Origin of the sequence: Kutzneria kofuensis (assembly GCF_014203355.1) — a bacterium.
Taxonomy (GTDB): Bacteria; Actinomycetota; Actinomycetes; order Mycobacteriales; family Pseudonocardiaceae; genus Kutzneria; species Kutzneria kofuensis.
The window spans coordinates 1-56,431 of record NZ_JACHIR010000001.1; the positions used below are offsets into that span (position 1 = coordinate 1).

The following is a 56,431-nucleotide window of genomic DNA, read 5'->3' on the forward strand; positions in this document are numbered from 1 at the left end:
ACGCGGATCGAGTCCACCAGGCCGAGCCGGGTGCGCGGCACGCCGCCGTCCCGGTTGTGGCCGGTGTACCTGGTGCGGAACAGGAACAGCGTCAGCGGCAGGTAGAACGCCACGTTGACGAAGATCCCGGCGACCGGGCCGAGCCCGAGCAGCAGCGCCGAGCCGACGACCGGCCCGAACAGGATGCCGAGGCTGCGGAAGGTGGCGTTGAGCCGGACCGCGCTGGGCAGTTCGGCCTCGCCGACGAAGTCGTGCAGCATCAGCTGTTCGCCCGGCCCCCAGATGGCCCCGGCGCAGCCGTGCAGGACCAGCAGCAGGCACGCCTCCCACACCTGCAGGGTCCCGGTCAGGAACAGCACACCCCAGGCGACCGACACCAGCATGAACAGCACCTGCGCCGCCTGGATCACCCGGCGGCAGTCGTGCCGGTCGGCCAGTCCGCCGAAGTACACGGAGAACAGCAGGAACGGCACCCAGTGGCTGATCACCTCGAAGCCGGTCAGCGCCGGCGAGTGGAACTTCTCCCACAGCACCCAGTAGGTGATGACGTGCTCGATGTTGTCGGCCATCATCGCCAGCGCCGCGCCGAACAGGTAGGTGCGGCAGTCGGCGTTGCGCAGCGCCGCGAACTTGCGTGCGGGCGCCGGCACGTGGGCCGGCACGCCGCAGGTGGCGCACATGTCTCGTCTCCCCCTCCCCGCCGCTCAGACGCGGCAGCTGATCTCCATGCCGTCCTCGACCGGGAACTCCACGCCCAGGTAGCCGTTGGCCGGGTCGCGCACGTGGTCGAGGTAGTGGCGCATGGACGGCAGGGTGATGTCGTCGGCCACCACCAGCGCGCCGGGCGCGAGGCGGGGTTCCAGCAGGCGCAGCACGGGCAGGCTGAGCTCCTTCCAACCGTCCACCAGCAGCAGGCCGATCGGGCCGGGGACTCCGGCGAGGGTGTCGAGGGCGTCGCCCTCGAGAATCGTCACATGATCGGACAGGTCCGCCGTGGCCAGATTCGCCCGGGCGGCGGTGACCTTGGTCGCACTGAGCTCGGTGCCGTAGACGTGACCGGTGCCGTTGTCCCGCACCGCCGCGGCCAGGTGCAGCGTGGAGATGCCGTACGAGGTGCCGAATTCCACCACCACCTTCGGCCGGATCGCCCTGACGAGCGCGTAGAGCAGCCGGCCACCGGCCGCCGAGATCGGCATGTACACGTCCGCGAGCGCGTCGGCACGGCCTCGGACGTCGTCGGGAATCTCGCGCGTCGACAGCTCGCCGTCCCGCGCCGCCGCGTCGAACAGCTTGTCCAGCAGCGCGCGAACCTTGGGGTCGAGCAGGGTTGATGTCATGGCGGTTAGAGTAGACGCAACGTTGCGTCTTGGCTAGCGATCGCTAGGCTGTGGCCGTGGGCACCGATCATCACGGCAACCGCTACGGGCGCAGCGAACGGGCGCGCCAGGCCGTTCTCGAGGCCGCCGACGACCTGCTCGTCGAGCACGGCTTCGCCGGGCTGACCATCGAGAAGATCGCCGCCCGGGCCGGCGTGGCCAAGCAGACCATCTACCGCTGGTGGCCGTCCAAAGTGGACATCCTGCTGGACGCGTTCGGCGACGACCTGGCCGAGGACCTCACCCCCGTCGACCACGGATCCCTGGCCACCGACCTTCGCGAGTACCTGGCCGCCCTGGCCGACTTCCTCACCAACTCCGACGCCGGCGCCGTCTACCGCGCGCTCGTCGGCCAGGCCCAGCACGACCCGCAACTCGCGGCCCGCCTACGCGACGACCACCTCGCCGTCCAGTACGCCCGCGACCGGCTCCCCTTCGAACGCGCCATCGCCCGCCACGAACTCCCCGAGGACATGGACATCGACCTGGCCGCCCAGCGACTCGTCGCCGTCGTGCACTACCGCGTGCTCGTCACGGGCGAGCCGGTGCCGCGCGAGTTCACCGACGCCCTGGTGGACGCCTTCATCGCCGACCTCTAGGACAGGATGGTGGCGGTCCCGCCCGGGACCACCACCGTCGCTCTGTCGGCTACTGCCGCTTGCTCAGTTGCTGCTGATGAACTGCTGGGCGAACTTCCGCCCCTGCGTCACCGCGCTCGTGTGGCTCTCGATGGGCGAGACCTTCGAGTTCTTGAACACGATGTAGGTGACCTTGTCCGACGTCCCGCCGGTCTTGGGGTCGGGGTCGATGCCGAGGGACTTGGCGGTGGCGTAGGAAGCTTCGCCGATGCTGTCGTCGGGTCCCTCGTCGCCGAACACCGCGTATTCCACGTGTCCGTGGTAGATGACGGCGAGGACGTCACCGCCCTGCACGCCGGCGTTGCCGTAGTTCCAGCGGGAGCTGGGCAGCGGGATCACGACGTAGGGCAGCTGGGCGGCGTTGAGGGGCTTGCCGTCGGACTGATGGAAAGAAGTGTCGTCGTAGAAGCAGCAGTCGGTGTTCTCGTTGCAAGTGGACGTACGCTGGCCGTCGCAGTCGACCGCCATGCCGGAAGTCCAGAAGTACGCCCCGTTGGCGCCGCAGATCGGGGTCTGGCCGCCGTTCTTGTCGGAGTAGGTGCCGTTGGAGACCTGGTTGCAGTGGGCGGTCTTGGCCAGCAACTGGTCGGCGGTGGGGTTGCCGTCGTCCGACCGCGACTGGGTCGCGGGGGCGAAACCGCCTGGCTGGTAACAGGAATTGTCGTCGGAGTTGAACAACGGTCCGCTGTCGACCGGCTGGCCGGGGTCGGGGTCGACGATGACGTCGCCGGGGTCGCGGGTGAGCGAGTCCTCACAGTCGATCACGGCGTTGGCGTCGCCGCCCTCGCCGCCGACCCACAGATCGATGTGCCGCTTGCCGTTCTGCCAGTCCTGGCTGCACGCGGCGCAGCCGTCCTCCATGATGAAGTAGCGCTTCAGCATCGGGTAGTACACGCGCGTTCCCGGCGCCAGCTCGTTCTGGTCGGTGGCGAAGGTGATCGGGTCGTCGTAGGTCCCGGTGCCGCCGGCGGCCTGATGGATCTGCGGATACGCGATGTCGCCGCCGGGCGGCGAGTTGTCGGGCCAGCCGTAGAGCGTGACCAGGTAGCTGTCCTGCGGCGCGGCGGACGCGTGCGCGGCGACCGCGAGCGAAGAACCGAGAACGACGGCGAGCAGGGCTAGCAGTGCTCTTCTGAGCATTGACTTCCTCCACAGGGATGGGCAGGGTTTTCGCGGCGGAGTCAGAGGGGTGCGTAGACCTCACGGCCGATGTCGGACCCGTCGAAGGCGCGGAGGATGGCGCCGGGGCTTGCGAGCGGCGACCGAGCCGCAGGGTGTGGCCAGCGAGATCAGCAGCACCGCCACCCACCGAGCGCCCATCAGGATTCCCTCCGCGAACCTGGCCCGCTTGAGTAGAAACCCCTGTGGCGGCAGTGATTTCCGGTTCGGCGGCCGAGGCCGCCTCACATCGGTATTTAGGAAAGTTACCTTCCTATTCGGGGCAGAGTAGACCCGCCGGGTGGGGCCGTCAAGGACATGAACCCGAGACGCGCTCAGGCCGCCGGATAGTCCGGCAGGGCAACGTCGCCGGCCAGCTTGGTGGTCCCGGCGACCATCAGCTTCTGCACGGCCTTGGTGCTGAACATGGCGTTGCGCAGCCACAACAGCGGCGCGGTCGACGGCGCCAGGAACTGGCCGGGGCTCGCACCCTTCTGCCACCGGCCGGCGTAGCCGCGCATCCGCTGCTCGTACGCCGCGAAGGCCGCCCGGTGATCACCCCGGGCCAGCGCCAGCTCGCCGGCCAGCACGTACGCGCCGACCACGCCGGTGCCCACACCCATGCCGCCCAGCGTCACTCCCCACGCCGCGTCGCCGAGCAACGCGAAGCGGCCCTTCGTCCACTGCGGCACCCGAACCCGGCTGATGGAGTCGAAGTACATCTCGTCCACGTCGCGCAGCGTGTCCAGCAGATACGGGACGTGCCAACGCATTCCGCCGAAGGCGTCCCGGATCATCCGCTTCTGCCGGTCCAGGTCGCGCCAGTCGACGTCCGCCTGCGGCTTCGCGAACACGAACAGCGCGCCCGCCTTGCTCGGGTCCCGGAAGTCCGCGCTGACGCTGGCCATCCGACCGGGCACGTTGTACTGCACCGCGGTCGTGCCGTAGCCGCGGTCGTTCACGAGATCCCAGCCGGCGATGTAGTAGCCGAGGTGCTTGACGTAGTCCCGTTCCGGCCCGAACACCAGCCGGCGCACCCCCGAATGCATGCCGTCGGCGCCGATCACGATGTCGTACGTCCGCGACTCCGCCTTCGCGAAGTCGACGTGCACCCCGCTCTCGGTCTCCGCCAGGCCGGTGATCGTGTCGCCGAACAGGTAGTCCGCGTGGTCGAGGCTGCGCTCGTACAGGATTCTCGACAGGTCGCTGCGCCGGACCTCCACCTCGCCGCCGGCGAACTCCTCCGGCAGTCGGAAGATCTGCCGGCCGTGCTCGTCCACCGCCTCCATCGCGCCGCCGTGCGTCTGGACGGCCTTCAGCTGGTCGAGGACCCCCAACTTGGCCAGCACCGACATGTGCGTCTCGCCGCGGAAGTCCACCGCGAACCCGCTGGTCCGCAGCTTGGCCGCCGCTTCGACCACCGTCACCTCGACACCGTGCCGTCCCAACGCCGTCGCCAGCGCCGGCCCGGCCACGCCCGCTCCCGAAATCAACGCCCGCATGATCGCCTCCATTAATTGCGTCCGTCAGACACAGTGTACGATAGACACAGTTTCGACTGACTGGCAAGCGGGATCCGAAGGTCGGGCGTGACCGAGCGAGAGGCGGCGGACCGGGAAGACGAACGATCGGGGTGCGCGGAAGGCGGAGCGCCGGTTGGAACGGGCCGATGAACCCACGCGGGCCGGCAGGCGGCAGAGTGGAGCCGGAGAGCCGGAGAGTCAGGAGTGGCGATGGACGTGATCGAGCTGCTGTGGGGCGAGCGCGGCGGGCCGCGCCGGGGCCCCAAACCGACGCTGACCGTGGGCGACCTCGCGCGGGCCGGCATCGAGCTCGCCGACAAGGAGGGGCTGGCCGCGGTGACCATGCAGCGCGTGGCCGAGGCGCTGGGCGTCACGAAGATGGCCACATACCGTTACGTCCCGGGCAAGGACGAGCTGATCGCGCTGATGGTGGACGTGGCGATCGGGGAACCGCCGGAGCTCAAGGACATCACGGGCGGCTGGCGGCCGAGGCTGAAGGCCTGGACGCTGGCGATGTACGAGCGCATGAGCGCGCACCCGTGGGCGCTGCGGGCGACGACCGGGCAGCGGGTGAGCGGCCCGAACGAGCTGGGCTGGGTCGAACGGGCACTGCAGGCCCTGGACGGCGTCGCCATGGACGGCGGTCAGATGATGGACGTGGTCGTGGCCCTGACCGGGCAGATCCGCGTGATCGTCGAGCAGTCGGCGGGCACGTCGGAGGAGGACATCGCGGCCGGCTGGACGAAGGTGCTGGCGACACGTCAGGAGCAGTTCCCGCACGTCACCAAGGCGCTGCTGTCCTCGGCGCAGCACGGATCGCGCGACCAGGGCCTGGAATTCGGCCTGGAACGCATCCTGGACGGCGTGGAGCTCCATCTCAGCCGGCAGTGACGACCCGTCCGTCCACAGCGGACGGACGGGTCGCCGGTGCTCAGCCTACTTGCAGGTCGATGCAGCTGTAGAAGGCGTTCGACGTGTCGGCGATGTTCCAGATGGCCAGCACCGTAACGTGACCGCTGCGGTTGCCGAGGTTCACCGTGTGTTTGACCGTCGCCGGCGGCACCTGGTTGTTGCCACTGAAGTCGCCAACCTTGGTGTTGCCCACGTAGTACTCGTAGTTCGTCGTCCGGTGCCGCGCCGTGAACGTCCAGTTGAACGTCACGGACTTGCCCACCGGTGCGGCGCGCCAGCCCTTGCTGTTGTCGTTGAGCTCGGCGAACCGCGCCACACCACCGTTGCAGCTGCGCAGTCCCTTGGGGCCCTCCACACTCTGCGGTTCGTACTTGATGTCGCCGCAGGACACCGTGCCGGCGGCGCACTGGGCCTGACGACTGGCCGGTGAGTTCACATATCCGTGTGCGCTGGCGATTGCCGCCGGGCCGGCCACGACGATCAGGGGCGCCGCGACCGCGCCCACGAGGGCAGCGACCAGCCTTTTGTTCATGTTCATGCCGACTCCTTGCAGGGTTGCCCCGGAACTGGCGTCGCGAGCGCCAAGGGGGCGGGAGCGGACGAATGGAACGAAATGTGGTTCAGACCATAGCGACGGCTGCCGATCACAGTCAAGACATGTCCGTTCACACCCCCGACACAGCAAGGTCGAAAATGTGTTCGACACCGCCGCCCCGGCCTGGAACAATAAGAGTGGTCAGCCAGTCAACCGGCAGGGGGAGCCATGACGCTGCGTGACGACGAGCTGCGATCGCTCGCGGAGATCGAACGATCGTTGACGGCGACCGACCCGGACCTGGCCCGACGCCTGGCCGAGCTGCGCCCGCTCACGCCGGGCTCCGCCGCGGCCCTGATCGCGGGCTCTCTGGCCATGCACGCCAGCGGCATCGTGATCGCCTTAGCGGGCGCCCGCATCGACTCGCCGGTCACGGCCGCGATCGGCGCGGCGCTGGCCATCGGCTTCCCGGCGCTGGCCGTCTGGCACCTGTGGTGGCGCCGCCGGTGAGTCCACACCGGACGGATCAGCCGGCGGCGTCCGGCAGCTGCGGCGGGCACTGCCCGCCCGGCTCCGTCAACAGCTCGAAGTGCCACATCTCGTTCGAGTACGCCTGGCACAGCCCGTAGTCGGCGCCGTGCCGGTTCACCCAGTCGTCCGCGTCGGTCGGCCCGATGTCCACGGCCTTGCCCGTCACGTGCGTCGACTTCTCCGGCGTGTTCACGTACTGCCGCGCCGCCGCCAGCGTCCCGTACTTCCGCACGGCGTCGTCGAGCAGCTGCTGCTGGTAGGCCTGGCTGCGCCAACCGGACGTGATCTTCACGGTGATGCCGTGCTGCTGCGCGTCCCGCGCGGCCTGCTGCACGGCGGCCAGCAGTGCCGGGTCGAGGTTGCGGATCGCGGCCTTCGACGTGTCGAAGGGGCTGAGGCTGTTGTTGTCCGCGATGACGCCGTCGGCATCACCCAGCGGGGCGGCGGCGCCGCTCCCGCAGGCGGAAGTGGCCAGCACCGCCACGAAGGCAACGAGAACCGGACGAACGGCCAACGGGCACCCCTCTCACAAACAACGGCAGCGATCCGTGGACAACAGGCTCGCCCGGGTTTGTGACGGTTCTGTGCGAACGGACCGACAACGCCGCCACGGTCACTCGTTCATCAGTAGTGCGCCCTACCGTCGACGGGCATGAACACCGCACTCGCCACCGTCTCCACGATCGGCCCGCGCATCGATCAGGTCTTCCCGGTGCGCCTGGCCGTCGACGACGCGTTGACGAGGGACGCGGTGGCGCAGGCCATCACCGCCCACCCGCGGCTGCGCCTCACCGACTCGGCCGTGCCGGGCGAGGTGCTGCTGGCGATCACCACCGAGGTCACCGACGAACTGCTGGCCGACATCACCGACGACACCGCTCCCCCGGTCCTGCTGGTCGCGGATCGCTTGGGCGGCCGGCAGTTGCTGCGCAGCCTGCACGCCGGCGTGGTGAGCTTCCTGCCCCGCCGCTCCACCGACCTGGGGACGATCACCAAGGCGCTGGTGACCACCGCGGAGGGCCGGTCGGTGCTGCCGCCGTCGGTGGCGCGCCTGCTGGTGGACCACCTGCGGCGCATCGACCACGTGCTGATCACCACGACCGGTTACGGCGTCGCGGGTCTGGACGCGCGCGAGGTGGAAGTGCTGCGGCTGGTGGCGCAGGGCGCCGAGAACGCGGACATCGCCCGTGAGCTCAGGTATTCCGAGCACACGATCAAGCGCATCCTGAAGGACCTGTTGAGCCGGCACAATCTGCAGAACCGCGCGCACGCGGTGGCGTACGCGCTGCGGATCGGCGCGATCTAGCCCAGGACGGCGGCCAGCCGGGCGCGAACCACCTCGGCCTCGAACAGGTCCAGTTCCGCGCCGGCGGTGAGCAGGTAGCGCAGCAGCGTGCGGGTGTCGTCCGAGATCGGGCCACCGCCGACGCCGAGCCGCTTCTCCAGGACCTGCATGGCTTCCGCGATGACGATGCCGGCGGTCTTGCGGTCGCCGCGGGCCTCCTCCACGCCGGCGAGCCCGATCAGCGTGATCACGACCCGCCGCGGATCGTCCACGTCCTTGCCGACGATCAGCGATTCCCGGTACAGCGTCACGGCTTCGTCCAACCGGCCGGTGCACTGCGACACGCCGGCCAGCCCCATCAGCAGCCGCGCCCGCGGCCCCGGCTCGATGGCCTTGGCCAGGCTGTGCCGGACGCTGTCCTCCCAGTCCTGCAGCAATCCCCGGCGCAGGTAGAACCGCTGCATGGGGATGGTCAGCCGCCACGGCTCGTCGATCTGCCGGATGAGCGTCTCGACGACCTCGTACTCCCGCGTGTACCAGGCGACGGCCTCGCGCTCGTTCCGTTCCGCCGCAAGGCTGTCGTGCGCCCACTGCGCGCCTTGCACGTAGTGCTCGACCATCCGCGCCCACGCCCCGGCGCGGTTCTCGTCGGAATCGATCTCCTGGCTGAGGTCGTGCGCGTACGCCATCACGAGCTCGTGCGCCTGGTAGCGGCCGGGCCGTGGCTGGTCGACCAGCCACGAGTCGACGAGTTCGGCCAGCGCGGCCTCGGCGGTCGGCGGATCGACGTCGAGCAGCCGGGCCGTGACGGGCGCCGAGAAGCCGTCAACGGGATGCAGGCTCAGCAGCCGGAAAAGCCTGGCGGCAGTGGGGCCGAGCCGCTCGTACGACCACGAGAACACCGTGCGCAGGCCGCTTCCGGTGCCGCCGCCGAACACGGTCGTCAGGTCGTCGACCACCGCGGCCAGGGTGAAGCCGGGGTTCATCAGCAGCCGCGCGGCCACCAGCGACAGGGCCAGCGGCAGCCCACCGCAGGCCTGCACGATCTGGTCGGCGGCGGCCGGTTCCGCATCGACCCGGGCCGCGCCGAGGCGACGGACGAGCAGTTCCCGGGATTGGTCGGGGTCCAGCATTCCGACGGATACCACCCCCACCTTGCCGGCGTCGGACAGCCCGGGCAGCCGACGCTTGCTCGTCACCAACACCAGCGAACCGGCCGACGAGGGCACGAGTCCGCGGACCTGTTCGACGGTGCACACCCCGTCGACGACCACCAGCAACTGCTTGCCGGCGGTCATCCGCCGGTACTCCGCGACGAGTTCGTCGTAGGTCTCCGGCACTTCCTCGCCGGGCAGGCCGAGGGCACGCAGGAACGACCGCAGCATCGGCCCGCCGGTGTCGGGGCCGGCGTGGTGCAGGTTCATGTACAGCTGCCCGTCGCGGAAGCGGAGCTTCTGCCGGTGCGCCCAGTGAACGGCCAAAGTGGACTTCCCGGCGCCGGGCATTCCGTCCAGGCACAGGATTTCCACCGGCTCGTCGAGCCGGCGGTCGAGCTCGGCCAGTTCGCGGTCACGGCCGGCGAAGGACCGCACGTCCGCCGGCAGCTGCGCGGGCCGCAGCACCGCGGCCCGCACGTCGGCCAGCCGCAGGGCCGCCCGCAACTCCTTGCCGGGATCGATGCCGAGCTGGTCCACCAACCGCTGCGCGATGTCCCGGTAGGCGTCCTCGGCCGCGCCCGGTCGTCCCATCGCCACCAGCACCTTCATCAGCCGCACGTGCAGCGCCTCGTCCAGCGGCATCCAGCGCGCCACGCGCCGCACGACATCGTGCACGATATCGGGTGTGCCAAGGGAGAGCGCCCGGTCGGCCGCGGCCCGCACGGCGTCGGCGATCTCGTGGTCGACCTCCGCGAACACGGGATGGGACCGGCCGACCTCGGCGGCGCAGCGGCCCTGGACCAACTCCAGCGCGGCCACGTACTCGTCGAGGCCGCGGGACATGTTCGCTTGCGCGACAAGGGCACGGAACCGGCCCAGGTCGGATGCTTCCGGCTCTATCCGCAGCTCGTAGCCGCCGGCCTGCCGGGTCAGCAGCTCGCCCTGGCTGCGGGCGGTCAGCCCCGGCTCGAGCGCCCGCCGCAGCGCGCCGACGTAGCGGTGCACCAGGTTGGCCGCGCTGGACGGGGCGCGCTCGCCCCACACCAGGTCGATCAGCTCGGACTGGCCGGCCGGCTTGCCCGCCTTGGCCAGCAGCAGGGCGAGCACCGCGCGCTGCTGCGGCGGACCCAGCTCAACGGGGTGGCCGTCCCGGGCGGCCGCCACCGGGCCGAGCACCGTGAACGTCAACACCTGCCGAATTCTACGACAGTCACCCGTCGGGACAGTCAGCAGCGCTGACGATCCTCACCACAGCACCGGCAGCGACCGCAGACCGTGCACCGGCGACCGGTCCGTGAACACCAACTCGGTGCGCGGCTTCGCCAGCCGCACGCGCGGACGCAATCCGAACAGCGCCGTCAGCCCCTCCTGCACGAGCACGCGGGCCAACTGGCTGCCGACGCACTGGTGCGGGCCGTAGCCGAAGGCGAGGTGTGCTCGTGATGTCGGCCGGACCAGGCGCAGCTCGTCCGGATGATGGAAGACCGACGGGTCGCGGTTGGCGGAGCTGATCGACACCAGCACGCACTCCCCCTTGCGCACCACCTGATCGCCGATCCGCACATCCTCGGTGGCGTACCGCGGCAGCCCCGGCTGGACCACCGTCAGGTAGCGCAGCAGCTCCTCGACGGCGACCGACACGGCGACCTCGCCCTCGGTCAGCGACTCCACCCGGCGCGGATCGTCCATCAGCACCAGCGCGCTCAGCGTGAGCATGCCTACCGACGTCTCGTAGCCGCCGAACAGCACCGTCATCGCCAGGCCCACCATCTCCGCGGTGGACGGCGGCTCCCGCAGCACGGACGCCTGCCTCAGCAGGCCCGAGATCAGGTCGGTGGTCGGCTCGCGGCGGCGCTGGTCGACGACGTCGGTCAGCATCGGCCGCAGCAGCGCCGCCTCCAGCCCCATCGGGAAGCCCTCGGGCAGGCCGACGAGTTCGCCGAGCACCCGGCCGGCCAGCGGCCGGGCGTAGTCGGCGACGAGATCGGCCGGTGACTCCAGGACCGCGGCACGCTCCTCGGCGGCCTTGCGGACGCGCAGCCGCCAGCCCTCGGCCCGCCGGATCGTCAGCTCCGGCACCAGCAGCCGGCGCAACCGGGTGTGCTCCGGGCCGTCGACATCGATCACGCCACGGGACTCGACCGGGCCGTGGGCGGTGAACCGCGGGTCGGCGAGCACCAGGCGCGCGTCCTCGTGCCGGGTGACCAGCCAGGCCGGCGTGCCGGCCGGCGTCACCACCAGCGAGATCGGCTCGTCGCGGCGCAGCCGGGCGAGCTCGGACGGCGGGTCGAACGGGCAGTGCGCGGGCCGGCGCAACGGCATCGTGTTCATCGGGTCCTCTCCTCAGGAGACACCACGAGGCAGGTGGTCGAGGCGGTCGCCAGCACGCCGCCGGCCGCGTCGCAGACGTCGGCCTCGGCGAACTGGACCTGCTGGCAGGACTCCCGGATCCAGCCGCGGGCGTACACCTCGCCGGTGGCCGGTGACGCCGGGCGCACGTAGCTGACCCGCAGGTCGAGCATCACGTAGTCGCTGCCGGGCCGGAGCGCGCTGCGGACCGCGAAGCCCAGCACCGCCTCCAGCAGCCCGGCCATCGCCCGGGTGTGGCGCAACTCGGTCGCGATGACCACGTCACCCTCCTCCACACACACCCAGCGCGGCTCGCCGTCCACCGGCAGCGGCGGGCGCGTCGTCGTGCGCAGCACGTCCAAACCGGACGGCTGTTCCACCGCCTCCATCGGCTCCTCCCGTGTCCTGACACCGATGAGGCCACAGCGGCGGCGGCGCCGGACAGCGCGCACCACCAACGGGTACGCGATCCGATCCGCCCGGCGCACGGCGGTCACTCGATCGTCAGTTCCGGTGGCTAGCGTCGGGTCGCAGGCAGGAAGGACTGGTGAGGACGCGATGGACACCGTGCTGGGGAACGAACCGACGGTGTGTTTCTCCGTGTTCGGGGACGATGTTCTGGTCGCCGAGGGCATCGTCGCCGCCGGCGCGCGGCTGCGGTTCGCCGCGACCGCACCGGAGCAGGCCGACGCCCTGCTCGCCGTGACCATGGACCTGACCGACGAGATGGCGACGAATCTCGCCTACGCCGCCGGTTCCCGGCGCCGGCCGGCGGTGCTGGTCGTCACCGAGACCGTGCTGGGCCAGCCGCTCGACGCGGAGCTGGCGTCCGGGCCGGTCCGGCTGGTCCCCCGCCGGAACGCGACAACCCGGGGCATCGCGGCTCTGCTGCACGCCGTCGCCGCCGATCGGGGCGAACCCGCCGCCGCGCACCTGGAGCGGCTGCTGTCCGACCTGCGCCGCCGGTGTGTCCGTCCGCGTGGCCTGGACGAGCGGGAGACGCGGCTGCTGAACCTGTTGGCGGACGGCGCCGACACCACCGCCATCGCCCGGGACCTGCACTGCTCCAACTACACCGTGAAGCGCCTGGTGCGGGATCTGTTGCAGCGCTACCACGCCCGCAACCGCGCCCACATCGTCGCCCACGCCCTGCAGGCCAACCTGATCTGACCCCGGCGAGTCACGCTCTCAGACACACCGAATGTAGTTCTGGGGCAGATGCCCGAAACCTGCATTCGGTCTGCTCCAGAGCGTGACTCGCGGGGGTCAGGGGAACTGGCGGCGGCGTTGGTGGTCGGTGACGTCGATGAAGGCGGCTTTGAACTGGGTGTAGGCCTCGCGGCCGAGGCGGCGGGCATGCCGCTCCTGGATGGAGTTCATGATCTTGTCGGCGGCCCGCATCTGGGCCAGGCCCCGGTCGGTGGGGCACACCAGCTTGGCCCGGCGGTCGCCCGGATCGGGCTTGCGCTGGACGTAGCCGAGCTCCTCCAGCTCGTCGATCATCGTGCCGATGACCTGCTTGTGCTGGCCGGACAGCCGGGACAGGTCGGTCGCCCGGACACCGTCGACGTCCAGGTAGGCCAGCACGGCGCCGTGCCGCGGCAGCAGGTCGGAGAAGCCCTGCGCGGCCAGGGTGGTGAACAGCTCCTGCTGGATGGCGAACAGCAGCCGGCCCGCGAGCACCCCCAGGTCGGGGTTCGTCCTGTTCCGCTCCGTCCGCGTGCCCACCCGCGCCTCCGTCCCGCCGCCGTCTGGAGTGATCATCCCACACGGTAGGACGGGTGACCGTCAACTTTGGTGACTGTCAGCGGCGGACACCATCCGGTCCGCGGCCGGGTCGCCCAGCTCGCGGAGGATCTCCACGGCCTCGTCCAGGGCCTTCCGCGAGGCGGGCGGGTCGTGCGGGCGGGTGACGGTGGCGATGCACCGGAGTGTCGCCGCCTCGGCGGCGCGGGCCCCGAACTCCCGGTGCAGCGCCAGGGCGCGCCGGTAGCTGGCCAGGGCCTCCCGGTAGCGGCCGAGCCGCCGGTTGACAAAACCGAGGGTGTCCCACGTATCGGCCTGCGCCCGCCGCATACCGAGCGCCGAGAGAATCCCCAGGGCCTCGCGGCTGTGCCCGATCGCCGCCTCGTACCGTGCCTGCCGTGCCTCGAACCAGCCGACGGCGCTCAGCATGGACGCCACACCGACCGGCTCCGCGTCCCGGCGGGTGATCGTCAGCGTCCGGTCGGCGTGCAGCGCGCCGGCGGCGGGCCGCCCCGCCTTCGCCCGCAGCCAGGCGGATCCCAGGTGCAGGCCGGCCAACGCCTTGCGGTCGTCCACCGCCACGAACAACGGCATCGCGGCGGACAGGAGCTCGATCGCCCGGGGATAGTCGCGCAGCCCGGCGTGCACGCGGGCGAGGCCGCGCAGCGCCTGCGCCGTCCGCGCCGGATCCCCCGACCGCTCGGCGGCCACCAACGCCGCCGTGCCCGCGGCCAGCAGCTCCGACCAGCCCCCGGCGCGTTCCAGGTGGTCGCCGATCACGCCGGCGAACCGCCACACGTACTCGCCGTACCCCTCGGCCAGCGCCTGCGTCATCAGCGAGCGCAGCATCAGGCGCTCGGCCTCGTAGCCGGCGCAGGCCGGCGTCACCCGCGCCTCCGGCGGCACCGCCGCCAGCTTCATCCGGGCGATCGCGCCGACCTGCCGATTGTTGAACAGGTAGTGGTCGAACAGCCGGCGTCGCAACTGGTCCCGCTCCGCGTCGGGCAGCCGCGAAGTGGCCATCTCGACGCCGTAGTCGTGCACGAGGCCGTGCCAGCTGTAGCGGCCCGGCCGGTACTCGTCGATCAGGTGCGCGGAGGCCAGCTCGGCCAGCAGCACCCGGGCCCGCTGCGGCTCGTCGCCGATCATGCTGGCGGCCACCACCGGCTCGACGTCCCGGGTCGGGTGCAGGGCGAGCGCGTGGAACAGGGTCGCGGCCGCCGGCGACAACGCCTCGTACGAACGGGTGAACGACGTCCGCACGTCCTCGGTCAGCGGCGCGCCGGTGGTCGTCAGCCCGAGCCGGATCGGGTAGGCGTCGTTGAACGCCACCAGGCCGGACAGGTCGTCCCGGCTGGTGACGATCGCGGCGCAGCCGTCCGAGCCGGGCAGCAGCTCCCGCGCCTGCTCGGCGTCGCGGGCGTTGTCCAGCACGACGAGCATTCGCCGCCCGGCCAGCGAACTGCGGTACAGCGCCGCCGGGTCGCACATGTCCGGCACGTCGAGCAGCGCCCGCACCGCCTCGGTGGTGGTCAGCGCCGGCCGCCCAGGGGTGAAGCCGTGCAGGTCGACGTGCAGGACGCCGTCCGGGAACCGGTCGGCGGCCAGTTGCGCGGCGCGCATCGCCAGGCTGGTCTTGCCGACACCGGCCATGCCGGTCACCGCGATCACCGCCGCCGGTTCGGCGGGCTGCGGCAGCCGCGCGAGCAGCGCCGACAGCTCCTTCTCGCGTCCGATAAACGGCACGGACTCGGCCGGCTGGTCGGCCAGCACTCGCCGGTACGCCTCGTGCAGCCCCCGGCCCGGGTGCACGCCGAGTTCCTGCCGCAGCCGGTCCCGCACCTCGCCGAACAGCTCCAGCGCGGCGGCGTGCTGCCCGTCCGCGTGCAGCAGCAACATCAGGCTTGCCTGCAGCTCCTCGTCGAGCGGCCGGCGGCCGACGGCGGCGCGGACCATCGGCAACACTGCGGCGGCCATGCCGTCCTTCAGCGCACGGTCGGCGGCCGCCCGCAGCACGGCGTCGTACTCTTCGGCCACGGCGGTGAAGACGGGATGTGAGCGAACCTCAGCCGGCACGTCCTCGGCGACGTCGCCGGTGGCAAGCGAGAGAGCCTCGACGAGGTCGCCCAGCGATGGTTGACCGGCCGTCAACTCGCGGAACCGCAACAGGTCCAGCGTCTCGGCGGTCATCGCGAGCCGGTAGCCGCCCGGCACGGGCAGCAACCAGCGGCCGGTGGCCCGGCGCGGCAGTTCCGGCTCCAGCATGCGCCGGATCGCGCCGACGTGTCCCTGCACCACGTTCGCGGCCAGCTCGGGCGGGTCGCCGTGCCACAGCGCGCGGGTGATCTCGGCCATCGCCAGCGGTTGACCGGCCCGCGCCAGCAACAGCGCCATCAGGACCCGCCGCTGCGGCGAACCCAGCCGCGCCTCGCGGCCCGCCCGCCGGCCGCGCACCGGCCCCAGCACAGTCCACCAGAACGACGACTCCACGGCCCTGCTCCATCGACCCGCGACACGACTCTCCGGTAAGCAAACTATACGATTGAGTTCACAATTCGTTCCGGCCCGTCCGATTGTCGAGGAACGGTGACACGGAAGACCCTGGAAGGGATGTGTCGATGGAGATCGCGGTACGCAAGGCCACACTCGACGACCTGCCCGCGATTGCCGCGCTGCTGCGCGCCGCCCGAGGTGACGGGCTGTCCGAACGGGAACGGGCCGAGCGCGGTTTCGTTCAGGGAAACCTTTCCGACCAGGTATTGACCCGGTTCATCACCGGCACCGGCGCGTTTGTCGCCGTTCACGGTGATGAACTCGCCGGAGTGGCACTCACATCGGATCCGGCGCCCCTGGCCGCCGGGGAAGGACCGCCCGCCGGCACGATTCAGACGGCGAGAGCGGCCGGAATGGCCGATTTCGCGCTCTACGGGCCGGTCGCGGTCGATCCGCGGTTCCAGGGCCGGGGCGTCCTGCGGCTGCTGGTCGACGCCGTGAAGAAGAGCCTTTCCACGGCCTACGACGAGGCCGCGCTGTTCGTCGAGCTGACCAACGAGAAATCCCTTGCCGTGCACCGGCACCTCGGGATGCGGGAGATCGGCGAGTTCACCGCCGGCGGGCGCCGCTACCTGGCGTTCGCCTTCGCCCTCAACGACTAGAGGTCGCCCGGCGGCCACCGTCCACGTGTGGCCGCCGGACGACCCGTGACGGTCCCGGGACCCGCCCTGTAGGCCCCGCGACCGGCTTCGGTCACCGATCAGGACTGTCAACAACCGTGACAGTCAGCGATGGGTGAAGGTTCCCATGATCCTCGAGTACTCCCACGGCAGCTGGCGCACGCCGGAGCACGCCTCCAGGTGCTGGCCGGGGCAGGTGCCGTTGTCCCGGTGCAGGCCCCAGAAAGACAGCATCGCGATGCCGTGCTGCCAGCCCCAGAACGTGATGTCGAAGGCGTCGTCGGGGGTGAACTCCTCGACCGGGCCGGTCTCGCCGTTCGAGCCGTAGTCGTCGAGCCCGATCATCGCGGTGATGCCGACCATGCCCCACAGCTGCGACGGTGTCTTGTCCGGCCACAGGCCATGCAGGGTGGTCACCAGCGCGGCGGCGGCCGACTTGGCGTCGGTGGCCATCTCGTGCTGCTTGTCGTCGTAGTAGTCGAAGGTCATGATGTTGACGACGTCGACCCGCGTGCCGTTGGCCACCGCGTTCTGCAGCATCTTCACCGCGTCGCCGTTGGGTGCGGTCAGGCCGGTGCCCATGGTGTAGACGACCTGCAGCGGCCGGCCCTGCGCCGCGGCCCAGTCCTCGGCCTCGCGCAGCGCCTTGTTGCGGCGGTCGATGCCCTCGGCGTTGGTCAGCGACGCGTCCTCGATGTCCATGTCCAGCCGCGTCGCGTCGTACTTGACCAGGGCCTGCTCGTACGCGGCCGCGATGGCGTGCACATCGGTGCAGCTGTCGGCGATCTCGATGCCGTTGTCGCCGGCGTACGCGCCGCCGAAGGACGGGATCAGCTGGCCGCCCATGGCGCTCAGCTTGGCGGCGGCGTCGGCGTAGTCGGGGCCGGTCGCGACGCCGTTGGGATAGACCTGGCAGGAACCGGGCTTGTCGGTCTCCAGGAACGCCAGGTTCTGGAAGCGCGCGCCGGACTGCTGGGCGAAGTCCGCCGGATCGCCCGGCAGGTACGCCTGGAAGTACGGGGCGAACACGTGCGGCGGGATCGGCTGCGGCGTGCCGTGGGAGGTCACCGCGCCCGCCGTGCCGCCCAGCGTCGTCGTCGCGGCGAGCAGGGCAGCCGCGATCGCGCCGAACCGGCGGAGTGTGGTCAGGTTTCGCACCCGGAAAGAGTTACGGAGCGGCGGCCCCCGGAACAGACCACCGGCGCCGCAACGGTCGGCTCTGGAACGGTATTCCTGTCCGAATTGCCGGCGAGCGGCCCGTTCCCGACACCGTTGTCACGAACGCGCCGCCCGCCGGTTCGATCACTCCTTGACGTAGCTCACGTCGAAGGAGCCGTTGGAGACCGCGCCGGTGTGGTCCTCGAACCCGCCGCCGTTGCTGGCGTCCAGCGCGACGCCGTCCTGCCCGGTGTAGGTGGCGCCGTCGACCGAGGCGCCGGTGAAGTGCACCGTGCCGAAGTTCGGGTAGGCGCCGGTCGGCGACTCCAGGATGAACTCGGCCGAGGAGTTCTCGCCGTTGTAGGACTTGGTGACGTGCTCGGTCCAGCCCTGGGTGTTGTCGGTGATGGTGAGCGTGTAGTCGGTGCCGCTGCGGTGCACGCTCGCGGTGAAGTTGTCGCCGGCGTCGACGGGGTCGTCGTAGTAGACCGGCGCGTCCGGGTACATCTCGTACCAGGCCTGGTAGTTCGGGGAGCCGGACGAGCAGTCGGTGGCCACGCCGGTCTGCTCGACCGACTGGCTGCCGTAGCCGTCGATGCCGACCCACGGCGCGTACAGGTCGTTGGACGAGTTGCAGGTGACCGCCGGTTCGGTCCAGCTCGCGCTGACGTCGCTGAAGCCGCTGCCGGTGGACACCCAGCCCGACCAGTTGCCGCCGTCCTGGTTGAAGTTGCCGCCGACCGCGGGACGGGCGTGTTGCTGGTGCGTCGCGTGTTGCGGTGCGAAGCCGGCCGGCGCGGTGGCGAGTGCGGGGGCGGCGCCGGCCAGCAGGGTGGCGGCGCCGGCCGCGGCGAACGCGAGTAGACGTGCTCGCATGGTTGTGGACCTCCGGTTGCAGGGTTGGGGCCGGGTGGCCCCACCGGTGGCACCGACTCTGACCGAACGCTCGTACGGCATACACCCTGCATTCGGAGGGTTTCTCGGTTCTCCGCCGTGGGTATCCCGTTTGGTTGGAAGTCTCCGCAGGTCGGGTTGTCACGTTGGTGAGGTATGGTCGTTTTCGACTCGTACTGACGTGACAGCGCGGACAATTCGACGGTTTCCCCTCGATCGTCACCAGATAGTGATCAACAGTGACTAAGATCCGGTGTCGCACGCGTCGGTAGCGGCGAGGGTGGTGACGTGCGGTCGAAACGCTGGCGGCGGACTCGTTCGCTGGTGCTGCTGAGCCTGTTGCTGGTCGCCTCGGTGGTGGTCTGGGTGCAGGTGTTCCGGAGCGTGCCCACGATCGACCAGACCGTCGGCTGCACGCCGCCCGCGCCGCACATGACGCCCGTCAACTACCACGACCTCGACGCCGTCGCCCCGGCCCCGCCCGACCGGGTGCCGGTGCGGGTGGTCAACGCCAGCTCGTTACGCGGCGCCGCCAGCCTCATGTCCGCGCAGCTGACCAACCTCGGTTTCCCGCAGGCCGCGCCGGCCGCCGATGATCCGACGTATCCGCTGGGCAACATGACCTGCGTCGGCCAGATCCGCTTCGGCGCCCAGGGCGTCGCCGGGGCTCGGACGCTGAGCCTGCTGGTGCCGTGCGCGCAGTTGGTGCGGGACAACCGGCCTGATCAGACCGTGGACTTCGCCGTCGGCACGAACTTCAACGGGTTGGTCGTCAACACCGCCGCGCGGCAGGTGTTGAGCCAGCTGGGGACCTGGGCCCGCGACCACCCGATTCCGCCCGGCGGCCTGTTGACCCAGGACCAGGCGATGCCGAAACTGGCCGCGCCGCTGCTGACGGCGGCCCGCCCGGGGCATTGCTGACCGCCGGTCCCGATCCGAAGCACTCCGTCGCCACCCCTCTTCCCGGCAACAATATGAAGAAAATTCACCTAATCGGCACTCGTGGCGACGGGCGTTCGATGCTGGACTGCCGGGCATGACGATCACCCTCAGATTCGCCGCCGTCGGCCTCACCGCCGGGCTGCTGGTTCCGGGCGCCGGCACCGCCTCGGCCGCCCCCGCCGCCGCTCCGAGCGAGGCCACCTGGATCGCCGACGTCACCACCGTGACCGACCAGGCGACGGCCTACCTGCAGCAGCGGCTGTCCACGCCGGGCAAGAACGCCATCGTGCTGGACATCGACAACACGTCGCTGGAGAGCTACTACCACCCCGAGTGGACCACGCCGGCCGTGCCGCCGGTGCTGGCCCTGGCCAAGTTGGCCAAGGCGGACGGCGCCGCGGTCTTCTTCGTCACCGACCGGACCGAACTGATCCGCTCGCTCACGAAGGACAATCTCGGCGACGTCGGCTATCCCGTCGACGGGCTGTCCATGCGGCCGCTGTTCAACTTCGATCCGGCGCAGGTCAACAAGACCAAGGCGCGGGCGGCGATCGAGGCGCAGGGCTACACGATCGTCGCGAACATCGGCAACAACACGACCGACCTGGACGGCGGCCACGCGGAGCGCACGTTCAAGCTGCCGGACTACGACGGCGCCTTGAGCTAGACATTCGAGTTGGCCGGTCGGGTCCTGGCCGGCCAACTCTCAGGGAAGTCGAAGCAGGCCGGCCAGGGCGGTGATCGTCTCCGGGTCGCTGTGGGCCACGCCCTGGCGGATGACGTCGGTCCAGTCGGCGGCGCACAGGAAACGCTCCAGCAGCGGCACCAGGAACAGCTCGGTGGCGCAGATATGCTCGCCGTAGGCGTTCGAGAAGTGCTGGAGGGCGTCGGCGAGCATCTCGCGGCGGTGCTCGGTCGGCTCGTCCTCCCAGGCGAGGATCGCGCCCTGCACGCCGAGCGACATGGCGTCCAGGGCGCGGTGCTGGCGGTGCATGACGTCCACCATGATGTCGGCCTCGCTGGGCCTGTCCCCCACCAGCTTCGGCCACAGCAGGGCATCTTCGGCGCAGTTGTGCCGGTAGACGGCGTTGTCGACCATCCGAACCCGGTCCGCGACGACCTGGGCGCGGTCGCGGTCGTTCGCGGCGACAGCACGCACCAGGTCGACGTTGCGGCTCAGTTCCCGACGGAAAACCACGTGCAGGCGGAACACCCGACGGCTGTCGAAGCTGCGACGGTCCGTGGCGGTGGTCATGGCACCCTCCCTCGTTCGGATGCCTTGACTCACGCAAAAATCGCCACAGCGGATGTGTTCCGGAACGAAGGTCCGCCGGTTGTTACCCGAATGGACTAGAGGCGGATGGACTTCTGGTTCATGAATTCCTCGATGCCGGCCGGTCCCAGCTCCCGTCCCATGCCGGACCGCTTGATGCCGCCGAACGGCAGGTCGGCCTGCGAGCCGCCGGCGCTGTTCAGGTAGACCATGCCGGCGTCGATCTGCTCAGCGACCCGGCGGAGGCGCTCCGGATCCGTGCCCCAGACGCTGGCGCCGAGGCCGAACGGCGAGTCGTTGGCGATCTCGATCGCCTGCTCCTCGGTCTCCGCGCGGAAGACGAGGACCACCGGGCCGAAGATCTCCTCGTAGTAGGCGTTCATCTCGGGGGTGACGTCGGTGAGGACGGTGGCCTCGAGGTAGGCGCCGGGGCCGTCGACGGGGTGGCCACCGGTGCGGAGGGTGGCTCCCTGGTCGACGGCCTGGGCGATTTGGGCTGCCACCTCGTCGCGGGCGGCGATCGAGGCGAGTGGGGGGAGCTTGGTGTCGGGGTCCATCGGGTCGCCGGGCTTGAAGTAGTCGGCGACGCGCTTGGTGAGCTTGTCGACGAACTCGTCGTAGATGTCGGCGAGGACGATCATCCGCTTGGGGGCGTTGCAGGACTGGCCGCAGTTGCGCATGCGGGCGGTGGCCGTCCTGGCGACCGTCTCGTCCATGTCGGCGGTGTCGAGGACGATCAGCGGGTCGGAGCCGCCGAGTTCGAGGACGGCCTTCTTCAGGTTGCGGCCGGCTTCGGCGGCCACCGAGATGCCGGCCTGTTCGGAACCGGTGAGGGAGACGCCCTGGATGCGGGGGTCGGCGAGGATCGCCGGGACCTGACGGCTGGAGGCGAAGGTGTTGACGTAGACGTCCTCGGGGACGCCGGCGTCGTGCAGGATCTGCTCGATGGCTCGGGCCGAGCGCGGGCAGATCGAGGCGTGCTTCAGCAGGATCGTGTTGCCGAGGACGAGGTTCGGGGCGACGAAGCGGGCCACCTGGTAGCAGGGGAAGTTCCAGGGCATCACGCCCAGCAGCGCGCCGAGCGGCGTCTTCTGGATGACGGCGTTGCCGCCGCGGATGGTCATCGGCTGGTCGGCGATCAGGTCCGGCCCGTGCTGGCCGTAGTAGGTGAAGATGTCGACCACCACGCCGACCTCGCCGCGGCCCTCGTTGATCCGCTTGCCCATCTCCAGCGTCATGATCTCGGCCAGCTCGTCCGCGCGCTCGGCGAACAGTTCGGCGGCGCGCAGCACGATCTTCGCGCGGTCGGTGGCCGGGAGGCGACGCCAGGCCGGGAAGGCGTTGTGCACGCGGGCGATCGCCGCATCGACCTCCTCGTCCGTCGCGTTCGGGATCTCCTCGACCAGCTCGCCGGTGGCGGGGTTGGTGACTGTGTACATGGGGACGCGCGCCTCCGTTCACTCACACCGTGGTGACTACTGTATACCGTATGCAGGATGGTGTCGCTGTGATGCCGTCGGAGGATCGACTGGAGACAGGCCTTCCGCGGGGAGGTGACCAAGGCGTTCACAGGGTTCGCCGACGACGACGAGCACCGGAGGCGGCGGTTCGTCTGGCGGGAGGTCGACCTCAGCGGTACGGAGTGAGGAAACGGCGGGCCAGGGCGCGGAGTCGCTCCACATCGCAGGACAAGGACTCCGACCACAGCGACCCGGGGCGTTCGAGGATGACGGGCACGGCGCGGCCGGCGGCGTCGAAACAGGTGCGGACGAGGTCCACCGCGTCCGGGTCGGCGCCGACGTTGATCTGGGACAGGCGGTCGGCGTGGCGGGACGCCAGCGACTTGAGCTGGATGAAGCCGCCGGCGGCGAAAGCCACCGAGGCGTCGAGGCAGAACGAGGCAGTGGGGTGGGCGGCCAGGGCCTTGTCCACGAGATCGGGGTCGCCGGTGTTGCGGAGCAGGACCAGCCGGGTGAGGGAACCGGAGGCGAGGTCGGCGGGGACGACGACGGGCACGTTCAAGGAGACGAGGTGCTCGACGGAGCCGAAGGCGTGCACCGACGGGCGCAGGCCGTGCCGGCGGAGCTGGTCGCAGGCGTGCACGAGAGCATCCAGACGAGTGGATTCCCCGCACACGATCTCCACCGCGTTGCCGCCGTGCGCCTGGCACGCCAGGGCGGCCACCGGGAACTCCGGCGGCGTGAAGCAGGCGGTGGAGAAACCGACGACATCCCCCAGCGTCGTCCGAGCGGTCAGAAAAGCATGCCCGTCCTGCCGGCCGCTGCCCAACCCCGCCACCGCACCCCCGGCCTCCACGCACAATCCACATCCACCCACGACGACAGGGTCTCCGTCCGATCTCCAAACGCTCTCGACGCCGTCTACAGAGCGGCCGCTGTGGCACATGCGCTGCCCGATACGTGACACTGTGCGGTGATCGTGACCAGCGAACGGCGGAGTGAAACCTGATGACGAGTCAACCGACACCCGAGCTGCGGGCAAAGCTGCTCGGGCCGGTGCGCCTCTGGGTCGGGACCAGGGAAGTCACCCTGGGCTCGCCGCTGCCCAGGGCCGTCATCGCGATGCTCGCCATGCGCACGTCGACGGTCGTCTCCCGAGAGGAACTCATCGACGGCGTGTGGGGCGAGAACCCGCCGGCGACGGTCGAAGGCAGCCTCTACACGTACATCTCGTCGCTGCGGAAAGCGCTGGAACCGGACCGGGGGCGGCGCGAGTCGTCGGGGCTGCTGCCGTCGGAGGGGGCGGGATACCGGCTGCTGCTGGCGCCGACCAATCTGGACGTCGTCGAGTTCAACCTGCTGCGGGACCGCGCCGAGCACCAGCTCGCGGCGGGTGACGCGGCGGCGGCGCTGCGGTCCATCGACGAGGGGCTGGCGCTGTGGCAAGGCGAGGCGTTCTCGGGAGTGACGGGCCCCTACGCGCAGTCGCAGCGCAACCGCCTGGGCGAGCTGCGGGTGGTGGCGCGCGAGCTGCGCTCGGAGGCGGCGCTGGCGAACGGCCAGCACACGACGGCGGTGGCGGACATCGCGGCGCTGGTGCACGAGTACCCGATCCGGGAGCGGCCGCGTTCGCTGCTGATGCTGGCGCTGTACCGCTGCGGGCGGCAGGCGGAGGCGCTGACGGCGTTCCGCGAGGCCAGACAGGTGCTGATCGACGAGCTGGGCGTGGAGCCGGGACCGCAGCTGCAGGAGCTGCACGAACGCATCCTCGCCAACGACCCCACCCTGCTGCTCGACGCGGCCCCGCCGATCCCCGTGCAGGCGGTCCCGATCCGGATGCCGACGCCCACTACCCCGCCACCGACACCGTCGTTGGTCGGCCGTGACGTGGAGATGGACGCGCTGCGTGCGGCGGTGACAGAGGTCAGCGCCGGTCGCGGCCAGACGGTGTGGATCGAGGGCGAACTGGGGATCGGCAAGTCCGCCCTGCTCGCGGCCGGTCTCGCCTACGCCGAGTGGGCGGGCTGCAGCGTGTCGCACGCGGTGGCGGACACGCTGGGCCAGCGGTTCCCGCTGCGCGCGATGCTGGACTGCCTGGACGTGACGCCACAGTCGACGGACCCGCGCCGCGTGGCGTTGGCGCACGCGCTGCGCGACAGCGAGGCCAACCAGTCGATCGTCGGCGGCGGCAACAGCATCTTCAGCACCATCGACCGGCTGGTGGCGCTGGTGGAGGAGCTGTGCGCGGACGGCCCGCTGGCGGTGGGGCTCGACGACGTGCAATGGGCGGACGAGTCCAGCCTGGAGGTCTGGCACCGGCTGTGCCTGCTCACGGCCAAACTGCCGCTGCTGCTGATCGGCGCGACGCGGCCGGCGCACCAACGACCCGAGGTGGACCAGCTGCGCCGCGACACCGAGAGCCTCGGCGGCGCGGTGCTGCGGCTGGCCCCGCTCACGGTGGACGCCGTGGCCGGCATGGTCGGCACGCTGGTCGGCGCGCCCCCGGGACCGCGGCTGCGGGAGATCGCACGGCGCTCCGGCGGCAACCCGCTGTACCTGCGTGAGATGGCGGACGCCCTGGTGCGCGAGCGGGTCGTGCAGGTCGGCGCCGACCGCGCGGAGGTGCAGCCGGAGGCGTTCGCGCGGGTGCCGGCGTCGCTGGTGCAGGCGGTGACCGGCCGGCTCGGCTTCCTGTCGGAGGCGACGCGCGAGGTACTGCGCTGGGCGGCGCTGCTCGGCGGCGAGTTCGGCGTGGTCGACCTGTCGGTTGTGGTCGGCAAGCCGGTGTCGGCGCTGGTGCAGCCGTTCGAGGAGGCGATCGCGGCGGGTGTGCTGCGCGACGCGGGCCTGCGGCTGGCGTTCCGGCACCCGCTGATCCGGCAGTCCCTGTACGAGGGCACGCCGGAGGCGCTGCGGGTGGCGCTGCACTACCAGGCGGCGCAGGCGCTCGCGGACGCCGGCGTGCCCGAGGAGCACGTCGCCGAGCAGCTGCTGGCGGCGGAGGCCGGCATGGGGCCGTGGGCGGCGAAGTGGCTGGAGCAGGCCGCGCCGGTCCTGCACCACCGTGCGCCGCTGGTCGTGGTGGAGCTGCTGCAGCGCGTGCTGGAGACCGTGCACATCGACGAGACGCGGCGGGCGGCGCTGATGGCGCACCTGACCAGCGTGCTGTTCCGGATCGGGCGTGACGCGGAGGCGGAGCAGTGGGGCCGCAAGGCGCTGCCGCACCTCACCGACGCCGACCTGGCGGCGGAGGTGCGCTGGGTGCTGGCGTACGTGCCGTACCGGGCGTCGCAGGCGGAGCGCGCGGTGGCGATGCTGGACGAGGCGCTGGCCGACCCGGCGCTGCCGCAGCTGTGGCGGGCCCGGCTGCTGTCGCTGTTGGCGCTGGTGCAGCGGGCCGGCGCGGGCGAGTTGGAGCTGTCGCGGGAGACGGCGCAGCGGGCCGTGGAGGTAGGCGAGGAGGTCGGCGACGCCTTCTCCGTGGGGCAGTCGCTGGAGGTGCTGTGGCAGGTGGAGGCGGTGCGGCGCGACTACGCGCGCGGCGTCGAGTACCTCAACCGGGCCATGGACATCGTCGGCACCGACATCAGCCTCACCGACCTGCGGTTGGTGCTGCTGGACAACCGCATGTTCACGCTGCAGTGCCTGGACCGGTTGAACGAGGCCGGCGAGGACCTGCGGATGGCGTTCGAGATCGCCGGCCACGGCGCGCCGCTGGCCGGCCTGCACGTCGCGGGCGCGGTGCACCGGTACTGGCTGGGGCAGTGGGACGAGGCGCAGCGCGACCTCGCGGCGGCGCTCGACGACTCCCCCGACTTCACCGGCTACGGCCTGCGCGAGGGCGGCCCCGTGCTGCTGCTGCACGGCTGCGGCGCGCTCATCGCCGCGCACCGTGACGACGCCGAGCGCGTCAACCGGCACCTGCGGACCGGGCTCACCCTGCCCGTGGTGAGTGAGGCGGAGCGGGAGAACAACGACTTCCTCATCGCCGCGAAGGCCATGGCCGCCGCCCGCGAGGGCCGGCTGGACGACGCCGTCGCGGAGCTGGGCATCATCCTCGACCCCAGGTACGAGGGCATGATGCTGCGGCACCAGTGGCTGCCGGAGCTGGTGCGCATGGCCATCGACAACGGCGATATGACAACCGCGCGGGAGGCTGTCGCCGCGTGCGAGGCGGAGGCGCACCGCGAGACGACCGCGGCCCGGGCCGCCGCCGCGGCGCAGCGCTGTCGGGCCGTGATCGAGCGGGACGCCGAGGCGCTGGTGCCGGTGGCGACGCATTACCGGGCCGTGGGCCGCGTGTTCGAGCTCGCGCAGACGTTGGAGGAACGCGCGATCCTGCTCGCCGCGACCGATCGTCGCGACGAGGCGGAGGCCGTGCTGGCGGAATGCCTTGAGCTGTATCGGGGATTCGGCGCCGCCTGGGACATCCGGCGCGCCGAGGCGGCCGTGCGCGGCTAGCGTCCGCCGAGCAGTCTCCTCAGGCGGGTCCACCAGGTTGTGGGCTCGTTGACGTCACGGAAGCGCGGGCAGTCGCACAGGGCGCAGTCGCTGCCCGGCCGGTAGTGCTCGTGCGCCGCCGGCGCATGACCGCAGACGCACGTCGAAACCGTTGCCACGGCCAGAGCATACGGGTCACGCCAGGGCGGCGATCATCCTGCCGATCAGCGCGAGGAACAGCACCGCGCCCAGGACCAGCCCGGCGAGGTCGAGCAGCCGCACCGGGCGCGGCCGGGCCAGCGGCACGCCCGGCTCGGCGGCCCGCTCGGCCAGCACGGTCCGGGTGACGATGATCGCGAGCCACAGTGGACCCAACACGGCGGCCAGCACCACGAAGGTCGTCTCGCTCATCGGGCCACCTTGTCGACGAGCCGGGCCGGGGAGCCGACGTAGACGCCGGGTTCGAGGCAGTCTCGGGCGACGACGCTGCCGGCCCCGATCACGACGTCGTCGCCGAGGGTGACGCCGGGCAGGATCATCGCCCGGGCCCCGATCCACGCCCGGTCGCCGATCTTCACGGCCCGGCCGCGCGGCACCTTGGACACGCCTCCGTCGGCGGTGCGGTCGTGGTGCGAGGTCACGATCATCACCTGCGGCCCGAGCTGGCAGTCGCGACCGATCTCGATCGGGGCCACCGCTTCGAGGTAGAGCTCGCGGTTGGCGAACGTGCCGGCGCCGATCCGGACGTGCCGCATCGGGCCGAGCAGCTTGGCGCCGGGGAAGATGTTCGGGGTGGCGATGCGCGCCCCGAACAACCGGTAGCCGAGCCAGCGCAGCGGCCTCGGCACCACGTTGCTGCCGAGCACGGTGTTGACCAGCACGCCGAGCGTCGCCGCCCACAGGTCGATGCCGGCCTCGCGGACGAGTCGCCGAGCCAGGCTCATCGTGTTCCTTCCTTACGGGCCAACAACTGGCTGCCGTCCTCCGCGAAGACGCGGTCATAGCGGCCGTCGGCGATCAGTTGGTCGGCCAGCTTGGCCGTCCAGCCGGGTGGGGCTCCGAAGTAGACGGTGCCGTAGGCGTCCTGGGCGTGGTTGATCACGAGGTAGTCCAGGTTGGCCTTCAACACGCAGGATTCGGGGTTCGGGAACACGACACAACCGTCCTCGGCGGACACTTGGCGCACATCGCCGACGCGCTGCCACTCCAGCGGCGCATACGACACGACGGTGCCGATGCTCTGGCCGTCGCGGGCGAGGTCGTACGCCCTCTGTACGACATCCATGTCCGCTTTGGTGAACGCCACGTACGAGTCGTTGCCGCCGCGGACCGTGACGGTGGCCAGCATCGCGACGGCGAGTGCGATTCCCGTGATGGCACGGAAAACCCGCTCGGAGAGCGCGTTGAGGGCGATGCCGCCGAGGGTCGCGAAGAACGGCAACGCGAACAGGTAGCAGCGGATGAAGATCTCGCCGCCGTACGGCTGCAACACCGCCAACTCGAACGAGGCGAGCGCGAGCGCCGGCAACAGCAGTGACTTGCTGCCGCTGCGCCTCAGGACCAACACCCCGCAGCCGGCCAGTGCCGCCGCCGCGCCCATGATGCCGACGCGGGTCAGGAGAATCGCCTGCCGGCCGGCGTTGCCGACGAAGCGTTGGCCGATGCCCTGGTTCACCGAGGAACTGAGGTCACCCAGCGAGCCGGTGATCACGCTCAGCTGCCCGATCCAGAACTCCCGTGCCGCCAACACGAACCAGCCGACCGCGAGCGCCAGCACCACGACCGGCAGCCAGCGCGGCCACAGCCGTCCCCACAACACCAGGACGATCAGCAGGCCGCCCAACATGTACGGGGTGAGCTGGTGGGTCGGCGCGAGCGCCATCGCCATCAGCACAACGAGTCCCTCGGCCCGCAGTCGGTCGCCGACGGAGTTGGTCGGGGCCGGCGGCCGCCAGACGTCGGCGCGGCGCGGCGCCAGCGGGCTGGGGCTGACCAGGTGCTGGAAGGTGATCGCCAGCGCCGCCAGCAGCAGGATGTACGTGGTTCCCTGTGGCGACGCGTAGTCCTGCTCGGTCCAATTGGCCACCAGGAAGATCCATGCGGCGATCCAGGACGCTTGTCCCGGCCCGACGATGGCGACAGCGATCGCGCGGACGCCGAGCACCGCCAGCCCGGACAGCACTACCGGCGCCCAGTTCAGCAGGGCAGACGTGTCGTGCAAGCCGCTGGCTTCGGTCAGGAACGCCAACAGGGCGAAGAACCCGGGCCAGCTGAACCGCGTGTCGAAGTTGTGCAGGACATCGCCGTGCGCGCCGATGTAGTTGGCGAAGCCGGAGTGCAGCCATGCGACCGGCAGCCGGGCCACCGGCTCCGCCGCGGGCTGCAGCCCGTACACCGCCAGCACGGCGACGACGGTGATCGTTGTCAGCACGGCCGTCCGGCGGTTTCGCGTGAGTTCGATGACGAACGCGGCCACCAGCAACGGATATGCCACGAGCAGCAGTGGTGACAGCGCGAGCAGCAGGCCGAGGCTGCCCAGTGTCGTCGGATCGATCTCCCGAAAGCCGAACGCCCAGCACAGCACCGCCGCGCCGGTCAGCGCGAACGGCCACCAGTCCGTTGTGGAGGGTGGTGTCGGCGCTTCGGTGGAACGCTCGATGGTCGAATGGGTCACGCAGCGCTCTCCTGACGAGCGAGTCGTTGGCGCAGGGCGATGGCGGCGACGGCGGCCACGGCCAGTTGCACCAGCAGGAATCCGACGGCGATCGGCACCAGGCCGCCGGTGGGCAGCAGCGCCGCCACCGGGAGCATCACCGCCGCGCCGGCCAGTTGGAACGCGGCCACCGGCAGGCCGCGGCCGTCGGCCTGGAACACGCCGACCGCCAGCAGGATCAGCAGCCGGGGCGCGAAGCCGATGAGGACCAGCACCAAAGCCGTGCTGCCGAGCTCGGCGTAGTCGGCGCCGAAGATGCTCAGCAGCGGGTGGGCCAGCAGCACGCCGATGACGATCAAGGGGCCGAACAGCACGGCGAGTCGACTGCCGGCCAGGCGAACCAGTTCCCCTGCGCGGTGGGGCTCGCCGGCGATACGAACCACCAGCGAGTTCACGAATCCGGTCGCCGCGACGTCGACGGCGTTCACGGCCGTCCACACCACGAAGAACACGGCTCCCGGGGCGGGGCCGTACCGGGCCGTGACGATCAGCGGCACCAGGTAGTACATCAGCGACTGGCCGATCGAGGCGAGATAGGTCGGCCCCAGCAGAGCCACCACTTCACGTCGGTCCGGCAGCACACCAGCGGGCTGCGAGTGGCCCCGTCGGCGCGAGGCCGTGACGACCACAACCGTCGCGCCCAGCACCGCCAAGATCGTCGGGACCGCCCAGGACAGCAGAATACCCAGTGCGCCGAGGGAAGCCGCCAACAGCAGCACGCCGATCCGGCCGATGCCGAAGCCCAGGTTCTTCACCAGCACCGCGCCCGCGCGGTCCAACCCCGTCAGCACCGGGTCCTGGAACTGCAGCACCGCCCACGCCAGCGTCACCACGACGAACAGCGGCGCACCCCAGCCCGGCACGGCTGCCGCCGCCTGGTGCCCGGACGGAAACGCCAGGAACACCAGCGATCCCAGCACAGCGCCGGCCATCACCACGCCGTACGTGCGCAGCAGCAACGTCCCGCTGCGGCCGCCCGCGCGGGGCAGCCAGCGCAGCACCGCCGGGCCGAGGCTGACCTGCGTCACCCCCGACACCAGCAGGAAGCCCGAGGTGAACGCCGCCGTCAGGCCGACTTCCGCCGTCGACACGAGCCGCGCCGAGATCACCCAGCCCAGCAGGCCCGCCACCGACGTGAAGGCGGCCCCGACCGAGAGCGCGATCCCGTCGCGCACCATTCGGTTGTCGGAGACCGTGACCGTCACCGCACACCCCGCACGATGTGGTGCCCCAACGGAATCATGCTCGCCAGCGCGAACACCAGCAGCGCCCGTTCCGGGTGCCAGTAGCCCAGCGACAGCATCGCCTGGCTGAGCAGGATCGACAGCGCCAGGCTGACCGCCACAGCTACCGTCCACACATAGGACTGTCGCCAGGGTCGGACGTAGGCGGCGATAGCCCAACCGGGCACGGTCAGTGCGAAGAGGACAGTCAGCGCCAGTCGCCATTGCCCGGGTACGCCGATGAGCACGGACAGGGCGGTGCAGGCGGCGACGGCCATCAGGACACACGCGGTTCGGCGAAGGGTGTTCATCGGCCACCCCGCAACAACTTCAGCGGTGTCGGCGCGGTCTCCTCCGCCGCCCGAACCGCCGCCGTGGCCTGCGGCTCCGGCAGTCCGAGCCGCCGCTTGGGCGCCGTCAACAGCCCTCGCAACAAGGCGAACGGGCCGGCGAGCACGCCGTGAAGCTCCGCTTTGGACAGTTCCGGCGGGAAGTCATGGCCACGGCCCTGATTGCGGGCCGAGTCGCCGCCGAGGAAGTGCCGAAGTCCACCCGGAACCCGCCGGGCCACGGCCAGCAGCTCGGCCGGCCGCCGACCGACGTACACGGCGAACAGCGGCAGCAAGCCCGTGCCGTAGCCCCGCATCTGGCCGACGAGGTCGTCGAAGCCACGCCGATGTTCGTGCCGCACCACGGCATGCGGCGTGTAGACGAGCACGCCGCCGCTGCGCACGAGGCGGATGAACAACTCCAGGTCTTCGCCGGACTTCGTCGCGCTGCCGGCGCCGAGCAGCGGATCGCAGCCGCCGAGTTCCCGGTACGACACCGCCCGCCAGGCCATGCTGTTGCCGGAGCCGAACAGCCCGGCGGCGAACGGATACAGCGGCCCGGTGCGCACATCGTCGGAGCCGGACGCGCCGTGCGCGTCGAACCTGGTGCGGCGGAAGCCCTTGCCGAAGCCGCCCCACTGCTCGAACCACTGCTGCGCCGGCGTCTCCAGCGCGTACGGCAGCACCAAGCCCGTCACGCAGTCCACGGCCGGATCGGCGAACTCGGCGACGAGCCGGTCCAGCCACAGCCGGTCCACCACGGCGTCGTCATCGGTGAACGCGATGATCTCCCCCGACGCCTCAGCCGCGCCCCGGTTGCGGGCGTTGCTCAACCCCCGGACCGGCTCGGCCACGTACCGCACGCGATCATCAGAAGCCGCGAGTTCCCGCAGCGCAGGCACCTCCGGCCGGTTGTCCACGACGATGACCTCAAGCCGCGGATACTCCGTCGCCAGCACCGACCGCACGCACCGCGTCGCCAGCTCCGGCCGCCCGGCGCTGGGCACGACCACCGTCACCGACGGCGTGACGGTCCGTGCGTCCTCGGTGGCCGGCACGTCCCAGAGCCCATCGGGTTCCGCGCCGGCGGCGACCGTCACCTCGCCGAGCACGGTCACGCCGTCACGAACCAGAACCCGTGCCGGGTATGGAAACCGGGGCGGTTCCTCGGCCGACCGGTCCCACTCCCCCACCGAGACCACGCCGAGGTCCGTGGCGACGGCACGGCCGAACTTGCCGCGCGCATACCCGGCCGCCGCGAACAGCACCGACACGACCAGCGCAAACGCGCCGGCGAGGTGCAGCCGCACCAGCTCACGGAGAAACGCCGCCGGGATGATCCGGGTGGTGTACGCGCGCTCGGTCGACAACGCGTCCCCGGGACCGACCAGCCGGGACACCGCGGCCTTGGAAATGCCCTCGCCCCACGACCTTCGCCGCAGGTACGACCAGCTCAGCCGGTCCGCACTGACCCGGTGCCGCACCAGGGCCCGCGGCTCGAACACGATCCGCGCCGACGGGTCGCGCTGCCGGAGCCGGATGCACAGCTCGGTCTCCTCGCAGCCGACCGGCACGGCGCCGACCCGGCCCATGTCCTCGGTGAACCCGCCGACGGCCTCGAACACCGTGCGGCGGAAGGACATGTTGCAGCCCATGAGGTTGCGCACCTCGGCGAGCTGGACCGGCTGCCCCGTATAGGTGCAACCCACGACCCAGTCCAGCTCGCCGCGGTCCGACCCGGCCGGCAGGGTCGCCGGCCGTTCGCCCGGCCACAGCGGTGTCGCCGCACCGCCGACGGCCGCGACCAGGGGATTTTCGTACGGTGCGAGCAGCAGTTCAAGCCAGTCCGGCGAAGCCGCCGACGCGTCGTCGTCGAGGAACACCACGATGTCGCCGGTCGCGTGGGCCAGCGCCGTGTTGCGGGCCCCGGACAATCCGCGGCGGTTCGTGTTGACCAGCACGGTCACCCCGGCGATCTCCGCCTCGGCGCGGGCGGCCAGCGCGGGGTTGTGGTCGATCACCAGCAGCAGCTGGTCGGGTGGAACCGTCTGCGCGGCAACGGATGCGACGGCCGCGACGAGGTCGGGCCAGCGCCGCTCGGTGTAGGCGCAGACGACGACGGTGACCGTCACGACGCGCGGTCCTCCGCCAGGTCGAAGCGCGGCGTCGGCAGGTGCGGCCGCAGCGTGGTGATGCCCGCTCTGCGGGCCCGGCCGAGCAACGTCGCCCGTCTCCGCTCGGCGAGCAGCGTCTTGAGCACCCGGAAGCCGTCGCTGAAGGTCCGCAGATTGCTCTCGCCGTGGATGCGGCGGCGCTCCACGCTGGGCACCTCGGTGATCGTCAGCCCGGCCGCGATGACCCGGCAGCTGATCACCGTCTCGATCTCGAAGCCGTCGCCCCACAGCATGCCGCCGGCCGGCGCGACCCGCTCGATCGCCGGCAGGTCCAGCACCGGCACGATGTCCCGCCAGAAGGCGTTGTAGCCGTAGCACAGGTCGGAGAACCTGGTCCCGAACAGCACGTTCGACATGCCGTTGAGGCCGGCGTTGCCGAGGCTGCGCAGCGGCGTGATGTCCTCGCTGCCGCCGGCCGCGCCGTAGCGGGTGCCCTTGGCGAAGTCCGCGCCCGCGGTCAGCGCGGCCAGGAAGGCCGGGATCTCCGCCGGGTCGGCCGAGCCGTCGGCGTCGAACATGACGATCACGTCGCCGGTCGCGGCGAGGAAGCCGCAGGCCAGCGCGTTTCCCTTGCCGCGCCGGGTCTGCCGGACGACGCGGATGCCGGGCAGCAGCCGCCGCGCGGTGGCCACGGTGTCGTCGACCGAGTCCCCGTCGACCAGGACGACCTCGTGGACGTCGGGTAACTCGGGCAGCACCCGTTCCAGGTTGCGGGCCTCGTTGCGGGCCGGGACGACGATGGTCACGGTGGGGCGAGTGCTTCGTGTCATGAGTGCAGGCCTACCTCGGCGAACTGATCTGGCTCGGCATGTCCCGAATAATGCTGACGAGTGAACGTGACGTCCAGAGGTGACGTTATGTAACTACCGGATCGGACGCGTGAACGCCCAATGAACCCGCAGCTCGCCCGGCCATTAAGCAGTGACTATGAGGGTTGTGACCCTGTTCACGTGATGTATGACATCGATCGGAGGTAACGTCTGGGCCGAGAAGTCGATACAGCGGATGTGGGGGCGCGATGACGGCAGCGACGCCTGCTGTGTCCGTCTGCGTGCCCGCCTACCAGGCGGAACGCTTCCTGGGCGCGACGATGCGCAGTGTGCTGGCACAGAATTTCGACAACTTCGAGCTGGTGGTCGTCGACAACGCCTCGACCGACCGCACCGAAGTTGTTGCACATTCATTCGACGATTGCCGCATACGGGTGATACGGAACTCGCGGGTTCTCCCACTGGCGGAGAACTGGAACCTCGCCGTCCATTCCAGCCGGGCGCCACTGGTGAAACTGCTGTGCGCGGATGATCTTCTCCGGCCCGATTGTTTGCGGTTACAACAACAGGCGCTAATCGGCCGGGCCGATCTCGCGCTGACCGCCTGCCGGCGCGATTTCGTCGACGACACAGGTCGCCGCCTGGTCGCGGGCCGCGGCCTGCGCGGACTGATCGGCACGCACGATCGGACCGCGGTGGCCCGCCGCATCGTGCGTGACGGCGGAAATCCGGTCGGCGAGCCCGGCTCGGTGCTGTTCCGCCGGGAGCACTTCGACGCGGTCGGCGGCTTCGACGGCCGGCTGCGCTTCCCGATGGACCTCGACCTGTGGCTGCGGCTGCTCGACCACGGCGACTTCCACGGCATGGCCGACAGCCTGGCGGCGTTCCGGATCAGGCCCGGGTCACTGTCCGGACGGGCCGGTCGCGCCGAATATGCCGAGCAACGCTCATACACCCGCCGGATCGGCGGCGTGCGGGCGGTGGACCGGGCCGTCAGCTCGGTCAACGCGCCGGCCTCCCGGTTGCGCCGACAGGGGCTGTTCCTCCTGGCCGGCCACTACGCTCGGCAACCGTGAACCTGGACGAACTGATCAAGGCCATGCCCTTCGCCGGGCAAACGGGCATAACACTTGACACTGCCGGTCCGGACGAGGTGCGCGGCCGCCTCGCGTGGGCGCCGGAGCTGTGCACGGTCGGCGGCGTCATGCACGGCGGCGCGCTGATGGCGTTCGCCGACACCGTCGGCGCCGTGTGCGCATTCCTGAACCTGCCGCCGGGCGCGACCACCTCGACCGTGCAGTCCGGCACCAACTTCTTCCGAGCGGTCCGATCGGGAACCGTGACGGCGGTCAGCCGGCCGCTGCACGTCGGCCGGTCGACCATCGTCGTCCGCACCGACCTGCACGATGACGAGCAGCGGCCGGTCGCCAGCGTCACCCAGACGCAGTCCGTGCTGAGCGCCGGCTAGGCCAGCAGCTTCTCGATCACGGCCAGTTCCTCGTCGCCGAAGTCGAGGTTGGCGGTCGCGCCGACGCTGTCCTCGATCTGGCGGACACTGCTCGCGCCGACCAGCGCCGAGGTGACGCGGCCGCCCCGCAGCACCCACGCGATGGCCATCTGCGCCAAGGTCTGGCCGCGGCCCTGCGCCACCTCGTTCAGCGCGCGAACGCGATCCAGTTGCGCCTCAACGCTTTCGCTGGTGAGGAAAGGGCTGTCGCCGGCGGCGCGCGAGTCCTCGGGGATGCCGTTGAGGTAGCGGCCGGTCAGCAAACCCTGCGCCAGCGGGGAAAACGCGATCGCGCCGGCGCCGACCTCGTCGAGCACGTCCAGCAGGCCGTCCTCCACCCAGCGGTTCACCATCGAGTACGACGGCTGGTGGATCAGCAGCGGCGTGCCGAGCCGCTCCAGCACGGCCGCCGCCTCCCGGGTCTGCTCGGCGGAGTAGTTGGAGACGCCGACGTACAACGCCTTTCCCTGCTGCACAATGGAGTGCAGCGCGCCCATGGTCTCGTCCAGCGGCGTCTCCGGGTCCGGCCGGTGGTGGTAGAACACGTCCACGTAGTCCAGGCCCATCCGGCGCAGGCTGGCGTCCACACTGGACACCAGGTACTTGCGGGAGCCCCACTCGCCGTACGGGCCGTCCCACATCAGGTAGCCGGCCTTGGTGGAGACCAGGATCTCGTCCCGGTACGGCTTGAGGTCCGCGGCGAACAGCCGGCCGAAGTTGGTCTCCGCGGAGCCGGGCGGCGGGCCGTAGTTGTTGGCCAGGTCGAAGTGCGTGACGCCGAGGTCGAAGGCGCGGCGCAGGATCGCCCGCTGGGTCTCGATCCGGTTGACGTCACCGAAGTTGTGCCACAGGCCCAGGGACACGGCCGGTAGCTTCAGGCCGCTGCGACCCGTGCGGCGGTAGGGCATGGCGCTGTAGCGCGCGCCATCGGCGACGTACGGCATTCGACACTCCCGTTCGGCAAGGGGTGGATCGGGCGGAGTCTAACCGGGCCGCCAGTCGGGATCCGCGAGCTTGCGCTCCAACACCTCGGCGTCCACGATCTGGAAATAGCGGCGGTCGGTGCGCAGCACGCCCTCCTGCCGCAGCAGCGCCACCGCGTACTCGATGGACTTCGGCGACGCCGTCACCAGCTGCGCCAGCTCCGCCTGCGTCACGTCGCGCACCACGAACCCCGGCCCCGCCGGCTCGCCGATCTCACGGGCCAGATCCAGCAGCTGCCTCGCCAGCCTCGCCGGCACGTCCAGCGACGCCCGGTACTCCTGCCTCTTGTCGGCCAGCGACAGCCGGTGCCGCAACAGGTCCGTGACGAAGCGCAGCACCTCCGGGTCCTCGTCCGCCAGCGACAGGAACCGCCGGCCCTCCACGTGCACCGCGCGGCCGTGGGTTCGGGCCACGATGCTCGCCGAGCGGCTGCTGCCCGACAGCACCCCCATCTCCCCCAGCACCGCGCCCGGCCCGTAGAAGCCGAGGATCGAGTCCACGCCGTTCTTGCCCGGCAGCACCACCTTCACCGAGCCCGTCTCGATCAGCAGCACCTCGTCGCTGTCCTCGCCGGCGACACAGAGCAGCTCCCCACGGCGGAACGGCGCCGGCCGCCCGTACGCGCGGAGCTTGCCCCGCACGGTCTCGAAGTCCACGTCACCTGTGCTACCAGGTCCGCCCGGCCCTCGGGAGGGTTACGGCACCGCGTTCCCCCGGGCGGCGGTCCACAGCCGGTACCACTCGACGTTGGTCATCGCCGCCGCCTGGGCCGCCGCGTCCCCGCAGGCCCGGATCCGGTCCGGGTTGGCGGTGCCGAGCACCGGTTCGATCCGCGCGGGATGCCGCATCAGCCAGCCCAGCACGATGGCCTCGGCGGTGGTGCCCTTCTCCGCCGCCATCGCGTTGACCAGCTCGTACGCCTCGTTGTCGGCCTCGGAGCGCCGCGCCCCGCTGTAGATGCCCTGGGCCAGCGAGCCCCATGCCTGGATGCGCACGCCGTTGGCGCGGCAGTACTCGACGGTTCCCTCGGGGAAGCTCAGGCCGCTGCCCTCGGGGTGGTTGACCAGCACGCCGGCCTCCAGCCAGTCCCGCCGGTGCAGGCTCATCTCCAGCTGGTTGGCCGCCAACGGCTCGTCCAGATGCCGTTGCAGCAACGACATCTGCGCCGCCGACATGTTCGACACGCCCAGCGCGCCGACCTTGCCGGCGGCCCGCAGCTCGCCGTACGCGTCGGCGACCTCAACCGGGTCCATCAGCGGATCGGGCCGGTGCAGCAGGAGAACGTCCACCCGTTCCACGCCCAGCCGGCGCAGGCTGCCGTCCACCCGTTGCAGGATCGCCGCCTTCGACAGGTCGTAGTACGCCTGGAGACCGTTCTCCCCGAGCCGGATCCCGCACTTGGTCTGGATCCTCACCCGGTCACGCAGCGCCGGGTCGCGGCGCAGCACCTCGCCGAACACCTGCTCGGCCTTGCCGTTCCGGTAGATGTCGGCGTGGTCGAACCAGCTGATGCCGATGTCCAGCGCCGCGTGCACCGCCCGCTCCGCGAGGTCCACGTCGGCCGCGGTGAACGGCGCGTCGTCCCAGGTGCCGCCGAGGCCCATGCAGCCGTAGATCAAGGTCACGGCCCCGACTCTAGAGCGGCAGGTCGGGCCCCGCGCGCCTGCTGCGCGGCCGCGCCCGCCGCCGCTATTCTGGATCGCCCGTTACGTTGCCGCCGACCATGGGGTTGCCGAAGCATGAGCGACTCGCCCGCCGTCCTGCCGGGTTATCCGGATCCGCTGTGGATTCAGGCGGTCGCGCTGGTGCGTGGCGAGATCGAACGCGGCGTGCTGAAGCCGGGCATGCGGCTGGCGCCGGAACGCGAACTGTGCCAGCAGCTGGGCATCAGCCGGGTGACGCTGCGCCGGGCGCTCGGGCACCTCGTCGAGGAGGGCGTGCTGAGCGCGTCCCGCGGCCGCGGCTGGTACGTCAGCCGGACGGCGCAGCCCAGGAAGGAATGGCCGAACACCCTGGAGTCGTTCACCGAGACCGCGGCCAGGATGGGCCTGACCCCGCGCTCGGAGGTGCTGCAGAACCGCGTCGACCCGGCGACCATCGACCAGGCCGAGCGCCTCGGCATCGCGCCGGGCACGCAGCTGTTCACCCTGGAGCGGGTCCGGCTGCTCAACGACATGCCGATCGGTCTCGACCGGACGGTCCTGCCCCTGGGCCTGGCCCCGCACCTGGCGACCCTCGACTTCGGCGAGCGCTCCCTGTACGCCGAGCTGGCCCAGGCCGGCGTGGAACCGGCGCGCGCGGACTCCACCATCGAGGCCACCAAGGCCGACGACCGCACGGCCCGCCACCTCGAGATCGACCCCGGCGAGCCGATCCTCGTCATGCACCAGCTCGCCCTCAACGCCAAGGGCGACCCGCTGTTCATGTCGACGATCCGCTACGCCGGCGAGCGCTACCGCCTGCGCACGTCCTTCAGCCGGACACAGGCCTGACCACGCCCTTCACGAAGTCCGGCCCGGCCGCCTCCATCGCGGCGAAGGCGTCGTCGATCTGGTCCAGGGTGTAGCGGTGGGTGACCAGCGGGGCGTAGCTGAAGCGCCGCTGCGCGATCAGCTCCAGCGCGGTCACCATGGCGGCGATGGTGCGGGTCCGGTCCGGGCAGAAGCCGTTGACCACGGTGACGGCCTTGTACCAGAGGTCCATGTCCATCTTGGCGTCGCCGGAGTGGTGGTAGCCGACCACGTTCAGCGTGCCGAACGGCCGCACCAGGCGGCCGGCGGTGGCCAGTCCGGGAGTCACCCCGGTCGCCTCCAGCACGACGTCGAACCGACCATCGGCGGCACGGCCGGTCTGACCGAGGTATTCGGCCGGTACCTCATCGGGCGCGAACACGAGATCCGCGCCCAGGGAGACCGCTCTGGCACGGCGGGCCGGGTCGGGATCGACGCCGACGAGCAGGCCGGGGGCGTGCCGCTTGGCCAGTTGCACCAGGCCGAGGCCCATGAAGCCCAGCCCGACGACGGCAACCCGACCGCCGGCCGACACCGGCGACCGTGAGAGTGCTTCCTCCAGCACGGCGACGGGCTCGCCGAGCACGTGCGCGGGCTCGATGCCGGCCGGGACAGGGAGAAGGGCATCAGCGTCCATCACGGCCAGTGACGCAAAGCCCTCGCCGCCGAGCCCGGTGACCAGATCGCCGACGGCCCACCGCGTTGCGTCAGCCCCGACCGCCACGACGCGACCGGCGATCTCGTGGCCGAGGCGCATCGGCTCCGAGCCCGGATCGTGGTTCCGCCAGGCCGAAAGGTCTGACGTGCAGACGCCGCACGCCAGCACCTCGACCAGCACCTGGTCGGCCGCCGGCACCGGATCGGGCCGCTCGACGACCTTCGACGTGCGCGGGCCGACCAGCTGGCTGAGTCTCATGCTCGTCTCCGGGTGGTTTGAAGTGGTATGCGGTGGATTGGTGACCTGTCGCACGTCTCGACGGCGCACACGATGGTCGCATCACGTTTTCATAGCGTCACTACTCTGTTCGGCCGCTAGACAGTACCGTGCCGCCTAGCCACGCTGGTATGCCGTGGTATGCATCTGGTACGTCGTCCGTCAGGGCGTGAAGGGAGCCGAGCCATGCGCACCGTGCTCAGGAAGCTCGGCTTCTACGTGCTCACCGCGTGGGTCGCGATCAGCCTGAACTTCCTGATCCCGCGCGTCATGCCGGGCGACCCGGCCGAGCACCTGATCAACCAGTTCCACGGCAAGCTCAGCCCGGCCGCCATCCAGGCGCTGCGCGTCCTGTTCGGACAGCCCGACGCCAGCCTGTGGACCCAGTACCTGAACTACTGGCGCAGCATCCTGACCGGCGACTTCGGCATCTCCTACGCCTACTACCCGGCGGACGTGGGCACCGTGCTGGGGCAGAGCATGTTCTGGACGCTGGGCCTGATCACCGCGTGCACGGTGCTCGGCTTCGTGATCGGCACCGGCCTGGGCATCCTGGCCGGCTGGAAACGCGGCAGCTGGCTGGACTCGCTGATACCGGTGACCACGTTCCTGTCGTCCATCCCGTACTTCTGGTTCGCGATCATCATCGTGCTCGTCTTCGCCATCACGCTGAACTGGTTCCCGCTGTCCGGCGGCTACTCGGTGGACACGACCATCGGCTTCAGCGGCGACTTCATCGCCAGCGCCCTGTACTACGCGGTGCTGCCGGCGGCCACCATCGTGATCACCTCGGTCGGCGGCTGGCTGATCAGCATGCGGAACATGATGGTGACGACCCTGTCCGAGGACTACGTCCGGCTGGCCGAGGCCAAGGGCCTGTCCCGGCGGCGGGTCATGTACTCCTACGCGGCGCGCAACGCGATGCTGCCGTCGCTGTCCGGCTTCGCGATGTCGCTGGGCTTCGTGATCGGCGGCTCGATCGTCACCGAGGTGGTCTTCAACTACCCCGGCCTCGGCACCACCCTGTTCAAGGCCGCGCAGGCCGCGGACTACCCGCTGATGTCGGCCATCTTCCTGCTGATCACGATCATGGTGCTGATCGCCAACCTGCTGGCGGACGTCGTCTACGTGTTCCTCGACCCGAGGACGAGGGAGGGCTGAACATGGCCATGCAACCCGCGGTCCTCGCCGAGACCGAACAGGTGGAGCCGGAGGCCGGCCGGCTGTGGCTGCGCGCGCTGCGCGCCCCGCTGACCCTGACCGGCGTGATCATCACACTGGTTTTCGTCGTGCTGGCGGTGATCGGGCCGTGGATCGCGCCGTACGACCCGTCCGCGGTCAGCGACGCGGCCACCGCTCCCCCGTCGTTCGAGCACTGGCTGGGCACCACCCAGAACGGCCAGGACATCCTGTCCCAGGTCCTCTACGGCGCGCAGGCGTCGATGTTCGTCGGCCTCGGCTCGGCGGTCATCACCACCATCCTGTCGGTCCTGGTCGGCGTCACCGCCGGCTATCTCGGCGGCACCAGCGACGAGCTGTTGTCCTTGCTGGCCAACGTGTTCCTGGTGCTGCCCGGCCTGCCGCTGACCATCATCCTGGCCGCCTACCTGCCGCACAGCGGCTCGCTGGGCATCATCCTGGTGATCTCACTTACCGGTTGGGCGTGGGGCGCCCGGGTGCTGCGCGCGCAGACGTTGTCCCTGCGCAAGCGGGACTTCGTGGAGGCGGCGCGGGCCACCGGCGAACGCACGTCGAAGATCATCCTGCGGGACATCCTGCCCAACCAGCTCGCGGTCATCGCCGCGTCCTTCCTGGGCACGGTGACCGCGGCCATCCTCACCCAGGCCAGCCTGGCGTTCCTCGGGCTGACCGACGTCACGCAGTGGTCGTGGGGCACGATCCTGTACTGGGCACAGGCCGACAGCGCGCTGCTCACCGGCTCCTGGTGGTGGTTCGTGCCGGCCGGCCTGGCCATCGCGCTCATCGGCACCGCGCTGTCGCTGGTCAACTTCGGCATCGACGAGTTCATCAACCCGCGCCTGCGGCAGGCGGGCATCGGCACCAAGAAGGCACAGCGGGCACAGGTGTCCCGCCGTCGCACCAAACGGGTCAAGCGATCCGCGCAGCGGCAGCCGCGGCCCGCGGGCACGCCGTTCACGGCCGACAGCACGGACGTCATCCTGGACGTCCGCGGCCTCAAGGTGAACTACGGCGCCGTCACCGCCGTCGACGACGTCTCGTTCACCTTGAGGCGGGGGGAAGTCCTGGGCATCGCCGGCGAGTCCGGCTCCGGAAAGTCCACATTGGCCTATGCCATCACCCGGCTGCACAAGCCGCCGGCCGAGATCCCGCAGGGCGAGATCCGGTACACCAACGCGGACGGGTCCACCGTGGACGTGCTGGCGATGGACGACGAGGAGCTGCGCGCCTTCCGCTGGGAGGAGCTGTCCATCGTCTTCCAGTCCGCGATGCACGCCCTCAACCCGATCATGCGCATCGGTGAGCAGATCGAGGACGCGCTGGTGGCGCACCGGCCCGGCAGCACGGCCCCGGAGCGGGCCGCGCGGGTGGTGGAACTGCTGGGCATCGTGGGCATTCCGGCCGACCGGGCCAGCTCCTACCCGCACGAGCTGTCCGGCGGCATGCGGCAGCGGGCGATGATCGCGGTCGGGCTGGCGCTCGACCCGGAGATCATCGTGATGGACGAGCCGACCACCGCGCTGGACGTGGTGATCCAGCGGCAGATCATCGACAAGATCATGGAGCTGAAGGACCGGCTCGGCTTCTCGGTCGTGTTCATCACCCACGACCTGTCGCTGCTGATCGAGATGTCCGACACGATCGCGGTGATGTACGGCGGCAAGATCGTGGAAATGGCCGCCGCCGAGGACTTCCACGAGCGGCCGCAGCACCCGTACAGCCGCGGCCTGCTGGAGTCGTTCCCCACGCTCAGCGGCCCGAAGAAGGAGCTCACCGGCATTCCCGGCTCGCCGCCGGACCTGCGGCGACTGCCCAGCGGCTGCTCGTTCCGGCCGCGCTGCCCGGTCGCGTTCGACGCCTGCGCCGAGCACGAGCCGCGGCTGTACCAGATCGGCTCGTCGGCCGCCGCCTGCCTGCTGTACTCCGATGATCACGCCGTGAAGATGGGTGAGAGCGCATGACCGCACCGGTGTTGGAGGCCGTCGACGTCACGAAGCACTTCCCGGTGCGCGGCCTGCTCAAGCGCGGCGGCGGCCGGGTGGTGCACGCCGTGGACAACGTGTCGCTGAAGCTCTACGCGGGCCGGATCACCGCCCTGGTGGGCGAATCCGGCTCCGGAAAGTCCACCTTGGCCCGTCTGCTGGCCCAGCTGTACCCGGTGACCAGCGGCGAGATCCGGCTGCACGGCCGACCCGTGCAGGCCACCCGCGGCAAGGCGTTCCGCGAGCACGTCAGCAGGGTGCAGCTGATCCTCCAGGACCCGTTCGCCTCGTTCAATCCGGTCGCCTCGATCGCCAGCACGCTGCGCCGCGCGGTGTCCATCCACCACGCCGGCAAGGCCAACGACGAGCAGCTGGCCGTGATCGACGACCTGCTGACGCAGACCAATCTGGTGCCGCCGCGGCAGTTCACCCAGAAGTTCCCGCACGAGCTGTCCGGCGGCCAGCTGCAGCGCGTGTCGATCGCCCGCGCGCTGGCCGCGAGCCCCGACGTGTTCCTCGCCGACGAGCCGGTGTCCAGCCTGGACGTCTCCATCCGGCTTGGCATCCTCAACCTGTTGCGGCGCTTGACCGAGGACCGCGACGTCGCCATGCTCTACGTCACCCACGACATCGCGTCGGCCCGCTACTTCGCGGCGGACACGGCCGTGATGTACGCCGGCGAGATCGTGGAGACCGGTCCGTCGGAGACGGTCACGCAGCAGGCCGCGCACCCGTACACGCAGCTGCTGATCTCCTCCGCGCCGGACCCGTCGCGCAGGGAAACCAAGCGGGTCAAGGACATCGGCCAGCCGCCGAGCCTGATCTCGCCGCCGAGCGGCTGCCGGTTCCATCCGCGCTGCCCCTTCGCTCTTGCCCGCTGCGAGCAGGAGAAGCCGCCGACCTTCGAACTCGCCGACGGCCACACCGCCCGGTGCTGGCTGTACGCGGACAAACCCGAGCCCGCCGCGCCAGAAAGGGCCGATGCTCAGTGAACACCTCGGTTCAGATCACCAGAAGAAGCCTGCTGGCGGGCATGATCGCCACCGCCGGCGGTCTCGCCCTCGCCTCCTGCTCATCGGGCGGCGGCTCGTCCTCGTCCGGCAACGGCCTGACGATCACCGTCGCCGGCCAGTCGGACAACCTCACCCAGGTGTTCAACCCGTTCCTGGAGAACACCGCGCTGGGCGTGACCTACAACGGCTCCTTCATCTACGAGCCGCTGGTGCAGATCAACACCGCCGACATCGGCAAGGACATCCCGTGGCTGGCCAAGTCCTGGGAGTGGTCGAACGACAACAAGACGTTCACGGTCACGTTGCAGGACAACGTGAAGTGGACCGACGGCAAGCCGTTCTCCGCCGACGACGTGGTGTTCACCTACCAGCTGCTGCAGAAGTTCCCGGCGCTGAACCTGCAGGGCGTGCCGGCCGGCGAGGTCAGCTCGCCGGCCCCGAACAAGGTCGTGTTCACCTTCAAGGACCCGTCGGAACAGCTGTTCCCGAGCATCGTGTCCGCCCCGATCGTGGCCAAGCACCTGTGGGAGTCGGTCAAGGACCCGACCAGCCACCAGGACCCGAACCCGGTCGGCACCGGGGCGTTCAAGGTCGGCCAGTTCTCGCCGCAGAGCCTGCTGCTGACCCGCAACGACGACTACTGGCAGCCCAAGGCCCAGATCGCGGCGATCCGGTTCGTGCCGTACAAGGACAACTCCACCGTCACCAACGCGATGGTGCAGGGCCAGGCCGACTGGGCCGGCACCTACATCGCCAACGCGGACAAGACGTTCACGTCCAAGAGCAAGAACTACCACTTCTGGGCGCCGCGGGCCGGCACCGACGGCCTGATCCCGAACCTGGAGCGCTGGCCGCTGTCGGACATCGCGGTGCGCAAGGCGATCAGCCTCGGCGTGAACCGCAAGCAGGTGGCCGCGGCCAGTGGCGAGCAGCCCGCCACCAGCGTCACCGGCCTGCCGCTGCCGACCTACCAGTCCTCGGTTTCCGCGCAGTACAAGGGTGTCGGCTTCGTCGAGGACAAGGCCAAGGCGATGCAGACGCTGGAGGCCGCCGGCTACGCCAAGGGCAGCGACGGCTACTACGCCAAGGGCGGCAAGCGGGTCGAGTTCAGCTGCAGCTTCCCGGCCGCGTACACGGAGATCGCCGCGCGGGTGCAGGTGCTGGTGTCGCAGCTGAAGGACATCGGCATCAAACTGAACATCGACACGACCACCGTGGACGACATCAACCCGCGCACGGCCAAGGGTGACTTCGACTCCACCATGGGCTATCCGGTGAGCCCGACGCCCCGCGCGTTCTCGTTCTACAACGACACCATGAACCCGAACCTGTACTACCCGATCGGGCAGTCCACGCCGTCGTTCCAGAACATCGAGCGGTTCAAGGACGACGAGGCGGCCGAGCTGTTCAAGCAGTACCCGCTGGCCACCACCGACGAGGCGCGGCAGCAGATCCTGGACAAGATCGAGACGGTGTTCGTGGAGAAGCTGCCGTGGATCCCCATGTTCTACTGGGGTTCCTACAGCAGCTGGAGCACCGCGCGGGTGACGGGCTTCCCCGATCAGGACAACCCGTACTTCACCGCGGTGCCGAACGTGGTGGTGGCGCTGAGGCTGAAGCCGGCGTGACCGCCGAGATCGCCGTGATGGCGTACACGGTGCTCGACCAGGCCCGCGCCGATCTCGACGGCACGTTCGCCCGGCTGGCCGAGATCGGCTACCGGGGCGTCGAGACGTACGGCCTGGTCGAGCACTTCGGTCCGGCGCGGGTACGGGGCGCGCTGGACGCGGCCGGGCTGGCCGTGACGAGCGCGCACGCGCCGTTCCCGGCCGGCCCGGACGCGGAGTCCATCCTGGACCAGAACGCCGAGCTCGGCGCCGAGGTTCTGGTGTGGAGCATGGAACGGGAGGAGTTCGACTCACCGGACGCGGTCAAGCGCGGCGTGCAGCGGGTGAACGTGGCCGCCGAGCACGCCGCCGCCCGCGGCATGAAGATCGCCTACCACAACCACTTCGCCGAGTTCTCCCAGTTCTTCGGCGGCGTGCAGGCTTACGACCTGCTGCTGGAGCTGTTGGACGACCGGGTGCTGGTGGAGTTGGACGCGTACTGGGCCGTGCTCGGCGGCGCCGATCCGGCCGAGATCCTGACCCGGCTCGGCGACCGCGCGCGGTTCATCCACGTCAAGGACGGCCCCGCGGTCAGTTACTCCGACGACGTGATGGTGCCGATCGGCGAGGGGCGGATCGACTGGCGGACAACGCTTTCCGTGCCGTCGGGCCTGCGCTGGCACATCGTCGAGCTGGAGCGGCTGCACATCGACACGTTCGAGGCGCTGCGACGCAGCTATGACCACCTGGTCGGCAACGGACTCTCGCTGGGGGCGCGATGAAGGTGCTGTTCCTGGGCGGGGCCGGCATGATCGGCTCCGCCTGCGCGGACGAGGCGGTGGCGTCCGGTCTGGACGTCACCGTCGTCACGCGCACCGACCCGAAGCGGCAGCCGCCGCCCGGGGTCCGCGCCCTGCGGGCCGACGTCCGGGACGCCGAGCAGCTGCGGAAGGCGTTGGGCGACGAGGAGTTCGACGCGGTCGTGAACTGGGTCGGCTTCACGCCGGACGACGTCCGGTCACACCCGGCGGTGTTCGGCGGGCGGACCGGGCAGTACGTGTTCGTCAGCACCTGCTCGGTGTTCGCCCGGCCGGTGCCGCAGCTGCCGGTGACCGAGTCGACACCGCGCCGGCAGCCGGTGTTCGGCTACCCACGCGGCAAGATCGCCTGTGAGGTGTTCCTGGAGGACGCGTTCCGGGACAACGGTTTCCCGCTGACGATCGTCCGGCCGGCGCACGTCTACGACCGGACCGTGGTGCCGGTGCTGGCCGGCTGGACGGCGATCGACCGGATGCGGGCCGGCAGGCCCGTGGTGGTGCACGGCGACGGCACCTCGCTGTGGACGCTGATGCACTCCCGGGACTTCGCGCGGGCGTTCGTGCCGCTGCTGGGCAACGGGCACGCGGTCGGCGAGAGCGTGAACGTGGTCTCCGGCGACATCCTGACCTGGGACCAGATCCATCTGCAGTTGGCGGCGGCCGCCGGCGTGCGGGAACCGGTGCTGCGGCACCGGTCCAGCGAGACCATCGCCGAGGTGCTACCGGGTTGGCGGGATGTGCTCGAGCACGACTTCCGGCATTCGATGTTCTTCGACACCGGCAAGCTGCGCTCGCTGGTGCCGGGCTTCGCGCCGGCGGTGTCGTTCGCGGAGGGGGCCCGGGAGCTGGTCGCCCACCACGACAAGGAGCCGCGGCTGCGGGCGGTCGACGAGGACCTGAACTCCGCGTTCGATCGGCTCATCGAGCAGACCGATACAAGACCAAAGTAATACCACTTGGTATTCTGGTCACCGCCGACAGGAGGTACAGCCGATGCAGGGGCCCGTGTGACCGCCGAACAGCCGGTGCTGCCCGCCGCCTACCCGGAGCCGCTGTGGACGCAGGCCGCGGCGCTGCTGCGTACCCGCATCGCGGATGGCGAGCTGCGCCCCGGCGCTCGGCTGCCGCCGGAGCGGGACCTGTGCCAGCAGCTGGCGATCTCCCGGGTGACGCTGCGCAAGGCCCTGGCTTCGCTGGTCGACGAGGGCGTGCTGCGCTCGGCCCACGGCCGTGGCTGGTACGTCACCGCGCCGGAGCGCGGCGACTGGCCCAACACCCTGGAGTCGTTCTCCGAGACGGCACGGCGGATGGGCCTGGCGCCGACGTCCATGGTGCTCCGCGCCTCGGCGGCGCCGGCCAGTTTCGACGAGGCCGAGGAGTTCCAGATCGCGCCGGGCACACCGCTGTTCCGGCTGGAACGGGTGCGGCTGCTGGACGGCGTGCCCATCGCCGTCGACGAGTCGCTGCTGCCCACCGACGTCGCCGACGGCTTCGAGCAACTCGACTTCACCACCGCGTCGCTGTACGAGATCGTCACCGGCCGTGGTTTCCAGCTGGCGCAGGCGGACACCACGATCGAGGCACGGCCGGCGACCGCGGCGATCGCCGGGCACCTGGGCGTCCCGGAGGCCACGCCGATCCTCCAGATGCGCCAGGTGGTGCGGGACCGGACCGGGCGCCCGCTGCTGTCATCCACCATCCGGTACGCGGGCGACCGCTACCGGCTGCGCACGTCCTTCACCAGAAATGTGGGAACGGAGCAGACTTGACTTCCTCCCCTCGTGAACAAGGGAACTCCTACGGCTCGCGCTGTAGGGCTTTCTGCTTCGTCGCCGACTGCCCGCTCGGAGTGTTCCGTTGAGGTCTTACACCGGCTCCACAGACAGACACCGCCAGCCCGGCGGCCAGAAGGTTCCGTGCCGCGTTCACGTCCCGATCATGGGTCGCGCCGCAGTCACACGTCCAGGTCCGGACGTTCAGCGGCATCCTGTTCCTCAGGACACCGCACACGGAGCACAGCCTTGTGAAAGGGAAGAAGCGGTCCACCGCGACCACTTCCCGCCCGTGCCAAGCGGCCTTGTACTCCAGCATGCGCCGGAATTCCGTCCAGCTCGCGTCAGAGATGGCGCGGGCCAGACACCGATTCTTGACCATGTTGCGTACGGTCAAGTCCTCGATCACGAGCGTTTGGTTGTCGCGCACGAGTCGAGTGGTCAGCTTGTGCAGGTGGTCCCTGCGTCGGTCGGCGAGCCGGGCGTGGACGCGGTCAACCACGCGGCGGGCCTTGTCCCGATTGTTCGAGCCTTCTCTTTTGCGGGCGAGGTTCCGCTGTGCCTTGGCAAGTCGGGCACGGTCGGTGCGCTCATGTCGAGGATTGACGACTTTCTCGCCCGTCGAAAGCGTGAGCAGGTGGTCAAGGCCGACATCGACGCCCACCACCGTGCCGGTGGCGGGATACGGCTGCACGCCGGGGTCCTCGCACAACATCGACACGTACCAGCGGCCCGCCGCGTCACGGGACACAGTCACCGTGGTCGGCACCACGCCTTCCGGGAGGGGGCGGGACCAAACGATGTCCAACGGCTGGCTCATCTTCGCCAGCGTCAAGCATCCATCGCGGAACCGGAACGCGGAGCTGGTGTACTCCGCGCTGGCGCGGGATTTCCGCTTGGACTTGAACCGCGGATACCGGGCGCGCTTGGCGAAGAAGTTGGCGAACCCGCTTTGCAGGTGCCGCAGCGCCTGCTGGAGCGGGACCGAGGAGACCTCGTTGAGGTAGGCCAGTTCCTCGGTCCGTTTCCAGGCCGTCAACATCGCCGAGGTCTGGCTGTAGTTGATCCTTTCCCGCCGCGTCCACGCCTCGGAACGGGCCGCGAGTGCGAGGTTGTAGACCTTCCGCACGCACCCGAACGTGCGCGACAGTTCGACCGCCTGCGCCTCGGTCGGATGAAAGCGGTACTTGAATGCCCGCTTCACGTGCGTGGTCACCGTTCGCAAACTATCACGTCCGCCCGTGGCGATCTGCCGTCGGGCGGATGGTGGACGCCGTTTCGGCCAGGCACCGAAACGACTATTCCGGTCCTGCTTCGCAGGTGTCCGATTCCTCCCCGGTCTGGAGACCGGGGTCTCCTCGGAGGTCAGACATGATCGACGGCTACATCGCCTACACGCGGGCCCGCGCCACCCAGGCGGCGGACCTCGCGGCGGCGGTCGACCGTCTGGCCGGCTCGGTGGCGGAGCTGGCGACTGGGGGTCGTCTTTCCGGTCCTGGACCGGTTTTCGTCGGCATCGGCGCGAGCCTCGCGGCCGCCTGCGCGCCGGTGTGGGCGCTGCGTTCGCGCGGCGTCCACTCGTGGCGGCTGGGGGCTGGCGACCACCCGCTGCCGTTCCCGCCGAGCAGCCATCCGGTGTTCGGGGTGTCGCAGAGCGGCCGCAGCGCGGAGACGCTGGCGGTGCTGGAGACCATTCCGGCATCGAAGCGGTATGCCGTGGTCAACGTGGTGCCGTCGCCGATCGCCGACCTGGCCTCGGCCCTGGTCGATCTGGGCAACATCGCCGACAGCTACGCGTCCACCATCGGCTTCACCGCCACCGTCGCGGCGCTCGGGCTGATCGCCGACGCCTGGCACGGCGGCCGAATCGACGACGGCTGGTCGCGCATCGGCGACGTGGTGGCCATGGTCGACCGCGACCTCGGGCCGCGGATCCGTGCGCTGGCGCCGCTTTTCGTGTCAGCGACATCCGCGGACTTCGTCGGGGCCGGGCCGTTCGTGGGCTCGGCGGAGGCCGGGGCTCTGCTGTTCCGCGAGGTGGCGCGGATCCCGTCCACCGGCATGAGCACCCGGCAGTACCTGCACGGCGCCATGGAGTCCGCGGGCGGCGGCGTGCACGTGCTGTTCGGCGCGGACCGGGAGCTCGCCGCGGCCGAGACGCTGGCCGGCGCCGGGCATCCGGCGATCCTCGTGACCAGCGAGGACGTCGACGCCGCTCCGCTGGTGCACCCCGTGCGCATCCCCGACCTGCCGCCCGCGCAGGCCGCGATCGCGCAGATCGTGGTGGTGCAGATCCTGGTCGAGGCCGTGGCCGCGGTGCGCGGCGTGGCCATCGAGGAATTCGTGTTCCACAACAACGACATCAAGGTGCCGGGGCTATGAGAGTTGTGGTCGGGGTCGACGTCGGAGGAACGAAGGTCGCGGTGCGCGTCGCGACGCTGGACGGAGAGGTGGTCAGCGACCACCAGTGGCCCGCGGACGCCTGGTCCGCGTCGCCGGTGCCGGCCGCGGCCCGCTGGCTGCGCTCGCTGCTTTCCCTTGCGGTGCCGGCGGATGACGAGATCGTCGCCGCCGGCATCGGCGCGCAGGGGTGCGACACGCAGGAACATTGCATCGAGCTGGCGGAGGCCGTCGCGGCCCTCGGCGTGCACGCGACCGTGGTCAACGACGCCGCGCTGCTGGTGCCGGCCGCCGGTCTGGAGGAGGGCATCGGCGTCATCGCCGGCACCGGCTCCATCGCCGTCGGGGCCGACGCCGCCGGCACGGTGCTGTTCGCCGGCGGCTGGGGCTGGGTCCTCGGTGACGAAGCGAGTGCGCCCGCCATCGTCCGTGAGGCAACGAAGGCCGCCCTCGCGGCGTACGACGACCGCCGCCCCGACGACGGCCTGCTCCGGGCGCTGCTGCGGCACTACGCCGTCGCCGACCCGCCCGCCCTGGCCCGCGCCGTCAACGACGTGCCGACGCCGGAGAACTGGGGGCCGGGAGCGGTGGCGGTGTTCCAGGCCGCCGACGAGGGTTCTTCGCTGGCCGCCCGCGTGGTGGACGAGGCCGCCCGCAGCCTGAAGTTGTTGGTGTGTCAGCTGATCGCCCGCGGCGCCGTCGGCGACACGGTGGTCGCGGCCGGCAGCGTGATCGTCAACCAGCCGCGGCTCGCCGACCGGTTCCGCGCCCGGCTGGCGGATTTCTACCCGTCGCTCACGCTGCGGCTGCTGGACGTGCCGCCGGTGGCCGGCGGCGTGGAGCTGGCGCTGCGGCGGCTGTCGCCCCAGCGCTGACACTGGTCACCTCGACGCCGCGCCCCCTAGCGCCTCGCCCAACCTGCTTCAGCGCCGTCTCCTTACGCGGCCTCACTTCAGCAGCGAGGCCGCCAGCAGGAACCACGCCGAGTGCGGGATCCACTGCTCGGCCCAGCGCCACGCGTTGCCGGCGGCGACCGGGCCGGGCGGCATGAAGTCGACGTCGTGCTCGTCGGAGAAGCCGGCGGTGATGCCGTTGAGGATGCCGCCGGGCACGTTCTTGAAGATCGCGTGGTACTCGGGGGTGTTGCGACCGCGGCCCTGCAGCATCGAGCTGTCGAACGGGTTGAGGCCGAGCACCCAGTGCACCTGGTCGTCGGCGAGCACCTGCAGGCGTTGGCGCAGCTCGTCGTCGCACTCGGGCTGGGCGGCGGTGACCAGGGCCGCGTAGGCGGCGGAGCAGATGCCGGCGTTCTCGCCCTGCCACCAGTAGCCGGTCTCGTTGCCGTGCGGGAAGAAGAAGCTGGTGCGCGGCTCCTCGCCCTTGGGTTGCACGTACTGGCGGTTGAGGCCGAACGGGTTGGCGACCTCCTCGTTGAGGTGCACGGCGTCGCGGGCCAGCGCGAGCGCGGTGACGCGGGCCTGCGCGCTCACCGGCGAGTCGGCGCAGACCTCGGCGAACCGCAGCAGCGCGATGATCGGCAGGCCGGGCTCGGCGGCGTGGAAGAACGGCCGGCCCTCGACGTCCCCGACGAGGTAGCCGAAGCCGGGACCGTCGGTGTAGCGGCCGATCAGCGATCGGGCACGGTTCTCCGCCTGCGCCACAAGGCTTTCCCCGGCGTTGCACAGCTCGGTCGCAGCGAGCAGCGCGCAGTAGTCGTCGATGACGCTTTCGGTGCCGTCGAAGCTGTACTCGGTGTTGTGCTCCTGCAGGTGGTCGAAGCCGCGGCGGGCCGCCCGCAGGTACTCGGCCTGGGTGAAGTCGCCGCTGACCTCGGCCATCGAGGCGCGGGCCAGGGCGGCGATCGCGAGGCCGCCGCCGTGGCGGTAGGCCGCCTGCCAGCGCTGGGTGCGCACGCTGTCCTGGAGCGGCGCGTTGATCACGCGTTCGTTCAGGTCCTTGGTCAGCGCGTCGAAGATGCCGGTGTAGAAGTAGCCCTCGGGCGACTGGAAGCGGACCAGGAAGTCGGCGCCGTGCAGCCCCTCGTCGCGCAGCTTCGCGCCCAGCGCATCGGACAGCGTCGGGTCGGTGTCCCGCAGGTTGTCCCGGGCGGCGAAGAAGGCCCAGGCGCACAACGGGATCTGCTGCGGGCTCATCATCCGGGTGTACGTGAGGTGGCTGAGGAACTTGCTGAAGTCGCCGGAGGCGTCGAGCCAGCCGCCTCGGGCGTCGACCGTGCGGCCCGAGTCGTCGTTGTAGAACTTGGCCGCGCGGTCCTTGCGGTCGATCTCGCCGGTGGAGCGGACGGCCCGGAAGTAGTTGACGCAGTCGGACATCGCGGTGGCGGGGATGCGCTTGTCCGCGATGGCGAACGGTTCCGAGCGCTGGATGCCCTCCGCCGTCTCGATCTCCACCTGGTACGTGCCCGGCTCGCGGGCAGCGCTGAAGTCGAGACGGCGGAAGGCGCCGACCGACCAGCGATCCACCGTCACCTCGGGACCCGGAGTCAGGTCCAGCCGCGTGCCGTCCTCGCCCACCAGCGCTGCCGTGCGAATCTCGGTGGGGTCGGTGTGCAGCAGCACGGCCTTCTTGCTGCCGGCGGTGTCGTAGCCGAGGTGACTGGTCAGGATCGTGGTCGGCACCACAGGGACGGTAGCCCACGGTTCGTCTTGGTTCAACTGGTATTGCTCTGGACTGCTCTTTGTATTGTCGGTAGCGTCGGTCGACGTGAAGCTGCGCGCCATCCCGTCCACGCTGGTGCTCGTCGACGGGACCGACCTGCACCACGACCTGATCGGCGCCGCCCTGGCGCTGCAGGAGATCGTCACCGAGGCCGGGTTGCCGGCCGCCCGGGGCGTCGGCGTGCACCGCTTCGCCGATCCCATGCCCGCCACCGCCGAAGCCGACGTCTACGTCCTCTACCTGTCCGGTCCGCGGTTCGATCCCGCCGAGCAGCAGGCGCTCTCCGACCTCGTCGCCGCCGGCAAGGGACTGGTCGCCATCCACGCCAGCAACCTGTTCGGCTTCGGCGCCGGCGGTGTCGAAGCGGATCGGGTCGGTATCGACCTGGTCGGGTCGCGGTATCTGTCCCACGGCGACGCCGGCTCCGAGGGCCGGTTCGACGTCCGGGTCAAGGCCGGCCACCCCGTCACCCGCTTCCTCGGCGACTTCGCCATCGACGACGAGTACTACCTGATCGACTGCGTCTCGGACATCGAGGTGCTGGCCGAGCGGGACACCCCCGACGGCCCGCAGCCCATCGCCTACGCGCGCCAGCACGGCAAGGGCCGGGTCTGCTACACCGCCCTCGGCCACGACCCTCGGGCCTGGGGCAATCCCTGGTTCCGACAACTGGTGCGCCAGGCCGTCCTGTGGACCGCCGGCGTCCCCGACGAGGACATCGAGTCCTGGTCCACCCGCTGGCCACTGGGCAACGGCCGCTTCATCGACCGTTGACCCCGGTTGGGGCGGGGCCGGTGGAGGCGCGCACTATCAGCTCGGTGGCCAGCTCGACGTGCAGTGCCTCGAGCTGATGCCGTTCCAGTAGGCGCATGAGCAGGGTGACGGCCATCCTGCCCATCTCCTCCAACGGCTGCCGCACGGTGGTGAGCAGGGGCCGGGTGGCGCGGGCGAGATCGATGTCGTCGAAGCCGGCTATGGACAGGTCCTGGGGCACACGGAGACCCAGGCGGGCGGCGGCGGACATGGCGCCGACGGCCATCTTGTCGTTGAAGCCGATCAACGCCGTGGGCCGGTCGGGGAGGTCGAGGAGTTCGGTGGCGATGCGGAAACCCTCCTCGGTGGTGGGTTCGCCGCTGCGGATCAGGGAAGGCGGGGTGAGCACGCCGACTTCGGCGAGCGCGGCGGAGTGGCCGGCGCGACGGGCGTCGGCGGCGAGCCAGTTGTCGGGGCCGGCGAGGATGCCGATACGGCGGTGGCCGAGCTCGACGAGGTGCTGGGTGAGCCGGCGGGCGCCGGTGAAGTGCGCGGCGGAGACGGCGGCGATGTCCCGGGGCAGGGTGGTGCGCGGATCGATCACCACGAACGGGAAGCCGGCGCCGCGCAGGGCCAGCAGCTGCTCGCTGGGCTCGGGCGGCAGCAACATGATCGCGCCGGCGACGCCGCTCATCAGCGGCAGTCCGGGCAGCACGGCCTTCTGCTGGGCGGCCTCGCCGGCGTTGAGCACGAGGCGTCGGCCGTGCAGGTCAAGGGTCTCCGCGACGGACGAGACGATCAGGCCGAAGTAGTCGGAGAGCACGTACGGGCAGTGCACGTACACCGCGCCCTCGGCGATCCGGCTGCGGCGGGCACGCGGCACCGGCGCCAGACCGCCCAGCCGCTCGATCGCGGCCAGCACCAGGTCCCGGGTGGCGGGTGCGACGTCCCCGCTGTCGTTGAGCACCCGCGAGACGGTCGCGATCGACACCCCGGCGTCGGCCGCGATGTCCCGCACGGTGGCCCGACCGCCGACTCGCCTAGCCATTTGTTTCAGCCGCGTGTTTCATTCCGGCAGTGTAACTCGGACAAAACTGGTTGTGTGCCGAATTCGCTTGTCGTTGACAGTGCCGACGGGCGACTGCTTTGCTGTCCGCGCCGGCAATTGTTCCAGTTCTGTTCCATTCTGTTTCAGAACCTCAGGAGGGCCGATGACGTCCCGTGCCACCGTCGTGGCGGCCGTCGCCGCGACGCTTGCGCTCGGTGCACCGTTAGCTGTCACCGCCAACGCCACGCCCTGGGCCACGGTGTCGGTGTGGGAGACCACCGCGGACCAGAGCCGGCTGCTGACCCCGTTGCCGGGCACCGCCTTCGGCCGCGGCGCCGCGAGCGACCAGACCATCACCGTCGACCAGACCAGGAGATACCAGTCCATCACCGGGTTCGGCGCGTCGTTCACCGACTCGTCGGCCTGGCTGATCGCGAACTCGCCGAAACGCGACGCGATCATGACCAAGCTGTTCGACCCGCGCCGCGGCATCGGGCTGGACTTCCTGCGCCAGCCGATCGGCGCGTCCGACTTCTCCCGGTCGCTGTTCAGCTACGACGACGGGGCGGCCGACCCGACGCTGTCCCGGTTCTCCGTCGCCCACGACCGCGACTACATCCTGCCGATCCTGCGGCAGGCGCTGCGGCTGAACCCGCAGACCACGGTCATGGCCACGCCGTGGAGCGCGCCGGGCTGGATGAAGACCAGCGGCTCGATGATCGGCGGCTCGGTCAGGACCGACGACCAGACACTTCGGGCATACGCGAACTATCTGGTGAAGTTCGTGCAGGCGTACCGAAACGCCGGCGTGCCGGTGTCGCTGCTGTCCGCGCAGAACGAGCCCGAGTACTCCCCCGCGGACTATCCCGGCGCCACCATGACCGCCGCCGACCAGGCCAGGTTCATCGGCGACTACCTCGGCCCCGCGCTGCGCGCCGCCGGGCTGCGCACCGGAATCCTTGCCTACGACCACAACTGGGACGACACCGAGTACCCGTCCACGGTGCTCGGCGACACCAGCGCCGCGAAGTACACGAGCGGCGTGGCCTGGCACTGCTACGGCGGCAATCCCGACGCACAGTCCACGGTGCACGATGCCTTCCCGGCCAAGGACGCCTACTTCACCGAGTGCTCCGGCTCGCAGTCGGCCAACCGTGCCAACACGTTCTCCGACTCACTGGTCTGGCAGACCGAGCACCTGATCATCGGCGGCACCCGCAACTGGGCCAAGTCGGTGGTGACGTGGAACGTCGCGCTCGACCCCAGCGGCGGCCCGACCATGCACTGCACCACCTGCACCGGCGCGGTCACGGTGGACAACACCACCGGTTCCGTGTCGTACAACGCCGAGTACTACGTGCTCGGCCAGGCCAGCAAGTTCGTCAAGCCGGGGGCCGTGCGGATCGACTCGAACACGTTCGGCGCCGGCAACGTCGAGGATGTGGCGTTCCGCAATCCGGACGGC

General features: G+C 70.5%; 54 protein-coding genes (1 of these 54 cut by a window edge). 23 read left to right on the plus strand and 31 right to left on the minus strand.

All coding sequences use genetic code 11. From position 1 onward, the window contains the following. Both BJ998_RS00005 and BJ998_RS00010 read right to left on the minus strand, forming a co-directional pair. The coding region (locus BJ998_RS00005) for an MFS transporter (protein ID WP_184857272.1) at window positions 1-680 on the minus strand (680 nt) is incomplete at its 3' end. A 24-nt stretch (window positions 681-704) separates the two neighbouring features. After that, entirely contained in the window at window positions 705-1,337 is a 633-nt protein-coding gene (locus BJ998_RS00010) for an O-methyltransferase (RefSeq protein ID WP_184857274.1), read from the minus strand. A gap of 56 nt (window positions 1,338-1,393) precedes the next feature. Between BJ998_RS00010 and BJ998_RS00015 the strand changes: the two genes are divergently transcribed. After that, window positions 1,394-1,975, plus strand: coding sequence for a TetR/AcrR family transcriptional regulator (locus tag BJ998_RS00015; protein ID WP_312889847.1), 582 nt, complete (start codon window positions 1,394-1,396; stop codon window positions 1,973-1,975). Window positions 1,976-2,038: 63 nt separating this feature from the next. On the opposite strand, the gene BJ998_RS00020 is transcribed toward BJ998_RS00015, so the two are convergent. Together BJ998_RS00020 and BJ998_RS00025 are read right to left on the minus strand one after the other, a co-directional pair. Continuing rightward, window positions 2,039-3,154: a glycoside hydrolase family 75 protein gene (locus tag BJ998_RS00020; protein WP_246488488.1), complete on the minus strand. Its 1,116-nt coding sequence runs from the start codon at window positions 3,152-3,154 to the stop codon at window positions 2,039-2,041. A 353-nt stretch (window positions 3,155-3,507) separates the two neighbouring features. After that, on the minus strand, window positions 3,508-4,674 hold the full coding sequence (locus BJ998_RS00025; protein ID WP_221337812.1) for an FAD-dependent monooxygenase: 1,167 nt from the start codon (window positions 4,672-4,674) through the stop codon (window positions 3,508-3,510). A 231-nt stretch (window positions 4,675-4,905) separates the two neighbouring features. Here BJ998_RS00025 and BJ998_RS00030 point away from each other — a divergent pair, with 231 nt between their 5' ends. Next, complete coding sequence (locus tag BJ998_RS00030) at window positions 4,906-5,586, plus strand: TetR/AcrR family transcriptional regulator (RefSeq protein WP_184857281.1); 681 nt, start codon at window positions 4,906-4,908, stop codon at window positions 5,584-5,586. A gap of 40 nt (window positions 5,587-5,626) precedes the next feature. Here BJ998_RS00030 and BJ998_RS00035 read toward each other — a convergent pair whose 3' ends face one another. Then, entirely contained in the window at window positions 5,627-6,139 is a 513-nt protein-coding gene (locus BJ998_RS00035; protein WP_376775977.1) for a lytic polysaccharide monooxygenase auxiliary activity family 9 protein, read from the minus strand. Window positions 6,140-6,370: 231 nt separating this feature from the next. On the opposite strand from BJ998_RS00035, the gene BJ998_RS00040 reads away from it, so the two are divergent. Beyond that, window positions 6,371-6,652 carry a DUF3040 domain-containing protein gene (locus tag BJ998_RS00040; RefSeq protein ID WP_184857285.1) on the plus strand — a complete coding sequence of 94 codons (282 nt, stop codon included), beginning with the start codon at window positions 6,371-6,373 and terminating at the stop codon, window positions 6,650-6,652. Window positions 6,653-6,668: 16 nt separating this feature from the next. On the opposite strand, the gene BJ998_RS00045 is transcribed toward BJ998_RS00040, so the two are convergent. Then, the gene (locus BJ998_RS00045; protein WP_184857287.1) at window positions 6,669-7,187 is read right to left on the minus strand and encodes a M15 family metallopeptidase; all 519 of its coding nucleotides are present in this window, start codon (window positions 7,185-7,187) and stop codon (window positions 6,669-6,671) included. 138 nt (window positions 7,188-7,325) lie between these two features. Here BJ998_RS00045 and BJ998_RS00050 point away from each other — a divergent pair, with 138 nt between their 5' ends. Next, the gene (locus tag BJ998_RS00050) at window positions 7,326-7,979 is read left to right on the plus strand and encodes a helix-turn-helix transcriptional regulator (RefSeq protein ID WP_184857289.1); all 654 of its coding nucleotides are present in this window, start codon (window positions 7,326-7,328) and stop codon (window positions 7,977-7,979) included. Here BJ998_RS00050 and BJ998_RS00055 read toward each other — a convergent pair. From BJ998_RS00055 to BJ998_RS46415, 3 genes are read right to left on the minus strand one after another with little or no spacing between them, the layout of a single operon-like run. After that, on the minus strand, window positions 7,976-10,306 hold the full coding sequence (locus tag BJ998_RS00055) for an AfsR/SARP family transcriptional regulator (protein ID WP_184857290.1): 2,331 nt from the start codon (window positions 10,304-10,306) through the stop codon (window positions 7,976-7,978). The genes BJ998_RS00050 and BJ998_RS00055 overlap by 4 nt on opposite strands. Window positions 10,307-10,360: 54 nt before the next feature. Continuing rightward, window positions 10,361-11,446 carry a cytochrome P450 gene (locus tag BJ998_RS00060; protein ID WP_184857292.1) on the minus strand — a complete coding sequence of 362 codons (1,086 nt, stop codon included), beginning with the start codon at window positions 11,444-11,446 and terminating at the stop codon, window positions 10,361-10,363. Continuing rightward, a complete protein-coding gene (locus tag BJ998_RS46415) occupies window positions 11,443-11,853 on the minus strand; it encodes a PaaI family thioesterase (RefSeq protein ID WP_221337813.1) in 411 nt (136 codons plus the stop codon). Before BJ998_RS46415 ends, BJ998_RS00060 begins: the two co-directional genes overlap by 4 nt. Window positions 11,854-12,022: 169 nt before the next feature. On the opposite strand from BJ998_RS46415, the gene BJ998_RS00070 reads away from it, so the two are divergent. Further along, window positions 12,023-12,634, plus strand: a complete 612-nt coding sequence (locus BJ998_RS00070) for a helix-turn-helix transcriptional regulator (RefSeq protein WP_184857294.1) — start codon at window positions 12,023-12,025, stop codon at window positions 12,632-12,634. Between the two features lie 96 nt (window positions 12,635-12,730). Here the strand turns inward: BJ998_RS00070 and BJ998_RS00075 are convergent, their stop codons facing one another. Further along, window positions 12,731-13,192: a MarR family winged helix-turn-helix transcriptional regulator gene (locus BJ998_RS00075; RefSeq protein WP_312889848.1), complete on the minus strand. Its 462-nt coding sequence runs from the start codon at window positions 13,190-13,192 to the stop codon at window positions 12,731-12,733. Window positions 13,193-13,252: 60 nt separating this feature from the next. Continuing rightward, window positions 13,253-15,700, minus strand: a complete 2,448-nt coding sequence (locus BJ998_RS00080) for an AfsR/SARP family transcriptional regulator (protein WP_184857298.1) — start codon at window positions 15,698-15,700, stop codon at window positions 13,253-13,255. A gap of 128 nt (window positions 15,701-15,828) precedes the next feature. On the opposite strand from BJ998_RS00080, the gene BJ998_RS00085 reads away from it, so the two are divergent. After that, the gene (locus BJ998_RS00085) at window positions 15,829-16,365 is read left to right on the plus strand and encodes a GNAT family N-acetyltransferase (protein ID WP_184857300.1); all 537 of its coding nucleotides are present in this window, start codon (window positions 15,829-15,831) and stop codon (window positions 16,363-16,365) included. A gap of 123 nt (window positions 16,366-16,488) precedes the next feature. Here the strand turns inward: BJ998_RS00085 and BJ998_RS00090 are convergent, their stop codons facing one another. Further along, window positions 16,489-17,541, minus strand: a complete 1,053-nt coding sequence (locus tag BJ998_RS00090) for a glycoside hydrolase family 18 protein (RefSeq protein WP_184857302.1) — start codon at window positions 17,539-17,541, stop codon at window positions 16,489-16,491. 144 nt (window positions 17,542-17,685) lie between these two features. Next, a complete protein-coding gene (locus BJ998_RS00095) occupies window positions 17,686-18,417 on the minus strand; it encodes a G1 family glutamic endopeptidase (RefSeq protein ID WP_184857304.1) in 732 nt (243 codons plus the stop codon). A 306-nt stretch (window positions 18,418-18,723) separates the two neighbouring features. On the opposite strand from BJ998_RS00095, the gene cei reads away from it, so the two are divergent. Further along, window positions 18,724-19,356 (plus strand): envelope integrity protein Cei, encoded by a 633-nt coding sequence (gene cei, locus BJ998_RS00100; RefSeq protein WP_184857305.1) that lies wholly within the window; start codon window positions 18,724-18,726, stop codon window positions 19,354-19,356. A 115-nt stretch (window positions 19,357-19,471) separates the two neighbouring features. Next, a complete protein-coding gene (locus BJ998_RS00105) occupies window positions 19,472-20,044 on the plus strand; it encodes an HAD family acid phosphatase (protein ID WP_184857307.1) in 573 nt (190 codons plus the stop codon). A 39-nt stretch (window positions 20,045-20,083) separates the two neighbouring features. Here the strand turns inward: BJ998_RS00105 and BJ998_RS00110 are convergent, their stop codons facing one another. From BJ998_RS00110 to BJ998_RS00120, 3 genes are all read right to left on the minus strand, one after another. After that, entirely contained in the window at window positions 20,084-20,632 is a 549-nt protein-coding gene (locus BJ998_RS00110) for a hemerythrin domain-containing protein (RefSeq protein ID WP_184857308.1), read from the minus strand. Window positions 20,633-20,727: 95 nt separating this feature from the next. Next, window positions 20,728-22,089: an NAD-dependent succinate-semialdehyde dehydrogenase gene (locus tag BJ998_RS00115; protein WP_184857310.1), complete on the minus strand. Its 1,362-nt coding sequence runs from the start codon at window positions 22,087-22,089 to the stop codon at window positions 20,728-20,730. Window positions 22,090-22,279: 190 nt separating this feature from the next. Next, on the minus strand, window positions 22,280-22,966 hold the full coding sequence (locus BJ998_RS00120) for a hypothetical protein (protein WP_184857312.1): 687 nt from the start codon (window positions 22,964-22,966) through the stop codon (window positions 22,280-22,282). Window positions 22,967-23,118: 152 nt separating this feature from the next. On the opposite strand from BJ998_RS00120, the gene BJ998_RS00125 reads away from it, so the two are divergent. Next, window positions 23,119-26,571 carry an ATP-binding protein gene (locus BJ998_RS00125; protein WP_184857314.1) on the plus strand — a complete coding sequence of 1,151 codons (3,453 nt, stop codon included), beginning with the start codon at window positions 23,119-23,121 and terminating at the stop codon, window positions 26,569-26,571. Here BJ998_RS00125 and BJ998_RS00130 read toward each other — a convergent pair. From BJ998_RS00130 to BJ998_RS46940, 8 genes are read right to left on the minus strand one after another with little or no spacing between them, the layout of a single operon-like run. After that, window positions 26,568-26,729, minus strand: a complete 162-nt coding sequence (locus tag BJ998_RS00130; protein WP_184857316.1) for a hypothetical protein — start codon at window positions 26,727-26,729, stop codon at window positions 26,568-26,570. The genes BJ998_RS00125 and BJ998_RS00130 overlap by 4 nt on opposite strands. A 16-nt stretch (window positions 26,730-26,745) precedes the next feature. Beyond that, window positions 26,746-26,961 carry a hypothetical protein gene (locus BJ998_RS00135; RefSeq protein ID WP_184857318.1) on the minus strand — a complete coding sequence of 72 codons (216 nt, stop codon included), beginning with the start codon at window positions 26,959-26,961 and terminating at the stop codon, window positions 26,746-26,748. Further along, window positions 26,958-27,494 carry an acyltransferase gene (locus tag BJ998_RS48410; protein ID WP_184857320.1) on the minus strand — a complete coding sequence of 179 codons (537 nt, stop codon included), beginning with the start codon at window positions 27,492-27,494 and terminating at the stop codon, window positions 26,958-26,960. The genes BJ998_RS00135 and BJ998_RS48410 overlap by 4 nt, the downstream gene beginning before the upstream one ends. Further along, window positions 27,491-29,224 (minus strand): hypothetical protein, encoded by a 1,734-nt coding sequence (locus tag BJ998_RS00145; RefSeq protein WP_184857322.1) that lies wholly within the window; start codon window positions 29,222-29,224, stop codon window positions 27,491-27,493. Before BJ998_RS00145 ends, BJ998_RS48410 begins: the two co-directional genes overlap by 4 nt. Continuing rightward, window positions 29,221-30,468 (minus strand): lipopolysaccharide biosynthesis protein, encoded by a 1,248-nt coding sequence (locus tag BJ998_RS00150; RefSeq protein WP_184857324.1) that lies wholly within the window; start codon window positions 30,466-30,468, stop codon window positions 29,221-29,223. The genes BJ998_RS00145 and BJ998_RS00150 overlap by 4 nt, the downstream gene beginning before the upstream one ends. Next, window positions 30,465-30,797 (minus strand): hypothetical protein, encoded by a 333-nt coding sequence (locus tag BJ998_RS00155; protein WP_184857326.1) that lies wholly within the window; start codon window positions 30,795-30,797, stop codon window positions 30,465-30,467. The genes BJ998_RS00150 and BJ998_RS00155 overlap by 4 nt, the downstream gene beginning before the upstream one ends. Further along, window positions 30,794-32,947 (minus strand): glycosyltransferase, encoded by a 2,154-nt coding sequence (locus tag BJ998_RS48930; RefSeq protein WP_184857328.1) that lies wholly within the window; start codon window positions 32,945-32,947, stop codon window positions 30,794-30,796. The genes BJ998_RS00155 and BJ998_RS48930 overlap by 4 nt, the downstream gene beginning before the upstream one ends. Next, on the minus strand, window positions 32,944-33,759 hold the full coding sequence (locus tag BJ998_RS46940; protein WP_184857330.1) for a glycosyltransferase family 2 protein: 816 nt from the start codon (window positions 33,757-33,759) through the stop codon (window positions 32,944-32,946). Before BJ998_RS46940 ends, BJ998_RS48930 begins: the two co-directional genes overlap by 4 nt. 248 nt (window positions 33,760-34,007) lie before the next feature. Here BJ998_RS46940 and BJ998_RS00170 point away from each other — a divergent pair, with 248 nt between their 5' ends. Both BJ998_RS00170 and BJ998_RS00175 read left to right on the plus strand, forming a co-directional pair. Next, window positions 34,008-34,835, plus strand: coding sequence for a glycosyltransferase family 2 protein (locus tag BJ998_RS00170; protein WP_184857332.1), 828 nt, complete (start codon window positions 34,008-34,010; stop codon window positions 34,833-34,835). Window positions 34,836-34,858: 23 nt separating this feature from the next. Then, on the plus strand, window positions 34,859-35,227 hold the full coding sequence (locus tag BJ998_RS00175; protein WP_184868312.1) for a PaaI family thioesterase: 369 nt from the start codon (window positions 34,859-34,861) through the stop codon (window positions 35,225-35,227). Here the strand turns inward: BJ998_RS00175 and mgrA are convergent. From mgrA to BJ998_RS00190, 3 genes are read right to left on the minus strand one after another with little or no spacing between them, the layout of a single operon-like run. Further along, complete coding sequence (mgrA, locus tag BJ998_RS00180; protein WP_184857334.1) at window positions 35,224-36,210, minus strand: L-glyceraldehyde 3-phosphate reductase; 987 nt, start codon at window positions 36,208-36,210, stop codon at window positions 35,224-35,226. The genes BJ998_RS00175 and mgrA overlap by 4 nt on opposite strands. 39 nt (window positions 36,211-36,249) lie before the next feature. Next, window positions 36,250-36,906: a Crp/Fnr family transcriptional regulator gene (locus tag BJ998_RS48935; protein WP_184857336.1), complete on the minus strand. Its 657-nt coding sequence runs from the start codon at window positions 36,904-36,906 to the stop codon at window positions 36,250-36,252. A 39-nt stretch (window positions 36,907-36,945) separates the two neighbouring features. After that, window positions 36,946-37,875: an aldo/keto reductase gene (locus BJ998_RS00190; RefSeq protein ID WP_312889849.1), complete on the minus strand. Its 930-nt coding sequence runs from the start codon at window positions 37,873-37,875 to the stop codon at window positions 36,946-36,948. A 114-nt stretch (window positions 37,876-37,989) separates the two neighbouring features. On the opposite strand from BJ998_RS00190, the gene BJ998_RS00195 reads away from it, so the two are divergent. After that, window positions 37,990-38,742 (plus strand): GntR family transcriptional regulator, encoded by a 753-nt coding sequence (locus BJ998_RS00195; protein ID WP_184857338.1) that lies wholly within the window; start codon window positions 37,990-37,992, stop codon window positions 38,740-38,742. On the opposite strand, the gene BJ998_RS00200 is transcribed toward BJ998_RS00195, so the two are convergent. After that, window positions 38,723-39,676, minus strand: a complete 954-nt coding sequence (locus BJ998_RS00200; RefSeq protein WP_184857340.1) for a zinc-dependent alcohol dehydrogenase — start codon at window positions 39,674-39,676, stop codon at window positions 38,723-38,725. The two genes, BJ998_RS00195 and BJ998_RS00200, sit on opposite strands and share 20 nt — an antisense overlap. 204 nt (window positions 39,677-39,880) lie before the next feature. On the opposite strand from BJ998_RS00200, the gene BJ998_RS00205 reads away from it, so the two are divergent. Genes BJ998_RS00205 through BJ998_RS00235 form a run of 7 tightly spaced genes read left to right on the plus strand, consistent with a single transcriptional unit; the run spans window position 39,881 to window position 48,083 of the window. Further along, the gene (locus tag BJ998_RS00205) at window positions 39,881-40,855 is read left to right on the plus strand and encodes an ABC transporter permease (RefSeq protein ID WP_184857342.1); all 975 of its coding nucleotides are present in this window, start codon (window positions 39,881-39,883) and stop codon (window positions 40,853-40,855) included. A 2-nt stretch (window positions 40,856-40,857) separates the two neighbouring features. After that, entirely contained in the window at window positions 40,858-42,855 is a 1,998-nt protein-coding gene (locus BJ998_RS46945; RefSeq protein WP_184857344.1) for a dipeptide/oligopeptide/nickel ABC transporter permease/ATP-binding protein, read from the plus strand. Beyond that, on the plus strand, window positions 42,852-43,868 hold the full coding sequence (locus tag BJ998_RS00215) for an ABC transporter ATP-binding protein (RefSeq protein ID WP_184857346.1): 1,017 nt from the start codon (window positions 42,852-42,854) through the stop codon (window positions 43,866-43,868). Before BJ998_RS46945 ends, BJ998_RS00215 begins: the two co-directional genes overlap by 4 nt. Continuing rightward, window positions 43,865-45,517, plus strand: coding sequence for an ABC transporter substrate-binding protein (locus BJ998_RS00220; protein WP_221337814.1), 1,653 nt, complete (start codon window positions 43,865-43,867; stop codon window positions 45,515-45,517). Before BJ998_RS00215 ends, BJ998_RS00220 begins: the two co-directional genes overlap by 4 nt. Continuing rightward, entirely contained in the window at window positions 45,514-46,278 is a 765-nt protein-coding gene (locus BJ998_RS00225) for a sugar phosphate isomerase/epimerase family protein (RefSeq protein WP_221337815.1), read from the plus strand. The genes BJ998_RS00220 and BJ998_RS00225 overlap by 4 nt, the downstream gene beginning before the upstream one ends. Further along, the gene (locus BJ998_RS00230) at window positions 46,275-47,264 is read left to right on the plus strand and encodes an NAD-dependent epimerase/dehydratase family protein (RefSeq protein ID WP_184857348.1); all 990 of its coding nucleotides are present in this window, start codon (window positions 46,275-46,277) and stop codon (window positions 47,262-47,264) included. The genes BJ998_RS00225 and BJ998_RS00230 overlap by 4 nt, the downstream gene beginning before the upstream one ends. Window positions 47,265-47,321: 57 nt before the next feature. Continuing rightward, window positions 47,322-48,083, plus strand: a complete 762-nt coding sequence (locus BJ998_RS00235) for a GntR family transcriptional regulator (protein WP_184857350.1) — start codon at window positions 47,322-47,324, stop codon at window positions 48,081-48,083. Window positions 48,084-48,111: 28 nt separating this feature from the next. Here the strand turns inward: BJ998_RS00235 and BJ998_RS00240 are convergent, their stop codons facing one another. After that, on the minus strand, window positions 48,112-49,302 hold the full coding sequence (locus BJ998_RS00240; protein WP_184857352.1) for an RNA-guided endonuclease InsQ/TnpB family protein: 1,191 nt from the start codon (window positions 49,300-49,302) through the stop codon (window positions 48,112-48,114). A gap of 155 nt (window positions 49,303-49,457) precedes the next feature. Here BJ998_RS00240 and BJ998_RS00245 point away from each other — a divergent pair, with 155 nt between their 5' ends. After that, entirely contained in the window at window positions 49,458-50,468 is a 1,011-nt protein-coding gene (locus BJ998_RS00245) for an SIS domain-containing protein (protein WP_221337817.1), read from the plus strand. Further along, on the plus strand, window positions 50,465-51,361 hold the full coding sequence (locus tag BJ998_RS00250; protein WP_184857354.1) for a BadF/BadG/BcrA/BcrD ATPase family protein: 897 nt from the start codon (window positions 50,465-50,467) through the stop codon (window positions 51,359-51,361). The genes BJ998_RS00245 and BJ998_RS00250 overlap by 4 nt, the downstream gene beginning before the upstream one ends. Before the next feature lie 72 nt (window positions 51,362-51,433). Here the strand turns inward: BJ998_RS00250 and BJ998_RS00255 are convergent, their stop codons facing one another. Beyond that, window positions 51,434-53,125, minus strand: a complete 1,692-nt coding sequence (locus tag BJ998_RS00255; protein ID WP_221337818.1) for a glycoside hydrolase family 9 protein — start codon at window positions 53,123-53,125, stop codon at window positions 51,434-51,436. Between the two features lie 85 nt (window positions 53,126-53,210). On the opposite strand from BJ998_RS00255, the gene BJ998_RS00260 reads away from it, so the two are divergent. Continuing rightward, window positions 53,211-53,939 (plus strand): ThuA domain-containing protein, encoded by a 729-nt coding sequence (locus tag BJ998_RS00260; protein ID WP_184857358.1) that lies wholly within the window; start codon window positions 53,211-53,213, stop codon window positions 53,937-53,939. On the opposite strand, the gene BJ998_RS00265 is transcribed toward BJ998_RS00260, so the two are convergent. Beyond that, window positions 53,926-54,966, minus strand: coding sequence for a LacI family DNA-binding transcriptional regulator (locus tag BJ998_RS00265; protein ID WP_184857360.1), 1,041 nt, complete (start codon window positions 54,964-54,966; stop codon window positions 53,926-53,928). The two genes, BJ998_RS00260 and BJ998_RS00265, sit on opposite strands and share 14 nt — an antisense overlap. A gap of 163 nt (window positions 54,967-55,129) precedes the next feature. Here BJ998_RS00265 and BJ998_RS00270 point away from each other — a divergent pair, with 163 nt between their 5' ends. Next, on the plus strand, window positions 55,130-56,431 hold the 5' portion of the coding sequence (locus BJ998_RS00270; protein ID WP_184857362.1) for a glycoside hydrolase family 30 protein. 126 nt of this gene lie beyond the right edge of the window; the window shows 1,302 of its 1,428 coding nt (coding positions 1-1,302); the start codon lies at window positions 55,130-55,132; the stop codon falls past the right edge of the window.

Coding starts and splice junctions, on each gene's coding strand:
- BJ998_RS00010 (WP_184857274.1), bottom strand. CDS start 1,337: ATGACATCAACCCTGCTCGACCCCAAGGTTCGCGCGCTGCTGGACAAG.
- BJ998_RS00020 (WP_246488488.1), bottom strand. CDS start 3,154: ATGCTCAGAAGAGCACTGCTAGCCCTGCTCGCCGTCGTTCTCGGTTCT.
- BJ998_RS00025 (WP_221337812.1), bottom strand. CDS start 4,674: ATGCGGGCGTTGATTTCGGGAGCGGGCGTGGCCGGGCCGGCGCTGGCG.
- BJ998_RS00030 (WP_184857281.1), top strand. CDS start 4,906: ATGGACGTGATCGAGCTGCTGTGGGGCGAGCGCGGCGGGCCGCGCCGG.
- BJ998_RS00035 (WP_376775977.1), bottom strand. CDS start 6,139: ATGAACAAAAGGCTGGTCGCTGCCCTCGTGGGCGCGGTCGCGGCGCCC.
- BJ998_RS00040 (WP_184857285.1), top strand. CDS start 6,371: ATGACGCTGCGTGACGACGAGCTGCGATCGCTCGCGGAGATCGAACGA.
- BJ998_RS00050 (WP_184857289.1), top strand. CDS start 7,326: ATGAACACCGCACTCGCCACCGTCTCCACGATCGGCCCGCGCATCGAT.
- BJ998_RS00060 (WP_184857292.1), bottom strand. CDS start 11,446: ATGAACACGATGCCGTTGCGCCGGCCCGCGCACTGCCCGTTCGACCCG.
- BJ998_RS46415 (WP_221337813.1), bottom strand. CDS start 11,853: ATGGAGGCGGTGGAACAGCCGTCCGGTTTGGACGTGCTGCGCACGACG.
- BJ998_RS00070 (WP_184857294.1), top strand. CDS start 12,023: ATGGACACCGTGCTGGGGAACGAACCGACGGTGTGTTTCTCCGTGTTC.
- BJ998_RS00085 (WP_184857300.1), top strand. CDS start 15,829: ATGGAGATCGCGGTACGCAAGGCCACACTCGACGACCTGCCCGCGATT.
- BJ998_RS00095 (WP_184857304.1), bottom strand. CDS start 18,417: ATGCGAGCACGTCTACTCGCGTTCGCCGCGGCCGGCGCCGCCACCCTG.
- BJ998_RS00105 (WP_184857307.1), top strand. CDS start 19,472: ATGACGATCACCCTCAGATTCGCCGCCGTCGGCCTCACCGCCGGGCTG.
- BJ998_RS00110 (WP_184857308.1), bottom strand. CDS start 20,632: ATGACCACCGCCACGGACCGTCGCAGCTTCGACAGCCGTCGGGTGTTC.
- BJ998_RS00115 (WP_184857310.1), bottom strand. CDS start 22,089: ATGTACACAGTCACCAACCCCGCCACCGGCGAGCTGGTCGAGGAGATC.
- BJ998_RS00125 (WP_184857314.1), top strand. CDS start 23,119: ATGACGAGTCAACCGACACCCGAGCTGCGGGCAAAGCTGCTCGGGCCG.
- BJ998_RS00135 (WP_184857318.1), bottom strand. CDS start 26,961: ATGAGCGAGACGACCTTCGTGGTGCTGGCCGCCGTGTTGGGTCCACTG.
- BJ998_RS48410 (WP_184857320.1), bottom strand. CDS start 27,494: ATGAGCCTGGCTCGGCGACTCGTCCGCGAGGCCGGCATCGACCTGTGG.
- BJ998_RS00155 (WP_184857326.1), bottom strand. CDS start 30,797: ATGAACACCCTTCGCCGAACCGCGTGTGTCCTGATGGCCGTCGCCGCC.
- BJ998_RS46940 (WP_184857330.1), bottom strand. CDS start 33,759: ATGACACGAAGCACTCGCCCCACCGTGACCATCGTCGTCCCGGCCCGC.
- BJ998_RS00170 (WP_184857332.1), top strand. CDS start 34,008: ATGACGGCAGCGACGCCTGCTGTGTCCGTCTGCGTGCCCGCCTACCAG.
- BJ998_RS00175 (WP_184868312.1), top strand. CDS start 34,859: ATGCCCTTCGCCGGGCAAACGGGCATAACACTTGACACTGCCGGTCCG.
- mgrA (WP_184857334.1), bottom strand. CDS start 36,210: ATGCCGTACGTCGCCGATGGCGCGCGCTACAGCGCCATGCCCTACCGC.
- BJ998_RS00195 (WP_184857338.1), top strand. CDS start 37,990: ATGAGCGACTCGCCCGCCGTCCTGCCGGGTTATCCGGATCCGCTGTGG.
- BJ998_RS00200 (WP_184857340.1), bottom strand. CDS start 39,676: ATGAGACTCAGCCAGCTGGTCGGCCCGCGCACGTCGAAGGTCGTCGAG.
- BJ998_RS00205 (WP_184857342.1), top strand. CDS start 39,881: ATGCGCACCGTGCTCAGGAAGCTCGGCTTCTACGTGCTCACCGCGTGG.
- BJ998_RS46945 (WP_184857344.1), top strand. CDS start 40,858: ATGGCCATGCAACCCGCGGTCCTCGCCGAGACCGAACAGGTGGAGCCG.
- BJ998_RS00215 (WP_184857346.1), top strand. CDS start 42,852: ATGACCGCACCGGTGTTGGAGGCCGTCGACGTCACGAAGCACTTCCCG.
- BJ998_RS00230 (WP_184857348.1), top strand. CDS start 46,275: ATGAAGGTGCTGTTCCTGGGCGGGGCCGGCATGATCGGCTCCGCCTGC.
- BJ998_RS00245 (WP_221337817.1), top strand. CDS start 49,458: ATGATCGACGGCTACATCGCCTACACGCGGGCCCGCGCCACCCAGGCG.
- BJ998_RS00250 (WP_184857354.1), top strand. CDS start 50,465: ATGAGAGTTGTGGTCGGGGTCGACGTCGGAGGAACGAAGGTCGCGGTG.
- BJ998_RS00265 (WP_184857360.1), bottom strand. CDS start 54,966: ATGGCTAGGCGAGTCGGCGGTCGGGCCACCGTGCGGGACATCGCGGCC.